This is a genomic window from Nocardia pneumoniae NBRC 100136, assembly GCF_000308755.1.
Classification (GTDB): domain Bacteria; phylum Actinomycetota; class Actinomycetes; order Mycobacteriales; family Mycobacteriaceae; genus Nocardia; species Nocardia pneumoniae.
The window spans coordinates 114686-171447 of the sequence record NZ_BAGF01000056.1 but is presented as its reverse complement, the minus strand read 5'-3'; the positions used below and the strand labels follow the sequence as shown (position 1 = coordinate 171447).

The 56762-nt window shown below is 68.9% G+C and carries 50 protein-coding genes and 2 tRNA genes (2 of these 52 running past the window's edge); 30 read left to right on the top strand and 22 right to left on the bottom strand.

Annotated elements, in window-relative coordinates; translation table 11 throughout:
* A protein-coding gene (locus ON34_RS18380; RefSeq protein ID WP_040780768.1) for a hypothetical protein crosses the window boundary here: on the top strand, positions 1-365 show its 3' portion. It extends 43 nt beyond the left edge of the window; the window shows 365 of its 408 coding nt (coding positions 44-408); the start codon falls outside the window, past its left edge; its stop codon occupies positions 363-365.
* Positions 366-396: 31 nt separating this feature from the next.
* On the opposite strand, the gene ON34_RS18375 is transcribed toward ON34_RS18380, so the two are convergent.
* Positions 397-1416 (bottom strand): Gfo/Idh/MocA family protein, encoded by a 1020-nt coding sequence (locus ON34_RS18375; protein ID WP_085997093.1) that lies wholly within the window; start codon positions 1414-1416, stop codon positions 397-399.
* Between the two features lie 53 nt (positions 1417-1469).
* Positions 1470-2474, bottom strand: coding sequence for a LacI family DNA-binding transcriptional regulator (locus ON34_RS18370; protein ID WP_040780766.1), 1005 nt, complete (start codon positions 2472-2474; stop codon positions 1470-1472).
* 271 nt (positions 2475-2745) lie between these two features.
* On the opposite strand from ON34_RS18370, the gene ON34_RS18365 reads away from it, so the two are divergent.
* The 7 genes from ON34_RS18365 (at position 2746) to ON34_RS18335 (ending at position 9978) form a co-directional block, all read left to right on the top strand.
* Positions 2746-3642 (top strand): TIM barrel protein, encoded by an 897-nt coding sequence (locus ON34_RS18365; protein ID WP_040780764.1) that lies wholly within the window; start codon positions 2746-2748, stop codon positions 3640-3642.
* A gap of 8 nt (positions 3643-3650) precedes the next feature.
* Positions 3651-4652, top strand: coding sequence for a sugar ABC transporter substrate-binding protein (locus ON34_RS18360; RefSeq protein WP_245548087.1), 1002 nt, complete (start codon positions 3651-3653; stop codon positions 4650-4652).
* 17 nt (positions 4653-4669) lie between these two features.
* Positions 4670-5719 carry an ABC transporter permease gene (locus tag ON34_RS18355; protein WP_040780762.1) on the top strand — a complete coding sequence of 350 codons (1050 nt, stop codon included), beginning with the start codon at positions 4670-4672 and terminating at the stop codon, positions 5717-5719.
* Positions 5716-6498 (top strand): ATP-binding cassette domain-containing protein, encoded by a 783-nt coding sequence (locus ON34_RS18350; protein ID WP_040780760.1) that lies wholly within the window; start codon positions 5716-5718, stop codon positions 6496-6498. Before ON34_RS18355 ends, ON34_RS18350 begins: the two co-directional genes overlap by 4 nt.
* Entirely contained in the window at positions 6495-7433 is a 939-nt protein-coding gene (iolC, locus tag ON34_RS18345; RefSeq protein ID WP_040780758.1) for a 5-dehydro-2-deoxygluconokinase, read from the top strand. The genes ON34_RS18350 and iolC overlap by 4 nt, the downstream gene beginning before the upstream one ends.
* Before the next feature lie 44 nt (positions 7434-7477).
* Positions 7478-9319, top strand: a complete 1842-nt coding sequence (gene iolD / locus ON34_RS18340) for a 3D-(3,5/4)-trihydroxycyclohexane-1,2-dione acylhydrolase (decyclizing) (protein WP_040780757.1) — start codon at positions 7478-7480, stop codon at positions 9317-9319.
* A gap of 455 nt (positions 9320-9774) precedes the next feature.
* Positions 9775-9978, top strand: coding sequence for a cold-shock protein (locus tag ON34_RS18335; protein ID WP_014987157.1), 204 nt, complete (start codon positions 9775-9777; stop codon positions 9976-9978).
* 1132 nt (positions 9979-11110) lie between these two features.
* On the opposite strand, the gene ON34_RS18330 is transcribed toward ON34_RS18335, so the two are convergent.
* Together ON34_RS18330 and ON34_RS18325 are read right to left on the bottom strand one after the other, a co-directional pair.
* On the bottom strand, positions 11111-12820 hold the full coding sequence (locus tag ON34_RS18330) for an alpha/beta fold hydrolase (protein ID WP_040780755.1): 1710 nt from the start codon (positions 12818-12820) through the stop codon (positions 11111-11113).
* 69 nt (positions 12821-12889) lie between these two features.
* On the bottom strand, positions 12890-13444 hold the full coding sequence (locus tag ON34_RS18325) for a TetR/AcrR family transcriptional regulator (protein WP_040780754.1): 555 nt from the start codon (positions 13442-13444) through the stop codon (positions 12890-12892).
* A 145-nt stretch (positions 13445-13589) separates the two neighbouring features.
* Here ON34_RS18325 and serA point away from each other — a divergent pair, with 145 nt between their 5' ends.
* Together serA and ON34_RS18315 are read left to right on the top strand one after the other, a co-directional pair.
* Positions 13590-15188: a phosphoglycerate dehydrogenase gene (gene serA / locus ON34_RS18320; RefSeq protein ID WP_040780753.1), complete on the top strand. Its 1599-nt coding sequence runs from the start codon at positions 13590-13592 to the stop codon at positions 15186-15188.
* Positions 15189-15479: 291 nt separating this feature from the next.
* Positions 15480-16487, top strand: a complete 1008-nt coding sequence (locus tag ON34_RS18315) for a 3-isopropylmalate dehydrogenase (protein ID WP_040780751.1) — start codon at positions 15480-15482, stop codon at positions 16485-16487.
* Positions 16488-16650: 163 nt separating this feature from the next.
* Here ON34_RS18315 and ON34_RS18310 read toward each other — a convergent pair whose 3' ends face one another.
* Entirely contained in the window at positions 16651-17832 is a 1182-nt protein-coding gene (locus tag ON34_RS18310; RefSeq protein ID WP_040780749.1) for an MFS transporter, read from the bottom strand.
* Between the two features lie 206 nt (positions 17833-18038).
* On the opposite strand from ON34_RS18310, the gene ON34_RS18305 reads away from it, so the two are divergent.
* From ON34_RS18305 to ON34_RS18290, 4 genes are all read left to right on the top strand, one after another.
* Positions 18039-18839 carry a fumarylacetoacetate hydrolase family protein gene (locus ON34_RS18305; RefSeq protein WP_040780748.1) on the top strand — a complete coding sequence of 267 codons (801 nt, stop codon included), beginning with the start codon at positions 18039-18041 and terminating at the stop codon, positions 18837-18839.
* Positions 18840-18852: 13 nt separating this feature from the next.
* On the top strand, positions 18853-20337 hold the full coding sequence (gene gltX, locus ON34_RS18300; RefSeq protein ID WP_040780746.1) for a glutamate--tRNA ligase: 1485 nt from the start codon (positions 18853-18855) through the stop codon (positions 20335-20337).
* 169 nt (positions 20338-20506) lie between these two features.
* A tRNA-Gln gene (locus ON34_RS18295) sits at positions 20507-20578 on the top strand.
* Positions 20579-20725: 147 nt separating this feature from the next.
* Positions 20726-20798: transfer RNA gene (locus ON34_RS18290), tRNA-Glu, on the top strand.
* 1129 nt (positions 20799-21927) lie between these two features.
* Here the strand turns inward: ON34_RS18290 and ON34_RS18285 are convergent.
* From ON34_RS18285 to ON34_RS18275, 3 genes are all read right to left on the bottom strand, one after another.
* The gene (locus tag ON34_RS18285; RefSeq protein ID WP_040780829.1) at positions 21928-22107 is read right to left on the bottom strand and encodes a DUF5302 domain-containing protein; all 180 of its coding nucleotides are present in this window, start codon (positions 22105-22107) and stop codon (positions 21928-21930) included.
* Positions 22108-22395: 288 nt separating this feature from the next.
* Positions 22396-22896: a PPOX class F420-dependent oxidoreductase gene (locus tag ON34_RS18280; protein ID WP_040780745.1), complete on the bottom strand. Its 501-nt coding sequence runs from the start codon at positions 22894-22896 to the stop codon at positions 22396-22398.
* A gap of 33 nt (positions 22897-22929) precedes the next feature.
* Entirely contained in the window at positions 22930-23631 is a 702-nt protein-coding gene (locus ON34_RS18275) for an IclR family transcriptional regulator (protein WP_040780743.1), read from the bottom strand.
* Between the two features lie 155 nt (positions 23632-23786).
* Between ON34_RS18275 and leuC the strand changes: the two genes are divergently transcribed.
* The 3 genes from leuC (at position 23787) to ON34_RS18260 (ending at position 26654) form a co-directional block, all read left to right on the top strand.
* Positions 23787-25208, top strand: coding sequence for a 3-isopropylmalate dehydratase large subunit (leuC, locus tag ON34_RS18270; RefSeq protein ID WP_040780741.1), 1422 nt, complete (start codon positions 23787-23789; stop codon positions 25206-25208).
* A 39-nt stretch (positions 25209-25247) separates the two neighbouring features.
* On the top strand, positions 25248-25856 hold the full coding sequence (leuD, locus tag ON34_RS18265) for a 3-isopropylmalate dehydratase small subunit (RefSeq protein WP_040780740.1): 609 nt from the start codon (positions 25248-25250) through the stop codon (positions 25854-25856).
* A gap of 156 nt (positions 25857-26012) precedes the next feature.
* On the top strand, positions 26013-26654 hold the full coding sequence (locus tag ON34_RS18260) for an HU family DNA-binding protein (RefSeq protein ID WP_040780739.1): 642 nt from the start codon (positions 26013-26015) through the stop codon (positions 26652-26654).
* 166 nt (positions 26655-26820) lie between these two features.
* On the opposite strand, the gene ON34_RS18255 is transcribed toward ON34_RS18260, so the two are convergent.
* The 3 genes from ON34_RS18255 to cofC form a co-directional block, all read right to left on the bottom strand.
* Complete coding sequence (locus ON34_RS18255; protein ID WP_083889529.1) at positions 26821-27783, bottom strand: NUDIX hydrolase; 963 nt, start codon at positions 27781-27783, stop codon at positions 26821-26823.
* Positions 27780-29951, bottom strand: a complete 2172-nt coding sequence (locus tag ON34_RS18250; protein WP_040780738.1) for an RNA degradosome polyphosphate kinase — start codon at positions 29949-29951, stop codon at positions 27780-27782. The genes ON34_RS18255 and ON34_RS18250 overlap by 4 nt, the downstream gene beginning before the upstream one ends.
* Before the next feature lie 71 nt (positions 29952-30022).
* Complete coding sequence (gene cofC / locus ON34_RS18245; RefSeq protein ID WP_040780737.1) at positions 30023-30706, bottom strand: 2-phospho-L-lactate guanylyltransferase; 684 nt, start codon at positions 30704-30706, stop codon at positions 30023-30025.
* Between the two features lie 31 nt (positions 30707-30737).
* Here cofC and ON34_RS18240 point away from each other — a divergent pair, with 31 nt between their 5' ends.
* The gene (locus ON34_RS18240) at positions 30738-31733 is read left to right on the top strand and encodes an NAD(P)H-dependent glycerol-3-phosphate dehydrogenase (RefSeq protein ID WP_040780734.1); all 996 of its coding nucleotides are present in this window, start codon (positions 30738-30740) and stop codon (positions 31731-31733) included.
* Between the two features lie 88 nt (positions 31734-31821).
* The gene (locus ON34_RS18235; RefSeq protein WP_040780733.1) at positions 31822-32925 is read left to right on the top strand and encodes a D-alanine--D-alanine ligase family protein; all 1104 of its coding nucleotides are present in this window, start codon (positions 31822-31824) and stop codon (positions 32923-32925) included.
* 143 nt (positions 32926-33068) lie between these two features.
* Here the strand turns inward: ON34_RS18235 and ON34_RS18230 are convergent, their stop codons facing one another.
* A complete protein-coding gene (locus ON34_RS18230; protein ID WP_040780730.1) occupies positions 33069-33824 on the bottom strand; it encodes a DUF3515 domain-containing protein in 756 nt (251 codons plus the stop codon).
* 181 nt (positions 33825-34005) lie between these two features.
* Between ON34_RS18230 and ON34_RS18225 the strand changes: the two genes are divergently transcribed.
* From ON34_RS18225 to ON34_RS18210, 4 genes are read left to right on the top strand one after another with little or no spacing between them, the layout of a single operon-like run.
* Positions 34006-35004 carry a thiamine-phosphate kinase gene (locus ON34_RS18225; RefSeq protein ID WP_085997092.1) on the top strand — a complete coding sequence of 333 codons (999 nt, stop codon included), beginning with the start codon at positions 34006-34008 and terminating at the stop codon, positions 35002-35004.
* An 11-nt stretch (positions 35005-35015) separates the two neighbouring features.
* Complete coding sequence (locus ON34_RS18220; protein ID WP_040780729.1) at positions 35016-35699, top strand: uracil-DNA glycosylase; 684 nt, start codon at positions 35016-35018, stop codon at positions 35697-35699.
* Positions 35700-35751: 52 nt separating this feature from the next.
* Positions 35752-35991, top strand: coding sequence for a hypothetical protein (locus tag ON34_RS18215; RefSeq protein WP_040780728.1), 240 nt, complete (start codon positions 35752-35754; stop codon positions 35989-35991).
* A gap of 58 nt (positions 35992-36049) precedes the next feature.
* Entirely contained in the window at positions 36050-36913 is an 864-nt protein-coding gene (locus tag ON34_RS18210; RefSeq protein ID WP_051022812.1) for an alpha/beta fold hydrolase, read from the top strand.
* 7 nt (positions 36914-36920) lie between these two features.
* Here the strand turns inward: ON34_RS18210 and ON34_RS18205 are convergent, their stop codons facing one another.
* The 3 genes from ON34_RS18205 to rpmB form a co-directional block, all read right to left on the bottom strand.
* Positions 36921-37709 carry an enoyl-CoA hydratase-related protein gene (locus tag ON34_RS18205; protein ID WP_040780821.1) on the bottom strand — a complete coding sequence of 263 codons (789 nt, stop codon included), beginning with the start codon at positions 37707-37709 and terminating at the stop codon, positions 36921-36923.
* A gap of 124 nt (positions 37710-37833) precedes the next feature.
* Complete coding sequence (locus ON34_RS18200) at positions 37834-38337, bottom strand: GNAT family N-acetyltransferase (protein ID WP_040780820.1); 504 nt, start codon at positions 38335-38337, stop codon at positions 37834-37836.
* A 102-nt stretch (positions 38338-38439) separates the two neighbouring features.
* Positions 38440-38631 carry a 50S ribosomal protein L28 gene (gene rpmB, locus ON34_RS18195; RefSeq protein ID WP_011210730.1) on the bottom strand — a complete coding sequence of 64 codons (192 nt, stop codon included), beginning with the start codon at positions 38629-38631 and terminating at the stop codon, positions 38440-38442.
* 326 nt (positions 38632-38957) lie between these two features.
* Between rpmB and ON34_RS18190 the strand changes: the two genes are divergently transcribed.
* Both ON34_RS18190 and recG read left to right on the top strand, forming a co-directional pair.
* Positions 38958-40751, top strand: coding sequence for a DAK2 domain-containing protein (locus tag ON34_RS18190; RefSeq protein ID WP_040780727.1), 1794 nt, complete (start codon positions 38958-38960; stop codon positions 40749-40751).
* 3 nt (positions 40752-40754) lie between these two features.
* Positions 40755-43034: an ATP-dependent DNA helicase RecG gene (gene recG / locus ON34_RS18185; RefSeq protein WP_040780726.1), complete on the top strand. Its 2280-nt coding sequence runs from the start codon at positions 40755-40757 to the stop codon at positions 43032-43034.
* 245 nt (positions 43035-43279) lie between these two features.
* Here recG and ON34_RS34730 read toward each other — a convergent pair whose 3' ends face one another.
* The 3 genes from ON34_RS34730 to ON34_RS18175 form a co-directional block, all read right to left on the bottom strand.
* The gene (locus ON34_RS34730) at positions 43280-43840 is read right to left on the bottom strand and encodes a hypothetical protein (RefSeq protein ID WP_157172329.1); all 561 of its coding nucleotides are present in this window, start codon (positions 43838-43840) and stop codon (positions 43280-43282) included.
* 43 nt (positions 43841-43883) lie between these two features.
* Entirely contained in the window at positions 43884-44438 is a 555-nt protein-coding gene (locus tag ON34_RS34725; protein ID WP_051022810.1) for a helix-turn-helix domain-containing protein, read from the bottom strand.
* A 270-nt stretch (positions 44439-44708) separates the two neighbouring features.
* Entirely contained in the window at positions 44709-46172 is a 1464-nt protein-coding gene (locus ON34_RS18175) for a DHA2 family efflux MFS transporter permease subunit (protein ID WP_040780725.1), read from the bottom strand.
* Between the two features lie 197 nt (positions 46173-46369).
* Here ON34_RS18175 and sigJ point away from each other — a divergent pair, with 197 nt between their 5' ends.
* Positions 46370-47299 carry an RNA polymerase sigma factor SigJ gene (gene sigJ, locus ON34_RS18170; RefSeq protein WP_040780724.1) on the top strand — a complete coding sequence of 310 codons (930 nt, stop codon included), beginning with the start codon at positions 46370-46372 and terminating at the stop codon, positions 47297-47299.
* Here sigJ and ON34_RS18165 read toward each other — a convergent pair.
* Entirely contained in the window at positions 47278-48699 is a 1422-nt protein-coding gene (locus ON34_RS18165; RefSeq protein ID WP_040780723.1) for a short-chain fatty acyl-CoA regulator family protein, read from the bottom strand. The genes sigJ and ON34_RS18165 overlap by 22 nt on opposite strands.
* 147 nt (positions 48700-48846) lie before the next feature.
* Here ON34_RS18165 and ON34_RS18160 point away from each other — a divergent pair, with 147 nt between their 5' ends.
* Positions 48847-50370: an MmgE/PrpD family protein gene (locus tag ON34_RS18160; RefSeq protein ID WP_040780722.1), complete on the top strand. Its 1524-nt coding sequence runs from the start codon at positions 48847-48849 to the stop codon at positions 50368-50370.
* A gap of 8 nt (positions 50371-50378) precedes the next feature.
* Here the strand turns inward: ON34_RS18160 and ON34_RS34720 are convergent, their stop codons facing one another.
* On the bottom strand, positions 50379-50552 hold the full coding sequence (locus tag ON34_RS34720; protein ID WP_083889528.1) for a DUF1737 domain-containing protein: 174 nt from the start codon (positions 50550-50552) through the stop codon (positions 50379-50381).
* 26 nt (positions 50553-50578) lie between these two features.
* Here ON34_RS34720 and prpB point away from each other — a divergent pair, with 26 nt between their 5' ends.
* The 3 genes from prpB to ON34_RS18145 all read left to right on the top strand — a co-directional run bounded on the left by prpB (position 50579) and on the right by ON34_RS18145 (position 53107).
* Positions 50579-51496 (top strand): methylisocitrate lyase, encoded by a 918-nt coding sequence (gene prpB, locus ON34_RS18155; RefSeq protein ID WP_040780817.1) that lies wholly within the window; start codon positions 50579-50581, stop codon positions 51494-51496.
* The gene (locus tag ON34_RS18150; protein WP_040780721.1) at positions 51493-52617 is read left to right on the top strand and encodes a bifunctional 2-methylcitrate synthase/citrate synthase; all 1125 of its coding nucleotides are present in this window, start codon (positions 51493-51495) and stop codon (positions 52615-52617) included. The genes prpB and ON34_RS18150 overlap by 4 nt, the downstream gene beginning before the upstream one ends.
* 118 nt (positions 52618-52735) lie before the next feature.
* Entirely contained in the window at positions 52736-53107 is a 372-nt protein-coding gene (locus ON34_RS18145) for a nuclear transport factor 2 family protein (protein WP_040780719.1), read from the top strand.
* Between the two features lie 163 nt (positions 53108-53270).
* Here the strand turns inward: ON34_RS18145 and ON34_RS18140 are convergent, their stop codons facing one another.
* Complete coding sequence (locus ON34_RS18140) at positions 53271-54194, bottom strand: hypothetical protein (RefSeq protein WP_051022809.1); 924 nt, start codon at positions 54192-54194, stop codon at positions 53271-53273.
* Positions 54195-54659: 465 nt separating this feature from the next.
* Positions 54660-56762 carry the 3' portion of a 5-methyltetrahydropteroyltriglutamate--homocysteine S-methyltransferase gene (gene metE / locus ON34_RS18135; protein WP_063821700.1) on the bottom strand. The gene runs 165 nt beyond the window's last position, so 2103 of the gene's 2268 nt are visible here — the last part of the coding sequence; its start codon lies beyond the right edge, outside the window; its stop codon occupies positions 54660-54662.

Here is a 56762-nt window from a genome sequence, read left to right as displayed (position 1 = left end):
TGCAGCGAGTAGTGCGCGGTGAGAACGGACTTCCGCCTGCGATGGAGAGTTCGTTCCAGGCCACGGGCCATCTGCTCGACGTCACCATCAACGACACCGGAACGTACACGGGTCGGCTTCGCGCCGACGGCACGCTCTACGGCGAGGGCCAGGGCGTCATCATGAGCCCGACCGGCGCCCACGCCAGTTGGCAAGGTTCCGGCGTCGGCATTCTCAGCGAGAACGGCTCGGTCAGCTGGCGCGGCTCGATCGTCTACGACACCGACTCGCCGGAATTCGCCGCGCTGCGCGGCACCGCGGGTGTCTTCGAATGGGAGACGGATGCGAGCGGCAAGGCGATCGGCAAGATGTGGTCCTGGAAGTAGGCTAGATGCCTGTTCACGTGCGGTGCTGAGCTCAGTGCCGCACTTCGGCCATCTCGACAGCGCGGCCCGCCCGCCGGGACAGTTCGCAGGCCTCGGCGACGTAGAACGCTTCGAGAGCGTCCAGAGGACCGCAGGGATTGTCGAGTTCGCCGTTGACGACCGCGACGAACGCGGACAGTTCCTCGGTATACGCGGGACGAAACCGCTCCATGAAGCTCGTGTAGGCAGGGCGGGAGGGGGGTGCGTAATCGGGTTCGACCGATGTGAGCGGTGCGCGGTCGTCCAAGCCGACGATGGCGTTCCCTTTGGAGCCCAATACTTCCAGGCGGACGTCGTATCCGGCTCCGTTGTAGCGGGTCAGCGACACGGTCGCCAGTGCTCCGTCGTCCATGCGTAGCAGCACGGCGGCGGTGTCGACGTCGTCGGCGTCGGCGAAGAACGCCGCGCCCCGGTTGGCCCCGAGGGCATGGACCTCGACGATCTCGCGTCCGGTCACCCAGCGGATGATGTCGAAATCGTGGACTCCGCAGTCGCGGAAGATGCCGCCCGACCGCGGAATGTATTCGGCGGGAGGGGGAGCCGGGTCGAGGGTGGTGGCGCGCACTGTGTGCAGCCAGCCGAGTTCGCCGGAGCGGACGGCTTCGCGTGCCGCGCGGTAGCCCGCGTCGAAGCGGCGTTGGAAGCCGATTTGGACGGGGACGGAGGAGTCGCGGATGTGGTCGATGACGGCGAGGGTGCCGTCGATGTCGGCGGCCACCGGTTTTTCGCAGAAGACGGGGATGCCCGCGTCGACGGCTCGGGTGATCAGCTCGGGGTGGGAGTCGGTGGCCGTGGCGATGATCAGGCCGTCGAGGTCGGCGGCGAAGAGGGTGTCGAGGTCGGGGGCGAATTCGACGCCGAGGTGGGTGGCGGTCGCGCGGGCCCGGTCGGCGTCGGCGTCGGCGACGAGGACGGTGGCGACGTTCGGGAGCTCGGTCAGGGTTTCGGCGTGTGCGGACCCGATGCGGCCGGTACCGGCCAGGCCCAAGGTGACGGCTCGGTGGGATGACATCGGCTCTCCTTCGAAGGGGAATCGCGGCCTGCGTCGACGGACGCGGCGGTGGTTCAGCGGCCGGGGGCGGCAGTGGTGGAGCGGATGACGAGCGAAGGCTGGAGGCGGCGGCGCACCGGGGCGGTGCGGCCGTCGCGCAGCCGTTCGGCGAGCGCCTCGATCGCGAGGCGGCCCATCTCGGTGCGGGGCTGGTCGATGGTGGTCAGGGCGACGTGACGCAGCGCGGCCAGCGAAGTGTTGTCGTAACCGACGATCGAAACGTCTTCGGGCACACGCAAACCCGCTTCCCCCAGTGCGGACATCGCACCCACGGCGTTGAAGTCGTTGCCGCAGACCAGCGCGGTGGGAAAGTTGTCGCGGGAGAACAGGTTCAGCAGTTTGCGCACCGCGGCCATGCCTGCGGAGTCGGTGTGTTCGCTGGGCACGACCATCGGCTCCAAGCCGTGGCGCTGCATGGCGGCGCGGTAGCCCTTGCGGCGTGGCGCCGAGGTGAAAGCGCTGCCGCCGTCGAGATGCACGATGCGCCGATGACCGAGGGCCACCAGGTGGTCGACGGCGAGACCGGCGCCGACCTCGCCGTCGTCGTTGACGGTGTCGATGTCGGCGACGGTGGAGGCGCGGGAGACCAGCACCAGCGGAGCCTGCCGCGCCGCTTCGCGAAGAGCGGCGGCGGGCAGGACGGGCGACAGCAGGATGACGCCGCCGGGCCGGAAGGACAGCAGGCTTTCCAATGCGGCCCGCTCGCGCGCGGCACTGCGGCGGCCGGTGTTGAGGATCAGTTCGAGACCGGATTCCTGGGCGGCGGCGTCCATGCTTTCGACCACGTCGGCGAAGAAGGCGTTGCGTAGGTCGGAGACCAGGACGCCGACGATGTTGGACGTCCGGCTGGCCAGCGAGCGCGCCATGATGTGCGGCTGGTAGCCCAGGTCTTTCGCCGCGTCCAGGACGGCGCGGCGGCGGTGCTCGCTGACCTTGGGGGAATTGCGCATGACGAGCGAGACGAGGGCACGGGACACGCCTGCGCGCGCGGCGACGTCCTCCATGGTGGGTCGCGCCATCTCGCCTCCGTTCCGAGTTCGTCCGATCCTTCGCCCGACCCCGCCGGACCGGACGATACAAGACCCCCGCGCCAGAATCAATAGAGCGCTCTAATCGGACTTTCCGGACGCTGGATGACATCTGTTTTCGGGTCAACTGAGGGATATCAGCAGGTAGCGACGCATTTGACCGGCGAAGCGAAAGCCCTTGACACACTATGACCTACGTTACATAGTTGGAGCGCTCCAATACAGCGGAGTCAACTCGACATCAAAGGTCGGAGAAGTGCCGATGATCGAATCCCTCTATCCGCTGCGTATCGCGGCCGCGCCGATCTCCTGGGGTGTCTGCGAGGTCCCCGGCTGGGGCCACGTGCTCGACGCGCGGACCGTGCTGTCGGAGATGGCCGCGCTCGGTCTGTCCGCCACCGAACTCGGCCCACCCGGTTATCTGCCGCGCGATCCAGCTGACCGGCGACGGGTGCTCGACGCCTTCGGCCTCACAGCGGTCGGCGGATTCCTCGCCCTCGTCCTGCATCGCGACAGGGAAGACGCCATCGCCCGGGCCGAGGACGCCGCATCGCTACTGGCCGCAACCGGCGCGGAAGTCCTCGTGCTCGCGGCCGCGACCGGACTGAAGGGATACGACGCGCGCCCGCGACTGGACGACGCCGAATGGCGCACCTTGGTCGATACGGCTTCCGCGATCCGCGATATCGCCGCAGCACACGGCCTGCGCACGGTCCTGCACCCGCACGTGGGCACCCACGTGGAGCGCCAGCCGGAGGTCGAGCGCTTTCTGGCCGACTCCGATCTCGAGCTCTGCCTGGACACCGGGCACCTGCTCATCGGCGGCACCGACCCCGTGCGCCTCGCACGGCGGCATGCCGAGCGAGTCGGGCACATACACCTCAAGGACGTCCGCGGCGCACTGGCCGACCGGGTGCGCGCCGGGGACCTGGAGTACAGCGAGGCGGTGCGCCAAGGGCTGTATGTCCCGCTCGGCGAGGGTGATGTCGACATCGCGGGGCTCGTGCGATGCGTGCGGGCCGCGGGCTATCGGGGCTGGTACGTGCTGGAACAGGACACAGCGCTGCGGCCGACCGACTCGCCGCGGCAGTCGAGCCGCGATGTCGAACGCAGCCTGCGCAACCTGGCCGACATCGCGCTCGCCGCGGCAGGAATCTAGTGGGAGCGATGACACCGATGTCTCTGAGACCACAGCGCGGCGCGACCACATCGCGCATACTGCCGTGGGTCGCCGCGGCCGCCCTCTTGGCCGCGTGTAGCGGCCCCGGCGCCGACGCGCCCGCTCCCTCGCGAACTCCGATCGCCGCTGGGACGGTCAATTCGGTCGCGGTCGTCACCCACGGCAGCCCCGGCGACGCGTTCTGGAACGTCGTCAAGAACGGCGCGGAGGCCGCGGGCAAAGATCTCGGCATCCGCGTCGAGTACAACGCCTCGGGTGATCCAGGCCAGCAGTCGAAGCTGATCGACAACGCGGTGGCGCAGGGTGTCGACGGCCTCGTCGTCTCGATGGCCAATCCCGAGGCGTTGCGACCTTCCGTGGAAAAGGCTGTGGCCGCGGGCATTCCGGTGGTGACGATCAATTCGGGTGAGGCCGAGAGCACGAAGTTCGGGGCCTTCGTCCACGTGGGTCAAAGCGAATCGCTGGCGAGTCGGGCAGCGGGCCGACGACTCGCCGACGCCGGGCGCACGAAGATGCTGTGCGTCATCCACGAGGCGGGCAACATCGGCGCGAACCAGCGTTGCGATGGCGCGACGAAGGCGTTCGGCAACGCGACGACGCTTCAAGTCGACATCAACAACCCGACCGACGCGCAGTCGAGGATCAAAGGCGCGCTGGAGGCCGACCGGTCCATCGACGCGGTCCTGACGCTGAACTCCCAAGTCGCCGCACGAGCCGTCGACGCGGTACGGGAAGCGGGATCGGCCGCCACCGTCGCCACCTTCGATCTGAATTCCGATGTGGTGGAGGCACTCCGGTCCGGGAGGCTGCTGTTCGCCGTCGATCAGCAGCAGTACCAGCAGGGCTATCTGCCGATCGTGCTGCTACGGCTCTACCGGACGAATCTGAACACCGTGGGAGGCGGCGCGCCGGTGCAGACCGGCCCCGGCTTCGTCGACAAGAGCAACGTAGAAGCCGTCGCCGCGCTCGTCGCCCAGGGCACGCGCTGAGGTCGGGAGTGCATGAAATGACCATTGCCACAAAAACAACCGACACCACGCGGGAACGATCGCCGGGTCTCACGCCACTCCAGCGCTTGGCCGTGCGGCCGGAGATCGGCGCGGCGCTGGGCGCGCTGCTGGTGTTCGTGTTCTTCTCGATCATCACCGACCGATTCCTGAGCCCGCTCGGCGTGGCGACCTGGCTGGACGACGCCTCCACGCTCGGCATCATGGCGGTGTCCGTGGCGCTGCTGATGATCGGCGGCGAGTTCGACCTGTCGGCGGGCGTGATGACCGCATCCACCGCGCTGGTCACCGCGTTGCTGGCGGTGCACGCCGGGTGGAACGTGTGGTTCGCGCTGCTGGCCTCGCTGGTGTTGGCGCTGGTGGTCGGCGCGTTCAACGGCTGGGTGGTGATGCGCACCGGACTGCCCAGCTTCATCGTCACGCTGGGCACGTTCCTCGCGTTGCAGGGCTTGAATCTCGGCGTGACGCGGCTGGTCACCGGCACGGTGCAGGTGTCGGGTGTGCGGAGTGCGGACGGTTATCAGTCGGCGGGCTGGGTGTTCGCCTCGACGCTCGACATCGGTGATGCGCGTATCCAGGCGTCGGTGGTGTGGTGGGTCGTGTTGACCGCCCTCGCCGCGATCATCCTGGTGCGCACGAGGTTCGGTAACTGGGTCTTCGCGGTGGGCGGCGCGCTGCCGAGCGCCCGCGCGGTCGGCGTGCCCGCCGACCGCACCAAGATCCTGCTGTTCATGGGCACCGCGTTCGCGGCCTGGGTGGTCGGTTCCTGCAACATCCTCCGGTTCGCGAGCGTGCAGGCCAATCAGGGCGTCGGTCTGGAACTGCACTACATCATCGCCGCGGTGGTGGGCGGGTGCCTGCTGACCGGCGGCTTCGGTTCGGCGGTCGGCGCCGCGATCGGCGCGCTGATCTTCGGTATGGCGCGCCAAGGCATCGTGTTCGCGCGCTGGGACAGCGACTGGTTCATGCTGTTCCTCGGTGCGCTGCTGCTGGCGGCGGTGCTGGTCAACAACAGATTCCAGAAACGAGCCGAAAGGGTGCGCCGATGACTCCCCTCATCGAGGCCAGCGACCTCGGCAAGAGTTACGGCGGCGTGGTCGCGTTGCGCGAGGTGTCCACCATGGTGAACGCGGGCGAGGTGACCTGCGTGCTCGGCGACAACGGCGCGGGCAAGTCGACGCTGATCAAGATCCTGGCCGGGGTGCACCAGCACGACCGCGGCGAACTGCGCGTCGAGGGTGACACGGTCCGGTTCTCCTCGCCTCGGGAGGCACTGGATCGCGGCGTCGCCACGGTGTATCAGGATCTCGCGGTGGTGCCGCTGATGAGCGTGTGGCGCAACTTCGTACTCGGCTCCGAACCCACCGTCGGATACGGGCCCTTCCGGCTGCTGGACCGCAAGAAGGGGCACGAGATCGCACGAACCGCACTGGCGGACATGGGAATCGACATCCGCGACCTGGAGCAGCCGGTGGGCACGCTGTCCGGCGGTCAGCGGCAATGCATCGCCATCGCGCGCGCCGTGCACTACGGGGCGAAGGTGCTGATCCTCGACGAGCCGACCGCCGCGCTGGGGGTGAAACAGGCCGGTGTGGTGCTGAAGTACGTTGTGCAGGCGCGCGAACGCGGACTCGGCGTAGTGCTCATCACGCACAACCCGCACCACGCCTATCCGGTCGGCGACCGGTTCCTGTTGCTGAAGCGGGGCGCGATGCTCGGTTCGTACGAGAAATCCGAGATCGACCTGCCCGAATTGACCCGCCAGATGGCGGGCGGGGCGGAACTGGACGCCTTGCAGCACGAACTGCGGCGGGTGGTGGACTCGTGACCGAACTGGAGGCGCTGACCATCGGCCGGGTCGGGGTGGACCTCTATCCGGAACAGAGCGGCGTCGCCTTGGCGCAGGTGCGCAGCTTCGCGAAGTTCCTCGGCGGCACCGCGACCAACGTCGCGGTGGCCGCCGCCCGGCTGGGCCGACGGTCGGCGGTGCTCACCAAGGTGGGACCCGACGGCTTCGGCGATTTCGTGCGGACCGCGCTGGAGGATTTCGGCGTCTCCTCGCGTTACGTGGCGACCGCGCCGCACCTGCTGACCCCCGTGGTGTTCTGCGAGCTCACGCCACCCGCCGATCCGCCGCTGCTGTTCTACCGAGCGCCGATCGCGCCGGATCTCACCATCACGCCCGACGAAGTGCCCTGGGACCTGGTCGATTCCGTGCCACTGCTGTGGGTCACGGGCACCGGCGTGAGCGCCGAGCCGGGCCGCGGCACCCAGCGCGAGATCCTGTTGCGGCGCGCGCGACGCGGGCACACCGTGCTCGACCTGGATTATCGGCCGATGTTCTGGCCCGACGCCGACACCGCGCGGGCGGAGATCGGCTGGATGCTCGACCACGTGAACGTGGTGGTCGGCAATCGCACCGAGGTCGAGGTGGCGGTCGGCACCGCGGACCCGGACGCGGCGGCCGACCGTTTGCTCGCCCGTGGCGTGCGCCTCGCGGTGATCAAACAGGGCGCCGACGGCGTGCTGGTCGCCACCGACGCCGAGCGCTGGACCGTGCCGCCCTGCCGGGTGGAGGTGGTGTGCGGGCTCGGCGCGGGCGACGGATTCGGCGGCGCGCTGATCCACGGTCTGCTCGCGGACTGGGATCCGCGGCGCATCGCCACCTACGCCAACGCGGCGGGCGCACTGGTGGCCGCACGTCTCGCCTGCGCCGACGCGATGCCCACCGCCGCGGAAATCGAGGAATTGCTGTGCGGTTGAGCCCGGCCCGGCTGCCAGTTCACCACTCACGAAGGACGGATCGGATGAAACTGACCGCGGCGCAGGCGCTGGTGGCCTGGTTGGTCGCCCAGCGCTCCGAAACGCTCGACGGCCGCGAGGTGCCGCTGTTCCCCGCCGTGTTCGGGATCTTCGGGCACGGCAATGTGCTCGGACTCGGTACCGCGCTGCACGAACGGCGCGACGAACTCCCGGTCTGGCGCGGGCACACCGAAGAGGGGATGGCGCTCGCGTCCGTCGGCTATGCCAAGGCCACGAACCGGCGTCAGGTGGGTGTCGCCACCTCGTCGATCGGTCCCGGCGCGCTGAACATGGTGACGGCGGCAGGTGTCGCACACGCGAATCGCCTTCCGCTGCTGCTGCTTCCGGGTGACACGTTCACCGGTCGCGCCCCGGACCCGGTCCTGCAGCAGGTCGAGCACTTCGGTGACGCCACCGTCACGGTGAACGACGCGTTCCGCGCGGTGAGCCGGTATTTCGACCGCATCACCCGCCCGGAACAGCTGATCGCCACCCTGCCGCAAGTCGTGCGGGTGCTCACCGACCCGGCCGACGCCGGTCCGGTCGTCCTCGCGCTCCCGCAGGACGTCCAAGCCGAGGACTACGACTTCCCCGACGTGCTCTTCGCGCCGGTCGTGCACCGCGTGGCGCGGCCTCGACCCGATCAGCGTGCCCTCGTCGACGCTGCTGCCGCGCTGCACGCCGCGCGTCGCCCGCTGCTGGTGCTCGGCGGCGGCGTCCGCTATTCGGGCGCAGGGCGCACCGTGCTGGATTTCGCCGAGCGCCATGGCATTCCGGTCGTGGAGACCACCGCGGGCCGTACGCTGGTTCCGCACGACCATCCGCTGTACGCGGGGCCGTTGGGCATCACCGGCTCGGCGTCGGCGAACGCGATGGCGGCCGAAGCCGACCTGGTCCTTGCGGTCGGGACCCGATTGCAGGACTTCACCACCGCGTCCTGGACCGTCTTCGCGCCGGACGTTCGCCTGGTGACGATCAACGTGGCGCGGTTCGACGCCGTCAAGCACGGCGCCCTCGCGGTGGTCGGTGACGCCGACGCCACCGTGCGGGAACTGGCCGACCAGCCGGGGGAGTGGCGGATCGATGCGGAGTGGACGGCGCGAGCGGCGGCGTTGCGCGGCACGTGGGACGCGCACATCGACAAGCTGCGCGCGCCGACTGCGGGCATGCCGAGCTACGCCCAGGTCGTCGGCGCGGTGAACGACCTGAGCGGGCCGAGCGACTACGTGATGACGGCCTCGGGTGGCTTACCCGGCGAACTCGTGGGCGGCTGGCGCGCGACGGGCGGCGCACCCACCATGGACGTGGAGTACGGCTTCTCCTGCATGGGCTACGAGCTCGCCGGGGCGTGGGGCGCGGCCATGGCGCATACCGATGGCGTGGTCACGACGCTGCTCGGGGACGGCTCCTATCTGATGCTGAATTCGGAGTTGTTCTCGGCCGCCTTCGCCGGGCACCCGTTCGTCGCGGTGGTCTGCGACAACGACGGCTACGCCGTGATCGCCCGCCTGCAAGAAGGCCAAGGCGGCGCCCCGTTCAACAACTTCTACGCGAATTGCCTTACCACCCAGGAGGATCCACCCCGCGTCGACTTCGCCGGTCATGCGGCGGCCCTTGGCTGTCACGTCTGCACGGCTGACGACCTCGACGAGTTCCGCCACGCCTACGCGCGGGCGCGTGCCGCCGCCGTTGCCGAATCCCGTCCGGCCGTGGTGGTGGTGCGGACACAGCCGTCGGCGTGGACCGATGCGGGCGCCTGGTGGGAGGTCGGCGTGCCGGAGCACCTGCCGGGGCGGACCGACTACGACGAGACCAAACCGCGTCAGCTGCGCTATCTGCGACCGTGAACAGAACTTAACGAACGGTGCGCCCGGCAGTAGGCCGACGTACGCTGAACTGTCGGAGTCTGCGTGCTGTAGGCTGTAAATCGTTGGGGCACAACGAAACTGGTAACCAGATCACCGGTGCCGAGCCGCGTAGGCCAAGGAAATGTTCATGGTGCCGGGCGCGGTGACCCATGCGATCGGGGTGTGCTCGTCGAGGAACGACGGCGAGCCCATCCGACTGGAAGTGCGGGCACCCGTATGGCTGTCGCGGCGAGGCCGTGCGGATCGGGGCCCAACCGAGCGTGGGAGGTGAAGACGCGGTCCGCGCCCGGCCGAGCGCAAGCGAAGCCGGTGGTGAGCGTTAGCTCACAGTTGGTGGGACCGAGCGTGAGTAATTCGTCGGATCATGGCATCGTTGATCTACGAGACCGGGACATATCGATGAACACACCTGGCTCGTCTACAGAAAGTATGAAATGGCTCAAGGCATTGTGAAGTGGTTCAACAGCGAGAAGGGCTTCGGCTTCATCGCGCAGGACGGCGGAGGACCCGACGTCTTTGTGCACTACTCGGCTGTGAGCGGCTCGGGTTTCCGGTCCCTCGATGAGGGTCAGCGCGTGGAATTCGAGATCGGCCAGGGACAGAAGGGCCCGCAGGCTCAGGACGTCCGCGTTCTCTGATCGCGACCAAGCTTCCGAAAGGCTCCGCACCGAAAGGGTGCGGGGCCTTTCGGCTTTTCAGAGGGCTTTTGCGTGCGGATCGCTCCAGTCCCGCAGCGCAGCGAGCAGGTCGAGGACGGTCCGACGGTGTGCGTCGCGATCCAGTCGGATCCGGGCGCGGTCAGTTCGAGCTGTTCGAGGTCGCGGAGGCGACGGTGATGCGCTGGTGCGCGACACGGTGTTCCCGGTCGCGCCACAGGCGGTGTATGGGCGGGCAAGCTCGCCTGTGGCCCCCGTCGATGGGAATGCGCGCTACTCGTCGTCCGCAGCATCGCGGTCGCCAAGATCTTGTACCTGGCGACACGCTCCTCAACAGCACCCCTAGGGCGCGGGCGCCCCGATGATGATGTGGCGCGGGTCACCATCGACTTCGTCCTGTCACCCGAAGCGCGAATCCGGCTCCGGCCTCGGATATCGGCGCTGATATGGCTCCGTTATTTCTGGACTCGGGGCAACGGCGCGGATCGGCAGTTATTCGGAGGCTCTATTGTCGCTCGTCTGTCGCGGCTGGCCCGAGTTTCCGTAGATCTATTTCTCAGAGCTTTCTCATGAAGTCCTTAGTTTGGAAAATTAGATGCGCCGAAACAGCATCGTGACCTGGTCAAATGACTAAAAGTGCACGTGAGAGCTATGGTTGTGAGTGGTGTGAGTCACGATCGGTGCATATCGTGCTCTGCATCACTAATTATTCGAATTCCGTAACCGCCGCCGTCCGGCCTTCGATGTGCCATGTGTCAGCCAGTTCGACTGGATAATGTTTCGAGGAAGAGGTATTTCCATGATCCCCGTTATCATCGACACCGGTAGTGCTGCCGTGAACGGTCTTTTCAACACGCTCGGCGCCGCGCTGCACGGTCTCGTCGACACTCTGTGGACGGGTTCCTTCGGCGGCCGCTGACCGACGTGACGGTCGAGGAGATCGACCGGTTCTCGCGCCCACTGACGGCGTGATCGAGCGGGCCCCCGCACCGGGCTGGTGCGGGGGCTTGCCGCTATCCGAGGCCCACCCTGCGGCGGCGCGCAGAGATAGATCCTGAAGTGCCTGCGAACTCGGCCCCGGACCGAACTCGGCCCCGGACGGCGACAGGCGAGATCAGTGGCGAGCGCCGACGGTGGACATCCGGACGAGCTCGGCCGCAAGCCGCTCGGGATGGGTCAGCTGCGGGTAGTGCCCGGTGCCCTCGATCGAGATCGCCTCCCGCGATGTCGGGATGGTGATCGGATCCGCTGAACCGGTGACGATTCGCACCGGCACCTCGACCCGGTCGAGCAATGCCCGCAACTCCTCGCGTCGCGCGGAGGAGCTCGCCCGGCGCAGCGCGCCGACGGTTCGCGCGGCGACGCCGGGTCTGCGCAGATTCGCCGCGGCGCTCGGGATCGCCGCGCTTTCGGGCACACCGAGCCGTTTCGCCAAGGCGGCGGCCGAGATTCGTTTCAGCGCTACCGTCATCAGCGGCGAGCGCAGCAGCATCCCGGCCCGCGGTTGCAAGAACGCGGGCGCCACGAGGACCACACCGGAGATCCGCTCCGGATGCTCGGCCGCGTAGCGCAGCACCGGTCCGCAGCCGAGCGAATGGCCGACCAGCACCGGCCGGGTGTGTACCGAGGAGAGCAATCGAGGCAGAGCCGCATCGATGTCGCCGGGCGCTGAACGTCCGAGTCCGGGGAGGTCGATGGCGAGACTCGATCCATCCAACTCGGCGCGCACCGTGTTCCAGGACTCGCCGTCCAGCGGAAGGCCGTGCACCAACACGTAAGCCGGACGTTCGCGTTCCCCGCTCACCCAGACGCCGTGGTCGAATCCGGCGGTCGGATCGTCCGCCACCGCGCCGAACCGGCTGGCCACCAGATGGTCCGCCCACGCCAGAATGGTCGCCTCGGTGGAAGGCATGGTGAGCCCGGCGCGTCGCGCGACCTCGTCCGCCGCGGAGGTGTCGTAGCGGTCGTCGGCGATGAAGGTCATCGTCTCCGGATCGGCGCCGGTCAACCCGCGGGGAAGCTTCGAGATCACGCCAGCCGGAATCGAGAACCGTGGTGCCCGGACCCCCAGGTGGCGGGCCAGCAGCCGAATCAGCTTCGGCAGCACCGGGGTTCGATCGTCGAGCACGGTGTAGGACCGGCCCGCGGTATCGGGGAGAGCGGGCAGGCTGATCAGGAAATCGGTGAAGTAGTCCAGGTCGACGATCGGCACGAAGGTCTGCGCGCCGCCGGGAATCGCCGCGAGCTTGCCATTCCACAGATCCTGCACCACGTTCGCCAATCCAATGTATTGGCCGGGGCCGATCACGCTGCTCGGGTTCGCGATGGTCAGCGCGACGCCGAGGTCGGCCGCGCGCCGCCGCAGCAGCGGATCCGACTCGAACTTGGACGCCCCGTACGCGCCGTTCTCGTAATGCTGTTCCTGGGATTCCTCGACGGTGATCCGGTATCCGGTGATGTGCACGACGCGCCGCAGGTCCGGGAGGGCTGCCGCCCAGTCGAGCACGCGCAGCGCCCCGGTGACATTGACCGCGTACGCGTCCTCGGGCGCGAGTCCGAACGCGAAACGGGCCGCGCAGTTGTACACGTCGCGGATGCCGGACGGGTCGAAGTCTTCGGGCAGGCCGAGGTCCGGCGCGGTGACATCGCACGCGATGATCTCCAGCCTGCTCGCCTGGACCCCGCGTCTGCGCAACCAGGCGGTGAGCCGCTCCTCGCTACCGGGACGCAAGGCGGCGGCGACGGAATGTCCCTGCGCGAGCAAGCGGGCGACCGCGTTGCGGCCGAGGAACCCGGCGGCGCCGAACACGATGCTGTCGGACATGAGATGCTCCTTACTAGACCGGTCTACATATTTTGTGGACCTGCGAAAGGGTCGGTGGGGCTGGTCGGTTCAGATCAGGTGGTGCAGGGTGCGCTCCACCCGGTCCAGAGGTTCGCGGCTGCGTTGCGCGCGGGCCAGCAGCAACGCACCCTCGACCATCGCGAGCACCGCGGCGGCCAGGTCGTCGGCGTCGTCGCGGCCGTCGGCCCGCAGGCGGATGCGCAGCGCCTCCTGCCACGCCGCGTAGGCGGCGGCGCACTCGGCTTGGATCGGGTCGTTCGCGGCCGCCACGTCCAGGGCGACCGTGGCGACCGGGCAGCCCTGCTGCCAGCCGGACGCCTCCAGGCGGTCGCCGAACGCTTTCAGCAGTCTGGTCGCCGCCGCGGCGGTGTCGCCGGGCTCGATGGTGTCGATGAGCGTCGCGATGTCCTTGCCCGCCTGGGCGATCGCCTCCGCGACCAATTCGTCCTTGCCGCCGGGGAAGTGGAAGTACAGCGAGCCGCGCGGCGCTCCGCTGGCCGCCAGGATCTGGTTGAGGCCCGCGCCGTAGTAGCCGTGCCGCTCGACCAGCGCCCGCGTCGCGTCGACCAGTTTGCCGCGTGTCTCGGTGCCTTTCGCGCCCATGCTCTGTGACTGTAGACCGGTCTGCATATTTTTGCCAGCCGCGCGACTGAGGACGGCCGCCTACCAGGTGGTAGGAGCGACCGAAACCGCGCGCACTAAGCTGGTCGACGGTAATTGCCGACCCCATTCCCCAGGAGTAACCCACGTGAGCCAAGCAGGCCGTCCTGTAGTTCTGATCGCCGACAAGCTCGCCCAGTCGACCGTCGATGCGCTCGGTGACGGTGTCGAGGTTCGGTGGGTCGACGGTCCCGACCGCCCGGCCCTGCTGGCCGCGGTGCCCGAAGCCGACGCGCTGCTGGTGCGCTCGGCGACCACGGTCGACGCCGAGGTCCTGGAAGCCGGGAAGAACCTGAAGATCGTCGCCCGCGCCGGCGTCGGCCTGGACAACGTCGACGTGCCCGCCGCCACCGAGCGCGGCGTCATGGTCGTGAACGCGCCCACCTCGAACATCCACACCGCCGCCGAGCACGCGGTCACCCTGCTGCTGGCCGCCGCGCGCCAGATCCCCGCCGCCGACGCCACCCTGCGCGAGCACACCTGGCAGCGCAGCAAGTTCAACGGTGTGGAGATCTTCGGCAAGACCGTCGGCGTGGTCGGCCTCGGCCGCATCGGTCAGCTCTTCGCCGCGCGCCTGGCCGCCTTCGAGACCAAGGTCGTCGCCTACGACCCGTACGTGTCGCCCGCGCGCGCCGCGCAGCTGGGCATCGAGCTGCTGAGCCTCGACGAACTGCTCGAGCGCGCCGACCTGATCTCCATCCACCTGCCGAAGACCCCCGAGACCAAGGGCATCATCGGTAAGGAGGCCATCGCCAAGACCAAGCCGGGCGTGATCATCGTCAACGCCGCCCGCGGCGGCCTGGTCGACGAGGCCGCGCTGGCCGAGGCGATCAAGTCCGGTCACGTGCGCGCCGCAGGCCTGGACGTCTTCGAGACCGAGCCCTGCACCGACAGCCCGCTGTTCGATCTGCCGCAGGTCGTCGTGACCCCGCACCTCGGCGCCTCCACCGCCGAAGCCCAGGACCGCGCGGGCACCGACGTCGCCAAGTCGGTGCTGCTGGCCCTGGCCGGGGAATTCGTGCCCGGCGCGGTGAACGTCACCGGCGGCACCGTCAGCGAAGAGGTCGCGCCGTGGCTGGACATCGTGCGCAAGCAGGGCGCCCTGCTCGGCGCGCTGTCCAACGAGCTGCCCGTCAGCGTCGAGGTCCAGGTGCGGGGCGAGCTGGCCGCGCAGGAGGTCGGCGTGCTGGAGCTGTCCGCGCTGCGCGGCATCTTCTCCGCGCACGTCGAGGACCAGGTCACCTTCGTCAACGCACCGGCGCTGGCCAAGGACCGCGGGATCAGCACCCAGGTCGCCACGGCGTCGGAGAGCCCGAGCCACCGCAGCGTGGTCGACCTGCGCGCCGTCTTCGGCGACGGCTCCACCCTGAACGTGGCGGGCACGCTGACCGAGCCGCAGCTGGTGGAGAAGATCGTCAACATCAACGGCCGCAACTACGACATGCGCGCCGAGGGCCTGAACCTGGCCATCCTCAACTACGAGGACAAGCCGGGCGCGCTGGGCAAGATCGGCACCAAGCTCGGCGAGGCCGGAATCGACATCCTGGCCGCGCAGCTGACCCAGGACGTGGACAAGGAAGGCGCCACCGTCGTGCTGCGGGTCGCCCGCGAGGTGCCCGGCGACGTGCAGGCCGCGATCGCCGAGTCGGTCGGCGCGGGCAAGATCGTCTTGGTCGACCTGTTCTGATCGGATCGCGGGTCATGCCCGCGTAGTGCAGGACCGACGCCGCGTGCGAAGTATTCGTGCGCGGCGTCGCTCGTCGGTCTTCCCGAGGTCCGGGTCCGGCCCGGCCGGTCCGCTCACGTGTCCGCGCGGGTCGCCCCGTGTCCGCCGCCCAGTTCTCGACTGTCCGGCCGCGCCGAGTACCGTGACGGTGCTGCGGTCACCGGTCGGCATGTCGTGCTCACCCCGACGGTCGAACCACGGGCCGCGCATCGTGGCGGCCTCGACCGGCAAACATCGAACGGAGCATTTGTCATGAAGCTTGCTGTCATCCCGGGTGACGGGATCGGGCCCGAGGTCATCGCCGAGGCGCTCAAGGTGCTCGACGTGGTCGCCCCCGGTGTCGAGAAGACCGAATACGATCTGGGCGCGCGGCGCTACCACGCGACCGGCGAGATCCTGCCGGACTCGGTGCTGCCCGAGCTGAAGCAGCACGACGCGATCCTGCTCGGCGCGATCGGCGATCCGTCGGTGCCCAGCGGCGTGCTCGAACGCGGACTGCTGCTGCGCACCCGGTTCGCGCTGGACCACCACGTGAACCTGCGGCCGTCCAAACTGTTCCCCGGCGTGACCAGCCCGCTGGCGGGCAACCCCGACATCGACTTCGTGGTGGTCCGCGAAGGCACCGAGGGCCCCTACACCGGCACCGGCGGCGCGATCCGCGTCGACACCCCGCACGAGGTCGCGACCGAGGTCAGCACCAACACCCGGTTCGGCATCGAGCGCGTGGTGCGGTACGCCTTCGCCAAGGCGCAGGCCCGGCGCAAGCACCTCACGCTGGTGCACAAGACCAACGTGCTCACCTTCGCCGGCTCGCTCTGGCAGCGCACCGTGGACGAGGTCGCCGCCGAGTTCCCCGATGTCACAACGGCTTACCAGCACATCGACGCCGCGACCATCCACCTGGTGAACGATCCGGGCCGGTTCGACGTGATCGTCACCGACAACCTCTTCGGCGACATCATCACCGACCTGGCCGCCGCCGTGAGCGGCGGCATCGGCCTGGCCGCCAGCGGCAATATCGACGCCTCCGGGACGAACCCGAGCATGTTCGAGCCGGTGCACGGCAGCGCCCCCGACATCGCGGGCCAGTCCAAGGCCGACCCCACCGCCGCGATCCTCTCGGTCGCGCTGCTGCTCGAGCACCTCGGCGATGCCGAGGCCGCCGCCCGCATCGAGTCGGCGGTCGCCAAGGACCTCGCGTCTCGCTCCGGCGGCGCGTCGACCGTGGAGATCGGCAACCGTATCGCCGCCGCCGTCTGACACCGACGTACCCGAAGGTCCCGCCCCCGGATCAGGGGCGGGGCCTTCGCTTGTACGGGCTCTGTGAGATGGCCCCGCGCTGCCCATCTCCTCGGCGCCGCAGATGGCGTGGCAGCACCGACCCTGGTATTCGCTCGGCGGCGGGAGAGGTTGCCGGAGAGGCTTATTCGGGGTCGGTGGGTACCAGGGGGACGGCGGCTACCGCCGCGACGGCGGCGAGCAGGAAGGCGGCGGAGAAGCCGCTTGCGGTGATGAGGGCCCCGGACACGGGCGGGATCGCGGCCATGGCCAGGTTCTGGCCGGTGTTCTGGATGCCGAGGCCGCGGCCGCTCCAGTACGGGCCCGCGATTTCGGCTACCGCCGTGAAGGCCAGTCCGTTGTCGGAGACGGTGATCACGGACGCGGCGATCAGCAGCGGGATGGCGGCCCACCACCAGTGGGTCCAGGAGGTCAGAGCCAAGCCCGCCATCGAAAGCACGGCGGCGATGGCGACCGCGCGCAGCGGCCCCATCCGGCTGCCGACGCGATCCGACCACGCGCCCGCGCCGATGCGGCCCAGTGCGCCGAGCAACTGCGTGAACGTGACCAGTGCGCCCGCGGCGGCCAGCGACCAGCCGACATCGCGGTGCAGCCACAGCAGCGCGAACGTCCACACGGTGCCCTGCGGGACGACGAGCAGCACCGAGACCAAGTGGATGCGCCAGAGGGTGGCGTCATCGCGATAAGGGTTGGCGCGCAAGGCCGGATCGGCGGTGGAGCGCGCTGGGCGCGGCGGGTCGACGATGCCCGTCAGGCAGCCGAGGGCCGCCAGGCCCGCCATCAGCGCGGGAACCAGAATGGCCGTGGGCACGCCGTAGGCAGCGGCCGCCGCGGGAATCGCCAACGCGCCGACGCCGACGCCGAGCGGCTGCGCGGTCTGCCGGATCCCCATCGCCAGTCCCCGCCGGTGCGGCGGGAACCAGCCGACGATCACTCGCCCGCTGGCGCCGTTGGTACTGGCCGCCCCGACGCCGCCGAGAAACAGCAGCGCGCCCAGGGCGAGGTGGTCGGTGGCCGCCGCCGCGGCGCATCCCGCCACCAGCATCAGCAGCGGTCCGCCGACCAGCACCTTGCGCTCGCCGATCCGGTCCACCACGTAACCCCACGCGATGAGGGTGCACACCAGTCCGACGGTCGGCATCGCCACCAGCAGGCCAGCGGTGGCCAGCGGCATGCCGCGGTCGGTCAGCGCGGGCAGCAGGAACGGGACACCGTGGATGAAGACCGCGCTGGATGCTTGGGCGAAGACGCCGAGACCGAGCATGGACCAGCGCCGAACCTCGTCGATCTGGATCTCGGTCGCCATCGGCCTCACCTCAATATCTCAATATTTGGGATTGTATTCCCACTCTGTGAACTTCGCTGCTCACCGTACACCCGCCGGGCGGCGCGCATCGACGGCTGCGGCTGTCGTACTGCTCACAGCGCGATCGCCGACGCGGGCCGGAAAATTCCGTACCACTCGGTCGGGCGCGTTCGGGCAGGTGGCGGCGGGTCGATAGACTGCCCGGCATGCGTCTAGGTCGAGTTGCCAGTCCCGATGGAGTCGCCTTCGTCAGCATCGAAGGCGACGTGAGCGACAGTGCGGGCCAGAGTGCGGCGGGATCGGCGATCGCCAAGGAGATCGCGGAACACCCGTTCGGCACACCGACGTTCACCGGCCGCAGCTGGCCGCTGGCCGACGTGCGGTTGCTCGCCCCGATCCTGGCCAGCAAGGTGGTCTGCGTCGGCAAGAACTACGCCGCCCACGCCGCCGAAATGGGCGGCCCCGCACCGGAAGACCCGGTGATCTTCCTCAAGCCGAACACCGCCATCGTCGGGCCGAACGCCCCGATCATCCTGCCGCCCAGCGCTTCTCAGGTCGACTATGAAGGCGAACTCGCCATCGTCATCGGCCGCCCGTGCAAGGACGTGCCCGCCGCCCGCGCGCTGGACGTCGTCCTCGGCTACACCGTCGCCAACGACGTGACCGCCCGTGACCAGCAGCGCCACGACGGCCAGTGGACCAGGGCGAAGGGTTACGACACGTTCTGCCCGCTCGGTCCGTGGATCGAAACCGCCATCGACCCTTCGGATCTGGAGATCGTCACCGAGCTCGACGGCGAGGTGCGCCAACGCAGCCGCACTTCGCTTCTGCTGCACGACATTCCGAAGCTCATCGAGTGGGTCACCACCGTGATGACACTGCTGCCCGGTGACGTGATCCTCACCGGAACCCCCGAGGGCGTCGGCCCGATGAAGGAGGGTCAGCAGGTGTCGGTGACCGTCGATGGGATCGGAACGCTCACCAATCCCGTTGCCGCCAAACGCTGATCGAAAGAGAGCCATGACTGAAGTACGGGTCCGATTCTGCCCGTCGCCGACCGGAACACCGCACGTCGGCCTGATCCGGACAGCGCTGTTCAACTGGGCCTACGCCCGCCATCACGGTGGCACATTCGTCTTTCGTATCGAAGACACCGATGCCGCTCGCGATTCCGAGGAGTCCTACCGGGCGATTATCGACGCGCTGCGCTGGCTCGGCCTCACCTGGGACGAGGGCCCGGAGGTCGGCGGGCCGTATGAACCGTATCGCCAGTCGCAGCGAAAAGATCTGCATCTGGACGTGGTCCGGCGTTTGCTGGAGGCCGGGGAGGCATATGAATCGTTCTCCACGCCAGAGGAAGTCGAGGCTCGTCACCGGGCTGCTGGACGCGACCCGAAGCTCGGTTACGACAACTACGACCGCGACCTGACGCCCGAGCAAATCGAGGCCTACCGAGCCGAAGGCCGCGCCGCCGTGGTCCGGCTGCGAATGCCCGACGAGGACCTGTCCTGGCACGATCTCGTGCGCGGCGAAACCACGTTCAAGGCGGGCTCCGTCCCGGACTTCGCGCTCACCCGCGGCACCGGCGACCCGCTGTACACCCTGGTCAACCCGGTCGACGACGCGCTGATGCGGATCACCCACGTGCTGCGCGGCGAGGACCTGCTCTCCTCCACCCCGCGGCAGCTCGCGCTGTATGCCGCACTGCGCCGGATCGGGGTCACCGATTTCACGCCGGAGTTCGGTCATCTGCCCTTCGTCATGGGGCAGGGAAACAAGAAGTTGTCCAAGCGTGATCCGGAGTCGAATCTGTTCGCCCACCGCGACCGCGGGTTCATTCCCGAGGGTTTGCTGAATTATCTCGCGCTACTCGGCTGGGGCCTGTCCGAGGACCGCGACGTGTTCACGATGACGGAGATGGTCGAAGCCTTCGATATTTCGAAAGTAAATTCGAATCCGGCCCGTTTCGACCAGAAGAAGGCGGACGCGCTCAATGCCGAGCACATCCGATTGCTGGAGCCGGGCGATTTCGCCCATCGGCTCCGGGAGTATCTGACCGAACACGGCCATATCGGCGCGGAAATCGACGAGAAGGTGTTCTCCGCCGCGGCCGCGCTCGTGCAGACCAGGATCGTCGTGTTGGCCGACGCCTGGGAACTGTTGCGTTTCTTGTTCGCACCCGCGGACGAGTTCGCGATCGACCCCGCGGCGGGCGCCAAGAATCTCGGGCCCGACGCCACCGAGGTATTGCAAGCCGCTATTGCCGCGGTGACGCCGTTGCCGGAGTGGACGACCGAGGCGCTCGAAGAGGCGCTGAAAAAGGCGCTCATCGAAGATCTGGGGCTGAAACCGCGCAAAGCCTTCGCGCCGGTGCGGGTCGCGGTGACCGGATCGCATATCAGCCCGCCGCTGTACGAGTCGTTGGAACTGCTCGGCCGGGAGGTCGCCCTGGACCGGCTGCGCTCGGCGCTGACCTGGACCGCGCCGGGCGACGCTGCGTCCTGAAAAGCGCGGCCGGACGGAGTCGTCCTCCGGCCGCGCCGGGCCGCGTAGCGCCTAGAATGTGGCTTTGACCAGGCGATTTGTAGTAAACCGGTAGCCGTTTGGTACTCTTCTTCTCGGCCCGGAACACGGTCTCGAGTCACCCAGACGCGAGGCTGAACGACCTGGTCATTGGGGTATGGTGTAATTGGCAACACAGCTGATTCTGGTTCAGCCATTCTAGGTTCGAGTCCTGGTACCCCAGCGGAGAGTGTTGTTCGATCTTCGGTTCGCGGCCGAAATCAAGACAGCATCCGGCGATTTGGTCGCCGGGCTTCGGCCGGTTAAGCTAGCCGAGCCTCCTGATCGAAAGATCACCACGGCGCTCCTCACGACAGTGAGAAGCAGTCCTGGCCCCGTCGTCTAGCGGCCTAGGACGCCGCCCTCTCAAGGCGGTAGCGCGGGTTCGAATCCCGTCGGGGCTACACGAGTGGAAGGCCCATGCCCACAAGGGTGTGGGCCTTTCTTGTTTCGCTATGTTTTGTGGGGGTGCAACCCCCACACCCCGCCCGGAGGGCTTCGCCCCCGGACCCCCACCCCGGGGGGGCTTCGCCCCGGGGACCCGGCTGGGGGCTTCGCCCCCAGACCCCCTTGTTGGAGGGCTTCGCCTCCGTCCCGGGGAGCTTCGCCCCCTGGGTACTCACTGGAGGGGTTTGTCTCCGGACATCTCTGTTGGAAGGCTTCGCCTCTGGACCCAGTGCCCGGGGAGCTTGGCCCCCTGGGTCCTGACTGGAGGGGTTTGTCTCCGGACATCTCTGTTGGAAGGCTTCGTTCTCTGGGCCTCTACGCGTGGAGGCTCCCCCTTGGTCCTGGCTGGAGGGGTTGGCCTCTGGGCATCCCTGTTGGAAGGCTTCGCCTCTGGAGCCACCCACGGAGCCTCCCCAGCTGCCCGGAGGGCTTTGTCTACGGACATCCTTGTTCGAGAGCTTCGGCTCCGTACCTCTGCCCGGGGAGCTTCAGCCCGGAGGTCCTGGCTGGAAAACTCCGCCTCCGGAGCCCCGTTGGACGGCTCCGATCGGGTGTCGCTTGTGCGAGTTCGTTCCCGGATCTCGGGCCTCGCTCTCACGGTCGGGGCGCGGGGTTTTGCCGGGCTCTGTGCGCGACTTCTGCTCCCGAAACGCTGGCTCAGGCGTCGCTCTCAGGTTCCGGTGCCGGGGGTTGTGGCAGGGGTTATGGGGCGGCTTCTGTTGCCCGACGCTGGCTCGAGCTTCGGTTCCAGAGGCATGGTGTCGGCTCGGCTCCCGGCATCCGGGGCGGGTTTGCGCTGGCCGGTGGGCATATCGGGGTGGCGTGCGGAGTGGATCGTGTGCCGCTTGGGGGTTCGGCTCGGTTGGGCGTGGGAGAGCGGGCGGGCGTGGGAGAGCGGGTGGGGTCTTGTTCGTGGGGGCGGTCGTGCCGCCTGGGCGATGATTCGGCCGTCTGGGAGTTCGGCTCGGCCGGGGCAAGGGGAGGTTCGGCTGGTCGGTAGGGGTTGTTCGCTTCGGTTGGGGTGCCCGGAGCGAAACGAAAGGCCCTCCAGCGATCTTGCTGGAGGGCCTTCGCGGTGGTCGCGGACTAGCCGCTCTTGCGCCGGAATTCCCGCTTGTGGGCGGCCGCGGCGTGGGCCGCGGAAGCCTTGGACCGTCCGTCGAGGTGGTCGGCCGCGCGGGCGTTCTGCTGGTTCTTGCGCTCGAGTGCCTCCCGGAACTTGCGCTTCACCTCGTCGGCGCCATTGGACTTACCCGAATCCGCCATCGGCTGCTCCTCGTCGTCGCGGCCGGGCGGCGTGCCCTCGCGGGCGGCGATGCCCGGCCGATTCATGTCGAACACCTCGAAAATACACGGACGCTGTCGGACGTAGTCCGTCCTAAGTCTGCGCATGGCCGGAGCGAAGGCGGAGTACGCAAAACGCGCATGGCCGGAGCGAAGGCGGAGTACGCAAAACGCGCATGGCCGGAGCGAAGGCGGAGGTACGCCTATCCCGTGCGAGGTGGTTGTGTCAGTTGGATTTCGGGCGCGTCGCGCTGCCCGGGCGTGTTTTGTTCAGTCCAGCGCGTGCGCGGTGGTCCCGCCGAGCGGCATGCGCGGAAGGCCGAGCTTGCGGTGATCCCAGCTGCGGGTGCGCTCGGGCACGACGCGAACGGCGACCCGTTTGTTCAGCATGGACTCCACCATCGGGCGCACGTCCTCGCTGTAGGGGCCGGTGTAGCGCTCCCAGACGCTCATCCCGACGGCGAAGAGTTTCTCGGCGTCCTCGACTATCTCGGCCCGGCCTTCGATCGACAGACCACGCAGTTGGTCGTAGGTGTCACCTGCCTCGACCAGGCAGGAGACCCGCGGATCGCGCCGCAGGTTCACCGCCTTCTGCGACTTGGCCTTCGTCTCGAACCAGATCTCGCCATCGATGAGCGCGTACCACATCGCGGTCAGGTGCGGCGTGCCCGTCGGACCGATGGTCGCCAGCGTCGCGATCCGGCTGCGCTGGAGGAACTCGGTGATCTCGGTGTCGGACATCACGATCTGTGCCCGTTGGTTGACTCCCATGGGACAACTCTAGAGAGTCCGGACTGAAACGCGTTACAGGCGCTTGTGCAAAGCCTCGGCGGCCGCGACCAGATCCGCCGCCCAGCGCGCGCCCGGCCTGCGGCCCATCCGATCGATCGGGCCCGACACCGACACCGCCGCGACCACGGTGCCGCCTGCGTCGCGCACCGGCGCGGAAACGCTTGCCACACCGGCCGCGCGCTCGGCGGCGCTTTGCGCCCAGCCGCGCTTGCGCACCTCGGCCAAGGCGCGCTCGCCGAATACCGCGTCGGCCAGGATGGTGCGCTGGAGCTCCGGGTCGGCCCACGCCAGCAAGACTTTGGCCGCCGAGCCCGCGGTGAGCGGAAGCCGCGCTCCGACCGGAACGGTGTCGCGCAGGCCGACGGGGGGTTCCAGCGCCGCCACGCACACGCGCGCGTTGCCGTCGCGGCAGTACAGCTGGACGCTTTCGCCGGTGATCTCGCGCAGGCGGGGCAGAATGGCCGACGCGGCCTCGAGCAGCGGGTCATTGGCGCTGGTCGCGAGCTCGGCGAGGGCGGGTCCCGGGCGCCAGGTCCCGTTGCTGTCGCGGGCGAGCAGGCGATGCACCTCCAATCCTACGGCGAGGCGGTGCGCGGTGGCGCGGGGCAGGCCGGTGCGGGCGCACAGCTCGTTGAGACCGGAGGGATGCTCGGCTACGGCGTACAGGACCGCCACTGCTTTGTCGAGGACGCCGATGCCGCTATGCTGTCTCATAGAACGATACTAGCGTCTCGGATGCTGAGAAATCCACCAACGCGGATTCCGGTCATCAGCGTTCCGACCAGGCGTAGCTATCCCAACTTGTGCAACCGTCGCCGCGTCGAAGTCCAGATCGCGGAACGGCTGCTTCGTCCGAAAGGTGATCGACCATGGCCGAACCGCGCACGCTGGCCGAGAAGGTATGGGACCAGCATGTCGTCGCACGGGGGGCGGGCGAGGGTGCCTCGCGCGAGCCAGACCTGATCTACATCGACCTGCATCTGGTCCACGAGGTGACCAGCCCGCAGGCCTTCGACGGACTGCGCGCCGCGGGCCGGCGAGTGCGGCGGCCGGATCTCACGATCGCGACCGAGGACCACAACGTGCCGACGATCGATATCGACAAGCCGATCGCCGACCCGATTTCGCGCACCCAGGTGGAGACACTGCGGCGCAACTGCGCGGAATTCGGTGTGCGGCTGCATCCCATGGGCGACCTGGACCAGGGCATCGTGCACGTGGTCGGCCCGCAGCTGGGCCTGACCCAGCCGGGGATGACGGTGGTCTGCGGCGACAGCCACACCTCGACGCACGGCGCGTTCGGCGCGCTGGCGATGGGCATCGGCACCTCGGAGGTCGAGCATGTGCTTGCCACCCAGACCCTCTCGCTGCGCCCGTTCAAGACGATGGCGATCACCGTGGACGGCGCCATGCCCCCCGGCGTGACGAGCAAGGACCTGATCCTGGCCGTCATCGCGAAGATCGGCACCGGCGGCGGCCAGGGGTACGTCCTGGAGTACCGGGGCGAGGCCATCCGGGCCATGTCCATGGAGGCCCGAATGACGATCTGCAACATGTCCATCGAGGCGGGCGCTCGAGCGGGCATGATCGCCCCGGACGAGACGACCTACGAATTCCTCAAAGGACGCCCGCACGCCCCGCAGGGCGCCGATTGGGACGCCGCGGTGGCCGCCTGGGAGGCGCTGAAGACGGACGAGGACGCGGTTTTCGACGCCGAGGTGCACATCGACGCCGCCACGCTGACCCCGTTCGTCACCTGGGGCACCAATCCTGGCCAGGGCGCCCCGCTGGGCGAGGCGGTGCCCGACCCGGCCGCGATCGCCGACGAGGTGGCCCGCGAGGCCGCGGAGAAAGCACTGCGTTACATGGACTTGGAGCCGGGTACTCCACTTCGGGAAGTGCCGATCGACACCGTATTCGTCGGTTCATGCACCAACGGACGCATTGAGGATTTGCGTGCGGTGGCCGGGATTTTGAAGGGACGTCATGTCGCCGACGGCGTGCGAATGCTGGTTGTACCGGGGTCGATGCGGGTTCGCGCGCAGGCGGAAAAAGAAGGACTCGGCGAGATTTTCACCGCGGCGGGCGCCGAATGGCGGCAAGCGGGCTGCTCAATGTGCCTGGGAATGAATCCGGACCAGCTGGCGCCGGGCCAGCGTTGTGCCTCCACCTCGAACCGCAACTTCGAAGGAAGGCAGGGCAAAGGCGGCCGTACGCACCTGGTTTCTCCGCTCGTAGCGGCCGCGACGGCGGTCCGCGGAACCCTGTCCTCGCCTGCGGATCTGGACTGACCGGCCCCGATTCCCTCAATCAAACCCAGGAGATTCGTTATGGAAGCCTTCACCGTGCACAAGGGCGTCGGGGTGCCGCTGCGCCGCTCCAATGTCGATACCGATCAGATCATCCCCGCCGTCTACCTGAAGCGGGTGACTCGTACGGGATTCGAGGACGGGTTGTTCGCCGCATGGCGCACCGATCCGGACTTCATTCTCAACATCGAGCCATACAACAGGGGTAGTGTGCTGGTGGCGGGTCCGGATTTCGGTACCGGGTCCTCGCGTGAGCACGCCGTTTGGGCGCTGTCTGACTACGGCTTTCGGGTGGTCATCTCGTCCCGGTTCGCCGACATCTTCCGCGGCAATGCGGGTAAGGGCGGGCTGGTGGCCGCTCAGATGTCACAGAACGATGTCGAAATGCTCTGGAAGTTGCTCGAGGAACAGCCCGGCTTGGAATTGGTTGTGGACCTCGGGGCGCGCACTGTGGCGGCTGGAACCGTCGTGTTGCCGTTCGATATTGATGACTACACCAGGTGGCGTCTGCTGGAGGGTTTGGACGACATCGGGCTCACTCTGCGGCAGGAAGACGCCATCTCCCGCTTCGAAAAGGCAAGGCCAACATGGAAACCCACCACCCTCCCGGCACATATTTCGCAGACGTAATCACCCTCGGCGGTTAGCTGGGTGGCCGGAGTTGCGGTAGCTGGACGTGTGCTAAACCACATGAATTTTGGCGTGGCACATAGACTCTTGCCCAAAGTGGGTTTACCGTGGTACCTAGTCGGTCCGACGACGGGCCATTAGTCTGCGGAGGATTCAATGAACAAGGCGGAACTGATCGACGTTCTGACCGAAAAGTTGGGTACGGACAGGCGCACGGCCACCGCGGCAGTCGAGCATGTGGTCGACACCATCGTGCGCGCGGTGCACAAGGGTCAGAGCGTCACAATCACCGGATTCGGTGTGTTCGAACAGCGCAAGCGTGCGGCTCGAGTCGCCAGGAACCCGCGCACCGGCGAAACCGTGAAGGTGAAGCCCACATCGGTGCCCGCGTTTCGTCCTGGCGCTCAGTTCAAGGCGGTGATCGCGGGTAAGCAGAAGCTGGCGGCGACCGGCCCTGCCGTCAAACGCGGTGTCGGTGCGCCGGTGGCCGCGAAGAAGGCGGCGAAGAAGACGGCGGCCAAGAAGACCACCGCGAAGAAGGCGACCCCCACCAAGGCGCCCGCCAAGACCACGGCGCGCAAGGCCGCGGCCAAGGCTCCGGCGAAGACCACCGCTCGCAAGACCGCGGCCAAGAAGGCGCCCGCGAAGAAGACCGCGGTCGCGAAAAAGGCTCCGGCCAAGAAGACGGCCACCAAGGCCACGGCGGCCAAGAAGACCACCGCCGCCAAGAAGACCGTCGCCAAAAAGGCACCTGCGAAGAAGACCGCGGCCAAGAAGGCCCCGGCTCGCGCCCGCTGATCCCGAGCCACCGCCGGATCGGCGCCGAATGCGCGGCCCCGAAGACTGGGCCCATTCGCCTCAACGTCGAGACGGCCCCGGGAAACACCCGGGGCCGTTTTCGGATGTTCGTAGCACTAGCCGTCGGCGATAGACGGGTGCTCGCCGGCCGGGGGCCGTCGAGTCGTCAGTCCTTCACGACGTAGGCCGACAGCGATCGATCCAGATGGTCGGCGGCCACCAAGCGCTGCCCGACGAACGACAGCACCCACACGCTGCCCTTGCGGTTGCGCGCCGACGGCAGGGCGACGCCGTCTCGTTCGGCCAGCCACCCCAGCAGGTCCGGGATCACCTTTCCCTGACTGCACACGACGCGAACCGCTGTGTCGGACACCAGGTTTCGAAAACGCTCGCGGGCCTTGTCCGGGTCGGCGGCATAGCCCTCCTCGGAAAACAATGGCTCGACGGCGATTTCGGCGTCGAGCCGCTCAGCCAGCGGCGCCACCGTCTGCACGCACCGCACCGGATCGGCCGAATAGATCTCGGATGCCTTGAACGCCAAGAGATTCGGCACCAGTGCCTGGGCCTGCTCCTTGCCTTCGCGCTCGAGCGGGCGCTGCTCGTCGGGCCCGGTGAAGCGATCCCTGCGGCCCGCTTTCGCGTGCCGCACCAGCAGCAGGGTGCTGGTGCGCGCGGGCAGGCGGGTGAAGGCGCGCACCACCTGGCGGTCCATCGGGTACGACAGCTGGTCCATCACGCGGTCGAGCGGGTACCAGCTGAGCACGTCCACCTCGGAATTGGCCGCGAACTCGCCGCCCACCAGTTCGGCGGCCCAGTAGTCCACTCGTTTCAGCTTGCGATGGCCGGGGATCGGGTAGGTCACGTGGCCGAGATAGCGGCCGAGTCTGCTCTCCAGCCCGGTTTCCTCGCGGACCTCACGGACGGCGGCCAGCACCGGGGTCTCGCCGGGGTCCAGCTTTCCCTTGGGCAGGGACCAGTCCCCGTACTTGGGGCGGTGGACCACCGCGATCTCCACCGCTCCCTGCCCTGATAGTCGCCACAGCACCGCTCCCGCGGCGTGGATGTTGGCGGTGACGCGGGGATCCCAGAACGGGCCCCCCTCCTGTTCGAATCCGATTTCCGCGCTCACTGCTGTTCGGGTCTCCGCAGCCGCATCAAGAACTCCTGATGATCTCTGATCTTGTCGCCATTCCCGGATACCCCAGGCGAGGCACGCCAGGTGCCATCGGGTTGCAGCACCCAGCAGCGCGTCGTCGGTGACAGCGCCGAGTCGAACACCTCACCGAGTTGCTCGGTCAGTCGCGGGTCCTTCACCTGCGCCATCACCTCGACCCTGCGGTCGAGGTTGCGGTGCATCATGTCGGCGCTGCCGATCCAGTACTCGTCCTGCGCCTGGAAGTGCATGATGCGGGAGTGCTCCAGGAACCGGCCCAGGATCGAGCGGACCTCGATGTTCTCGCTCATCTCCGGCACGCCGGGGCGCAGGCCGCAGATCCCGCGCACCACGATCCGCACCGGCACCCCCGCCTGCGAGGCTCGATACAGCGCGTCGATGACCTCTTCGTCGACGATCGCGTTGGCCTTCATCCGGATTCGGGAGTCATGGCCCTGGGATGCCAGCTCGGTTTCGCGCTGGATGCGCTCGATGATGCCGGAGCGGACGCTGTGCGGGGCGACAAGCAGGTTGCGGTAGTTCTCTTTTCGCGAGTAACCGGTCAGCGAATTGAACAGGTCGGTCAGATCGGCGCCGATTTCCGGTGCGGCGGTGAGTAATCCGACGTCCTCGTAGAGGCGCGCGGTCTTCGGGTTGTAGTTGCCGGTCCCGATATGGCAGTAGCGGCGGATGGTCGCGCCCTCCCGGCGCACCACCAGACAGGTCTTGCAGTGCGTCTTGAGACCGATCAGGCCGTACACGACGTGCACGCCCGCCTGCTCCAGCGCGCGCGCCCACTTGATGTTGGCCTGCTCGTCGAACCGCGCCTTGATCTCCACCAGGGCGACGACCTGCTTGCCCGCCTCGGCGGCGTCGATGAGCGCGTTGACGATCGGGGAGTCGCCGGAGGTGCGGTAGAGCGTCTGCTTGATCGCGAGCACCTGAGGGTCGGCGGCGGCCTGTTCGATGAACCGCTGCACGCTGGTGGAGAACGAGTCGAACGGGTGATGCACCAGCACGTCGCCCTCGCGCAGCGCCGCGAACACGTTGCGCGGTGTCTCGCGCTCGCCGAACGCGGGCGGCGTCGCGGGGACGTACGGGGTGTCCTTCAGATTCGGCCGGTCCACGCCGTACACCTGCCAGAGGCAGGACAGATCGAGCAGGCCCGGCACCTGGACGACGTCATCGGGATGGACGTCCAGCTCCCGCAGGAGCAGATCGAGCATGTGCTCGGTCATGTCGTCGGAGACCTCCAACCGCACCGGCGAACCGAACCGGCGCCGGGCCAGTTCGCGTTCCAGCGCTTGGAGCAGGTCCTCGTCGCGGTCCTCGTCGACTTCGAAATCGGCGTTGCGGGTGATCCGGAACGAGTGGTGCTCGACCACGTCCATGCCGGGGAACAGCAGGTCCAGGTGCGCGGCGATGAGCGCCTCCATCGGCAGGAATGCCGCGATCGGCGACCCGGATTCGGTGCGGCGAACGCGGACGAACCGGTCGACGTTGTCGGGCACCTTGACGCGCGCGAAATGCTCGCCGCCGGTGGTGGAATCCTTCACCGTCACGGCCAGATTGAGACTCAGCCCGCTGATGTAGGGGAACGGATGCGCCGGGTCCACCGCGAGCGGCGTGAGGACCGGGAAGACCTGATCCTGGAAGTACCCCGACAGGCGCTGGCGTTCGTCGTCGTCCAGGTCGCTCCAGTCGATGATCGCGATGCCCTCGGCGGTGAGCGCGGGCAGCACGCTGTCGAGGAAGACGCGGGCATGCCGCACCGCGATCTCCTGGGTGCGCGCGGCGATCAACTCCAGTTGCTCGCCGGGGGAGCGGCCGTCGGCCGAGCGCACCAGCAGACCGGTCTCGGCGCGCCGTTTCAGGCCCGCCACCCGCACCATGTAGAACTCGTCGAGGTTGGAGGCGAAGATCGCGAGGAACTTCGCGCGTTCCAGCAACGGAAGCGAGGCGTCCTCGGCGAGGGCGAGCACCCGGGCGTTGAAGTCCAGCCAGCTCAATTCGCGATTCAGATAGCGATCACGTGGCAACCGTGGCGCCGCCGAGTCGGCGGACAGGGGTGTCGCCGCCGGGGGTGGGGTGGGAAGCAACGGCTGCTGCTTGACGGTTTCCGTATCGCTCACGTCAACGATCATCCCCTACCGAAGAGCGGGTGTGCAGCCCCGAGCCGGGATTGACGTACGTCTCACGCTACCGCGGCGACCGCCTAGCACACGTGTGGAACGTGCTGGTGAACGACGCCCGGCCAGCCGATGTCACGCAGGACAGCGCGGGTGGCGTCGCCGGCGCCGAGCGCTACGGCCCGGTCCAGATCGTCGGCGGTGTCCACGTCCAGGCGCAGCCCCGGCCAGTCCCCGGCGAGGTCGACCGCGCCCGCGGCGATATGACTGCGAGCCGAGCCGGGCCCGAAGCGCGGGTCGAGCGCGGCGACCGGGTCGCGGACCACCAGCGCGGCGGTTCCGCTCCCCGCGTGGTCGACCACGATCGACCGCGATCCGGGCGGGGCGGTGGCGAGCATGTCCGCGAGCTCTTCCGGACGCAGCGCGGGCAGATCGGCCTGCAAGGCGAGCAGATCGATGGGGCCGTGCGCGGCCCGCAAGACAGCCGCGGTGGCGGCCAGGGCGGTGTTCAGTCCGTCGGAGTTCCGCTCGCGCGGCTCCGGATGGACGTCCGCGCCCAGGGTGCGAGCCAGATCGGCGACCGCGGGGTCGGGGGTGACCACGGTGACCGATACCACCGCGGCGACCGCCGCGGTCGCGGTCACGGTGTCGGCGAGCATGGCCAGCACCAGCCGCGCCCGGTGCTCCGGGCGCAGCCGATCGGCCAGGCGGCTCTTGGCCCGATCGAGGCTCTTGACCGCGATCACGGCATGCACGGAGTGCGGGCGCATGCGTGCAATCCTTCCATGGCATATTGGGCTGATGACGAGGGCAGCGGTGCTGGGCGCGGGATCGTGGGGCACCGCGTTCGCGAAGGTATTGGCGGACGCGGGAACCGAGGTCACGATCTGGGCCAGGCGGCCCGAGGTGGCCGCGACGCTGGCCTCCGAACATCGCAATCCCGATTACCTGTCCGATATTCCGCTGCCGCCGATCGCGGCCACCCATGACCCCGCGGTGGCGCTGGACGGGGCGCAGATCGTGGTGCTGGCGGTGCCGTCGCAGTCCCTGCGGGTCAACCTCGCGGAGTGGAAGGGTTTGATCGCTCCGGACGCCACGCTGTTGAGCCTGGCCAAGGGCATCGAGACCGGATCGCTGCTGCGGATGAGCCAGGTGATCAGGGAGGTCACCGGCGCGGACCAGGACCGGATCGCGGTGCTGTCCGGGCCGAACCTGGCGCGCGAGATCGCGGTGGGTCAGCCCGCCGCGACCGTGATCGCCTGCTCGGACACCGACCGCGCGGTCGCGGTGCAGCACGCCAGCGCGACCGGATATTTCCGGCCGTACACCAACACCGACGTGATCGGCTGTGAGATCGGCGGAGCCTGCAAGAACGTCATCGCGCTCGCCTGCGGCATCGCCTCGGGAATGGGTCTGGGCGACAACTCGATCGCCAGCCTGATCACCCGCGGTCTGGCCGAGATCATCCGGCTCGGGGTGGCCCTGGGCGCGGAACCCGCCACGCTGGCGGGCTTGGCCGGGGTCGGCGACCTGGTCGCCACCTGCACCTCGCCGCTGTCGCGCAACCGGTCCTTCGGTCATGTGCTCGGCGCGGGCGGGTCGATGGATGCCGCCCAGTCGGCCACTCATGGCCAGGTCGCCGAGGGTGTGAAGTCCTGCACATCGATTCGCGCGCTGGCCGAGCGGCACGGGGTGGAGATGCCGCTGACGACCTCGGTGCACCAGGTCTGCCATGAGGGGCTCTCGGTCCGCGAAGCCGTCGACAACCTGCTCGGACGGCGGATCAAACCGGAGTGATCCGGATCCGCCCGGCTCGGGGCGGATATCCGCCATTGCCGGACGGGCAACCGTGGGTACGCTCGCCGAAACGGGTACGGTTCCGGGCATGAGGAACCGGATCAGGGTTGCGGTGGTGTTCGGCGGACGCAGTAACGAGCACGCCGTGTCCTGTGTATCGGCCGGCAGCGTGCTGCGCAATCTGGATCCGGAGCGGTACGAAGTCGTGCCCATCGGCATCACCACGGCGGGCCGCTGGGTGCTCGGCGGTTCGGACGTGGCCGCGCTCGGCATTCACGACCGCGCCCTGCCGTCGGTCGACGCCACCGGCACGGCGCTGACCCTTGCCGCCGATCCGAGCCGCGCGGGGGCGCTGATCGCGCTCGACGATCCGGCCGCCGCCCTCGGTTCGGTCGACGTGGTGTTCCCGATCCTGCACGGACCGTTCGGCGAGGACGGGACCCTGCAGGGCATGCTGGAGCTCGCCGGAATCCCCTACGTGGGGCCGGGGGTACTGGCCAGCGCGGCGGGCATGGACAAGGAGTTCACCAAGAAGCTGCTCGCGGCCGAGGGACTGCCGGTCGGCATCCAAGTGGTGCTGCGGCCCGGCACCGCGACGGTCGCCGAGGAGGAACGGCGGCGCTTGGGGCTGCCCGTGTTCGTGAAACCCGCGCGCGGCGGATCGTCGATCGGCATCACCAAAGTCACCGACTGGACCCAGCTGGACGCGGCGATCGCCGCGGCGCGCGAACACGATCCGAAGGTGATCGTGGAAGCGGGCATCGTCGGACGCGAAGTGGAATGCGGTGTCCTGGAATTCCCGGACGGGCGGGTCTCGGCGAGCGTCGTCGCGGAGATCAGGATGCCGGAGGAAGACCACGCCACCGCCGCGCCCGAGTTCTACGACTTCGACACCAAATACCTCGACGACGTCTGCGAATTCGACGTCCCCGCCAAGCTCGACGACGAGGTCTCCGACCGGATCAGGGAACTGGCGGTGCGCGCCTTCCAGGCCCTCGACTGCCAGGGCCTGGCGCGGGTCGACTTCTTCGTCACCGAGCAGGGACCGGTGATCAACGAGATCAACACCATGCCCGGCTTCACCGCGATCTCCATGTATCCGCGCATGTGGGAGGCCACCGGCATCGACTACGCCACACTGGTCTCCACGCTCATCGAAACGGCCCTCGCCCGGGGCACCGGCCTGCGCTGAGTCGTACTCCTGGCTCGGCGAAAGCCGCGCGGCCAGGTCGAGGCAATCGTTGGTGCATCCGAAACCTGACCTGCTGCGGCAACGAACCGCAGGCACGATGGCCACTCCCAGCGCGGGTGCACCGCGAGCTTTGCCAGCGCGCGTCAGTTGGGCAGCGGTCCCGGATCGATCGGCTGGGCGGGGAGGGTCGCGGTGATGGTGTCGGAGACCTCTTGCAGCGGAGTCGGCCCCGAACCGTCCGGGACGGTCAGGGCGATGTAGGTGCCGCGGTCGACGGCGAACCAGGTGCTCGCCTTCGCCGTCTGGTCCCGGACCTCGAACCACTGCACGCCGTTCACGATCTGCAAGGGCGAGGCGCGGTTGAATTCCAGCGGGCGGTCCAACCCGCAGCGCAGCACGATGGGGTCGCCGCCGTCGGTGCGCTGCCATGCCCGGGTCGCGGGCGGAGCGGGCTCCACGAGGGTCGATTTGCTGAAGTCGCCGAGGTCAGCGGGCAGAGCGGGCAGCAGGGCGGCGCAGGCGGGGCCGTCCGCGGCCGGGGCGGGAACGGGACCGAGGACCAGCGGTTCCCGCTCGACGGGTGCGCGGCGCGCGAGTACCGCGGCCACCAGTACCGCGACGACCAGGACAACCGGCAGCGCCACGGCGGTGGCGATGAGGGCCGGGGAGTACTGCGGCGTCGCGGCCGGGCGGTCGGGCTCCGTCGCCGCGCCGTCCGCATCGTCGGCGTCCGATTGCGCTGGCTCGGTGTCGGGGGAAGGGGTCGGCGCGTCCGCGGTGCCAGCGGCGTCGGCCGCGTCTTTCCGCACGGCGTCCCGGGCGTCGGATGCCGATGTCGCGGCATACGCGTGCTCGTCGTCGTGCTCCGTCGAATCGCGGTTCGACGAATCCGCCGCCATGCTCACCGATCCTTCCTGTTCGCGCGCATCGGGCCTCGGCCGGTGACCGCGGGTGCGCGGCGGCCCGGTGGAGCGGCCCGGTGGTGCTCGAGTACCTGGCGAAAGGGTACCGTCGGCCTCGTTCCAGCAAGCGGCGCGCCGGAAAGGATCGATCATCAGCGCGAGCACAGGCCCGAGGACAGTGCGTGAACTGGGGGAGTTCGCGCTGATCGAGCGTATCAACGCGGGCCGGGAGCAGGCTCCGGGCGTGCTGCTCGGCCCCGGCGACGACGCGGCGCTGGTCGCGGCTCCGGACGGCCGATTCGTGGTCACCACCGACATGCTGGTGCAGGATCGGCATTTCCGGCTGGACTGGTCCGGTCCCGAGGATATCGGCCGCAAGGCGATCGCGCAGAACGCCGCCGACGTGGTCGCCATGGGCGCGGAGCCGACCGCGTTCGTCGTCGCGCTCGGTTGCCCCGCCGACACCCCGCTCGAGCTGGTCGACGGGCTCGCGGACGGCATGTGGGCCGAGGCCGCCAGGGCGGGTGCGTCCATCGCGGGCGGCGACCTGGTTCGCAGCCGCGACCTGGTCATCTCGGTCACCGCCTTCGGCGACCTGGGCGGCCGCGCGCCGATCACGAGATCCGGTGCGCGCGTGGGCGATATCGTCGCGGTCGCGGGCCGTCTCGGCTGGTCGGCCGCTGGACTCGATGCGTTCACCGCCGGTGTGACCGGTGCCGAGGTCGCCGAAGCGCTTGCCGCGCATCGCGTTCCGCAGCCGCCCTACGCGGCCGTGCTGGACGCGCTGCGGCGCGGGTCGCCCACGGCCGGTTCGGCGGACGCCGGGCCGCACGCCATGACCGACGTGTCCGACGGACTGCTCGCGGATCTGGGACATGTCGCGGCGGCCTCCGGCGTCGCGATCGATCTGAACTCGGCGGCGTTGCGTGATCCGGCGCTGGAACGCGTGGCCGCCGTGCTGGACGCCGATGCGGCGCAATGGATCCTGACCGGAGGCGAGGACCACGCCTTCGCGGGCGCCTGGGCGCCGGGCCGCCCGCTACCCGCCGGATGGGTCGCGATCGGGCAGGTTGTGGCCGGTCACGGGCTCACCGTCGACGGCGTGGCCCACGCGGGCGACGGCGGGTGGGAATCGTTCCGTGGGGCGGCCTGGGCAGCCGGAGACCAACCACGCTAAGTTGTGCGGTCATGAGCGCGAAACCACTGTCGGAGATCATGGATCCGGGCTGGGCGAAGGCACTCGAGCCGGTGGCGGACCGGATTGCCGCCATGGGTGAGTTCCTGCGCGCGGAGAACGCGGCCGGGCGTGGCTATCTACCGTCCGGTGAGAACGTCCTGCGCGCATTCCAGCGCCCGTTCGACGACGTGCACGTGCTGGTCGTCGGCCAGGATCCCTATCCGACACCTGGCCACCCGATGGGCCTGAGTTTCTCGGTGGCCCCGGATGTTTCGCCGATTCCGCGCAGCCTGGCCAATATCTTCGCCGAGTACAGCAAGGATCTGGGCCACCCCACACCGTCCTGCGGCGATCTGAGCCCGTGGTCGGATCAGGGGGTGCTGATGCTGAACCGAGTGCTCACCGTGTCGCCCGGCAAGCCGGCCTCACATCGGGGCAAGGGCTGGGAGGCGGTCACCGACCAGGCCATTCGCGCCCTGGTCGCCAGGGACGAGCCGCTGGTGGCGATCCTGTGGGGCAGGGACGCGGCGACGTTGAAACCGCTGCTGATCGAGTCCGAGATCCCCTACATCGAGTCCGCGCATCCGTCGCCGTTGTCCGCGTCGCGCGGGTTCTTCGGTTCGCGCCCCTTCTCGCGAGTGAACGAACTACTCGACGAACTGGGTGCCGAACCGGTTGACTGGCGCCTGCCCTGAATCGGGCGCCAGTGTGTGATCGACCGAAAGAAAACGAGTGAGGAGCTCTTCCATGCACAACACCACCGTCCGCGGCGCGCTGCGCGGCACCACCGCGACCCTGGCCGTCTGCGCCGCGCTCACCAGCGGCGCGGCCGTCGCCGGTGCGGCTCCGCTGCGGCTCGAGCCCGCCACGGAGACCACCACGGCTCCGGTCGCCGAGGAGTACACCTCCAGCGGCTCCTCCACCATCTCCGCGTCGGTGCACGCCAAGATCGCCTGCCTGTTCTTCGCGGGCAATCTCGGCTGCTGAGTCATCGATTCGCCGGGTTGGCCCCGGCGAGGGCCGGTGTTGTGCGATCCTACAGATCGTGAGTAATGCGAACGATCTTCTCGAACCGTCTCGGCTGCGGCTGCGCGGTTCGGGTGGAATCGAGCTGGCCGCCGACCAGTTCGGCCCGGTCGACGGCCCGCTCGTCGTCTTTCTGCACGGCGGCGGGCAGAACCGTCATTCGTGGAAGCAGACCGGCGCGCGGCTCGGCGCGTCGGGAATGCGGGTGGTCACCCTGGACGCGCGCGGCCACGGTGACAGCCAGTGGGCGCCCGACCGCGACTACCGGCGCTACACCATGGTCCAGGACTTGCTGCTCGTGCTTGACCAACTCGGCGGGCCCGCGGTGGTGGTGGGCGCCAGCATGGGCGGCATCACCGGACTGCTCGCCACCGCGCAGCCCGGCGGCGAGGCGATCAGCGCGCTGGTGCTGGTCGATATCGTCACCAGGCCGGAGCCGGAAGGCGTCGCGAGAGTGATCGACTTCCTGAGCAAGCATCGCGACGGGTTCGACAGCATCGAGCAGGCGGCCGACGCGGTCGCCGCCTATCTGCCGCACCGTCCTCGGCCGAAGAACACCGACGGTCTGCTGCGCAATCTGCGCGAACGCGACGGCCGCTGGTACTGGCATTGGGACCCGGACATGCTCGCCGGACGGCTGGAGGACCCGTCCGCGATGATCGAGCAGATGGAGGACGCGGCGCGCGGCCTGCGCATTCCGGTGCTGCTGGTGCGCGGCATGCGCTCGGATGTGGTGAGCCCGGAGGGAGCCGAGGCGTTCCAGCGGCTGGTGCCGCACGCCCAGCTCGTGGAGATCGGCGGCGCCGCGCACACCGCGGCCGGTGACGACAACGACTCGTTCACCGACGCGGTGGCGAAGTTCGTGCTCTCGACCCGGGACTGAACCGGGCTCAGGCGAGCCCGGTGTACTCGGGCTGGCGCTTCGCGACGAACGCGTCGACGCCCTCCCGACCGGCGGGGGAGTTCGCCGCCGCGGCGATACCGTCTCGCTCGCGGTCGAGCTGATCGCTCAGCGTGGACGAATCCGATTGCCGCAGCAGAGATTTGATGCTGGCGTAGGTGGAACGCGGTCCGGTGGCGATGGTGCGCGCGACGCGCTGCGCCTCGTCGGCGATCTCCGCATCGGGGACCAGCCTGCTCAGGATGCCCAGGCGCACCGCCTCCTCGGCCTCCAGCACGGCGTCGGTGAGCAGGATTTCGCGAGCCCGTCCCGCACCGACCAGACGCGGCAGCGTCCAGGACATGCCGCCGTCGGGACTCAGTCCGATGCCGGGATAGGCCGGGCGCAGCTTGGTGCCCGGCCCGCCGAGCGCGATGTCGGCAAGGCAGACCAGGCTCATTCCCGCGCCCGCGGCCCAGCCCTGCGCCGCGGCCACCACGGGGACGGGCGTGGCGTCCAGCGCGCGGACGAATTCGTGCAGGTCGGTGGCGAGACCGCGGATGTGCGCGGACCGGTCCGCCGCCGCGGCGAAGCCGCGCACGTTGCCGCCCGCGCAGAAGTTGGCGCCGGTGCCGCGCAGCAGCACCGCGCCCACGTCGGTCCCGAGCGAGCCCAGTGCCGCGGTCCCCGCGGCGATGCCCGCGAAGTCCATCGACGTGCCGTTCGCGGCGGTGGCGATGGTGATCTGGAGAACGCCGTCGACGGTCGTCACGTACTCGGCTCGCTCGGTGGAGGTCATGGTCTGCACCCTAACGGGGCGTTGCCCGGCGCAGTCCGGCGCAGTCCGTCGATAGCGCGCGCGTGGCCGGAGCGAACGCGGAGGTACGCCCAGCGCGTGCCCGCCGGGGCTTCGACCGGCGCTTTCAGTCCCCGCGCGATGTGCGCACCATGCGTACTTCGATCGCGGAAGTGAATGATTCGGCCGCCCGGGTGCCGTCGAGCACGAATCCGTGCCTGCGGTAGAACGCCTGCGCGCGCGGATTCTGCTCGAAGACCCACAGTGAGCACGCGGCCGCCGGATCGAGCGCGGCGCGGATCAGGTCGTCGGCGACGCCGCTGCCATGCCACGGTGTGCGGACGTAAAGGGCGTGCAATTCCAGCGCGGTCACCGGGTGCCGGTCGCGTGATGGGCCTGCGCTGGCGAATCCGATCACCGTGTCGTCGACGATCGCGACATGCGTGCGGCCGGGATGCCGCACGCGGTCGCGCTCCCACTGCTCGGCTCGGCGCTCGACGTCGAACGCGTCGAGCACGTGCGCGGGTACCAGCCCTCGATAGGCCTCACGCCAGCAGGCGATGTGGCATTCGGCGAGGCTGCGCGTGTGTTCGGCGGCCAGCGGCAGGATTCGCCACGGATGCTCGGTCACAGCGACCATCCTCGCCGAACCGCCGCAGTCACGACGACGCCCCGGACCACCCGAGACGGGTGCCGGGGCGTGTGCCGATGGTGTTGGTAGGCCGGGGCCGGATCAGCCGCGGACGACCTTGCCCGCCTTCAGGCACGAGGTGCACACGTTCATGCGGCGGGTGTTGCCCGGCGCGACCTGTGCGCGAACGGTCTGGATGTTCGGGTTCCAGCGACGGTTGGTGCGCCGGTGCGAGTGCGAGACCGACTTCCCGAAGCCGGGGCCCTTGGCGCAGACGTCGCAGACGGCAGCCATGTCGCGAACTCCTTCATGTCATGTGGGGACGGCCGCCTTCGCGATGCGGCTTTGTCCCGGTGCAATGTCAAGTGTGCCCTGTCGGCGGAAGCCGACCAGCGCAGACCGGCGACGGCCGCGCGAGGCAACCCTGCAAGGGTAGCTGTGCGGCCACCGATCCACCAAACCGGTCCCAGGGGACGAGTGCCGGAACGGATGCCGGGCACAACCGATTGTAGTGGGACGGTGTTGCCGGGTCCCTGTCGGCACCGCCCGCTAACCTGACGGTCGGTGGTGGTGCGCAGGTGGCGGAAGGGAGAGGCGACGTGCCAGGAGCGCGGGATGTGATGGACGGCACGGCGTTGCTGTGCTGGGGTCGCACCTGCCTGGCGGGCCTGGAACTGCGGCGCGAGGAGATCAACGCGCTCAATGTCTTTCCCGTCCCGGACGCCGACACCGGAACCAACCTGCTGGCCACCATGCGCGCCGCGGTCGAGGCGGCGGAGGCGGTCGCGGCGAACGGCGACGATGGCGCGGCCCATACCGTCGCCGCCGCGATGGCGCACGGTGCGACGGTCGGCGCGCGCGGCAATTCCGGGATCATCCTGTCCCAGGTGCTGCGCGGCGTCGCCGAGGCGGTGCGCGGCGGTCCGCTGACGGCCGACCGCCTGCGCGACGCGCTCGCCAAGGCGTCGGAGCTGGTCCGCGAGGCGCTCAGCGTGCCCATCGAGGGAACCATCCTCACCGTCCTGGACTGTGCGGCCGCGGCCGCGGCCACCTGCCCCGATCAGACGCTGGGCGACGTGGCGCTCGCGGCCGCCGATGGCGCCGCCAAGGCTCTCGGCGACACGCCTTTTCAGCTCGGTGTGCTGCGCGCGGCCGGTGTGGTCGACGCGGGCGCGCGAGGGCTGGTCGTGCTGTTGGACAGTCTGGTCTCGGTGACCCGCGGCGAGGCGCCCACGCGGCCGGAATATCCACGGGCTCCCGTGGCCGCGAAGCGATCCGCTCCCGTCGACGCCGAGCCGCGATACGAGGTGATGTACCTGCTGGCCGACACCGACGAGGCGAAAGTGGCGGCACTGCGGTCCCGCCTCGCCGAACTCGGCGATTCGGTCGTGGTCGTGGGCGACGGCGACCGGTCCTGGTCGGCCCATGTGCACTGTGCCGACGCGGGCGCGGCGGTGGAGGCGGGGATCGCGGCGGGCACGCTCAGCCGGATCCGCATCGAGAACGTCGTGTTCGGCTCGCATCACGACGAGTGGGAGGGACACGGAGAAGGCGCCGTACCGCGAGGCGGGGGCGCGGGAACCCGCAGCGTCGCGAGCGTTGACGAGTCCGATGCGGCCGAAGGCAGCGGCCATGGTGCGGACGCGCGGGTGGGACCTGCGCCATCAGGCGGCGCGGCCGTGGGATCTACCGCGGCGGGCACGGGTTCGACCCAGGTGGCGGGCGTCTTCGGTGCCGCGGGGTTACCGCGGACTCCGGCCGACCGGGGGATTCTGGCCGTGGTCGCCGGGGACGGCGCCGCGACCCTGTTCGAGGACGCGGGCGCGGTGGTGCTGGCGGCCGATCCGGCGGTCACCGCGTCGACGCTGCTGGCCGCCATCCGGCGGATGCCTCACCGCGAAGTGCTGGTGCTGCCCAACGGCGCACTGCCCGCGCACGAGCTGGTCGCCGTCGGTGTCGCGGCCCGTGACGCGCATCGTGACGTGCTCCTGCTGCCGAGCGCGTCCATGGTGCAGGGCCTTGCCGCGCTGGCCGTGCACGACCGCGGACGGATCGCCGTCGACGACGCCTTCGCCATGTCCGAGGCCGCCGCCACGACGCGCTGGGGATCGCTGCGTGCCGCGACCGAGCGCGCGCTCACCCTGGTCGGCACCTGTGACTCGGGCGACGGGCTCGGGCTGGTCGGCCACGAGGTCGTCGTGATCGACCGCGACGTGCGCGCCGCCGGACGGACACTGCTGGATCGGCTGCTCGCCTTCGGCGGTGAGCTGGTCACCCTGCTGATGGGCGCGGAGGCGCCGGAGCAGCTCGGCGCCGAACTCGCCGCGCATATCGCGCAGGGCTTCCCCGGTGTCGAGGTGATCGTGTATTCCGGTGGGCAGCAAGGCGATTTGGTGCAGATCGGAGTGGAGTAGGGCATGGCGACACTGAGCGATCGGCTCGACCACATCCTGGGCGCGAAGGCGGCCGCCTCGCTGGCGGACGCGTTCGACATGCACACCGTCGAAGACCTGTTGCGGCACTATCCGCTGCGTTACGCGACCCAGGGCCAGCCGCTCACGGAGGAGGCGCCCGAAGACGGTACGCATATCACCGTCATCGGGCGGATCACCAAGGCCGAGCTGCGGCCGATGCGCAACCGCCGCGGTTCGCTGCTGAAGGTGGTCCTCGACACCGGCTCCGGCCGCGGCGTCGACGTCACCTTCTTCCACGGCGACAAGGTGAAATACGTTGTGCGCGAGGGCCTGCGGGCGATGATGTCGGGCACGGTGAACTACTGGCGCCCCGGTCAGTGGAATCTGAGCCATCCCGGCTACCTGATCCTGCCGGAAGCGGACGACGCGGACTCGGTCGGCGGGCTGACCAAGGTGCGCGGCGGCGGGGATCTGCGCGGTCTCGCGGAGAGCGCGAGAGGCGCTGGGGGAGTGGACACCTCCTTCATGGAGCGGGAATTCATCCCGGTCTACCCGGCGACGGCGAAGGTGCAGAGCTGGGATGTGCTCGCGTGCGTGCGTCAGGTGCTCGACCAGCTCGACCCCATCGAGGACCCGCTGCCGGAGGACATGCGCGCCGAACGCGCACTGCTGAACCTGTCCGACGCGCTGCGCCTGATCCATCTGCCCGACCGCAAGTCCGACATCGATCGAGCCAAGGACCGGCTGCGTTTCGACGAGGCGCTCGCCTTGCAACTGGTGCTGGCCGAGCGGCGGCACGAGGTGTCCGGCCGCCGCGCACGGGCCTGCCCGCCGCGTGCCGACGGCATCGCCGCGGCCTTCGACCGTCAGCTGCCGTTCGAGCTCACCGCGGGGCAGCGGCACGTCGTCGGGGAGATCTCCGCGGATCTGTCCCGGGAGCAGCCGATGCACCGGCTGCTGCAAGGCGAGGTCGGCTCCGGCAAGACGATCGTCGCCTTGCACGCCATGCTGCAAGTCGTCGACGCCGGACTCCAGTGCGCGCTGCTGGCGCCGACGGAAGTGCTTGCCGCGCAACATTATCGGTCGCTACGCGGCATGCTCGGCGAGCTGGGTGCCGCGGGCGAACTCGGCGCGGCCGAGCAGGCGACCCGCGTGGTGCTGGTGACCGGGTCGATGTCGGCGTCCGCGAAGAAGGCCGCGCTGCTGGAGGCGGTGACCGGCCAGGCGGGCATCGTGATCGGCACGCACGCGCTGATCCAGGACAACGTCGAGTTCTTCGATCTCGGCATGGTGGTGGTCGACGAGCAGCATCGCTTCGGCGTCGAGCAGCGCGACGCCTTGCGCGCCAAGGCGAAAGCGGGCGCAAGCCCGCATCTGCTGGTGATGACCGCGACGCCGATCCCGCGCACCATCGCGATGACCACGCTGGGCGATCTGGAGACCTCCACGCTCACCGAACTGCCGAAAGGCCGCTCGCCGATCGTCTCCAAGGTGGTGCCGCGCAGACAGCATCCGAACTGGGTGGACCGGGCCTGGGAGCGGATCGTGGAGGAGGTCGCCGCCGGGCGGCAGGCCTACGTGGTGTGCTCGCGCATCGGCGACGACGAGGAGGGCACGGGCAAGTCCCGCAACGGGCGCTCGAAGTCCGGCGACGGCGAGAAGGAAGGACCGACCACGCAGGCGGTGCTCGATGTGTTCGAGATGCTGCGCGGCGGGCCGCTGTCGGGCGTGCGGGTCGGCTTGCTGCACGGCAGATTGCCCGCCGACGAGAAAGACCAGGTGATGCGGGCGTTCAACGACGGATCGGTGGACGTGCTGGTGTGCACCACGGTGGTCGAGGTCGGCGTCGACGTGCCCAACGCGACGGTGATGGTGATCGTCGACGCGGACCGCTTCGGCGTCAGCCAGCTGCACCAACTGCGCGGCCGGATCGGACGCGGCACCCACCCGGGGCTGTGCCTGCTGATCACCGACGCCGCCCCGGGCGGTTCGGCGATGGCGCGGCTGGACGCCGTGGCCGCCACCACCGACGGCTTCGAACTAGCGGTGCTCGACCTGCGCACCCGCCGCGAAGGCGACGTGCTCGGCGCCGCCCAGTCCGGCACGGCCCGCTCCCTGCGCCTGCTGTCCCTGCTGGACGATCTCGAGGTCATCACCGCCGCCCAGGAATTCGCCCGTTCGGTTGTAGCCTCCGATCCCGGCCTGACCAGGCACCCCGGTCTGGCGAGCATGATGCATGCGGCCGTGGATTCCGAACGCCTGGAGTATTTGGCCAAGTCGTGAAGCGCAGGTTCCGCTGTCTACGGGGGCTTTCGCCCCGAACGAATGGGCCGCGCAAGTCGGCCGGTCGGCGGTGGACTTGGGGCGTCTGGTTCCCGTCCGCGGTCTTCCGCGAATTGCCGCTGGTTGCGCTGTGTCCGCTTCGGACTTCGCGTCTCCGCGCGCGTTGACCGGGTCCAGGGCCAAGCTGTCGCGCTGAGTGCGCCGATGACGCCCGCAGACGGGTCGCGGGAGTTGATTTTCGCCGATCAGAGCGTGATGCCGACCCATGATGCGAACCCGGCCAAGCTGTCGGTGCGTCGGCGTTCGGCCGTTGCAATCCCATAGACCGTTTCGCGTACCGAGGGATGCAAGCGCGTCTGCTGCGGCGCCGCTGCCCGAGCCTTGTTGAGCGCCGCGAGCGCCTGATCCGGCTTGCCGGACATAAGCCACGCCCGGGCGTTGTCATGCCAGTGATGGGCGACCCGGGTGGGCGGCGCATCGGTTGAGTAGGTGAGCATCGAGCCCTCGACAGCGGCCTTATTCGGGTCGCCTGCCTCGAGTTCGATCGCATGAGCGTGGATTTCGACGTTCAACGGTCCGAACGCGGTCATGTACAGATCTGTCTCGCCGGTCCGATCGGCAATCTCTCTCGCGGCATCGACATGAGCCACCGCATTGGTGAAGTTCAGTTTCCGCGCCTCATTGATCGCTCCAGCGAGGTGCGAGTATCCGGCGAGCACCATCCCGGAGCGGGAAGAGTCGGCGGCATCGATAGCCGAGTCGATGAGCTGCCCGGCAACCTCTGATTCGCCGTAGTGGGTGAGCACGCGGGCGCGTGCCAGCGCCGAGAATGCACCGTAATGGGGATCGTCAGCGAGGGGGGGCGTACATGTCCGCGAGATCCAGCGCGGGAAGCGCCAGCATCATGTGCCCAGTGCGCCGCGCCGACCACTCCGCCAACACATAGGCCGAAGTCAACAGGGTATAGGCGTATGCCTTTGTGTCACCGGATGTTTCGCGGATCGCGCCGTGTATCCGACGGATCAACGCGGGCAGTACCTCGATGGTTTGGCGGGTTCGGTCGTTGCGGTAGAGCTGCTGTGCCGCCTCCAGGTCGGCGGTCAGTGCCTCGACGGACCCCGGTTCGGTGGCGCGGGCGTAACGACCCTCGGTGAGCAGCACCGACAGTTCGTTGATCGCATCCGACATCGGCTTGCCGTCGTCAAAGGGCGCACCGGTCAATCGTTCAGGTGTGATCCGCAGCGCCTTGGCGACGGCGGAGATGAACCCGGGGCTTGCCACTTCCCGGCCTTGTTCGACCGCCTTCACCATCGACAGTGAGTAGCTGGCGCGTTGAGCCAGCTGACGTTGCCCGAGACCGGCAATCGTGCGCTCCGCTGCGATTCGCTGGCCCACGTGTCCCATGCGGGCCAGCGTAGATCGATCGGCACTGTCCCTCTACTGGCCTTTCCGTTGTCCCCCAGCGGCGAACCTTGGTGACACTATGCGGTACATCATGTCTCGGCTCGGAGCCGCTCTTGCCGTCATCAGTACTGCTCTGCTTGCCGCTAGCGGGCCGGTCCGCGGCCACGTCACCGACAGCGGTGACCGGGATACGACGCGGCCTCGCCTCCCCGAGAACCAGGAGCTGAGGCCGCTTGGTGGAGTCGTTCGATCCCCGGCCGCCTGCCGATCTCAGACCGCCGCGGGTTCTGTAGCCGACGCCGTGGACTCGGCATCCCCGCGCGCGTTGACGGTCCACAATCCGAGGATCGCGGCGACCACGCCGATGACGCCGCCGACGAGCAGCGCCCGGCCGAACCCGGCAGTCATCGCCTCGATCGGCGCGTGACCGGCTGCGAGTTGCGCATTGGTGTGTGAGGTCGCGACGGCGGTGAGCACCGCGAGGCCCAGCGCGCCGCCCAGTTGCTGCCCGGTATTGAGCAGCGCGGCGGCCAGACCGGCTTGTTCGGGTGGCACGCCCGCGTTCGCCGCGGTGGTGTTCGCGACGAAGACCCCGCCTGCACCAAGCGACATCACCAGCATTCCCGGCAGCAGATCGGTGAGGTAGGACCCGTCGGTCGATATGCGCGACACCAGCAGAACGCCCAGCCCGCACAGCAGCGACCCGAGCACCGTGAAGACCCGGGTTCCGGTCTTGGCGAAGAACTTCGTCGCCAGGCCCGCGGCCACACCGATGGTCAAGCTCACCGGAAGATAGGCGACGCCCGCGTCGAACTCGCCGTAGCCGAGCACCGTCTGCATGTACAGCGTGACGAAGAAGAACATCGACAGCATTCCCGCGGCGATCACCAGGTGGCACAGGTTCGCCGCGGCCAGTCCGCGGATGCCGAAGATGGACAGCGGGACCAGCGGGTCGGCGGTGACGCGCTCGTTGACGACGAACGCGACGAGCAGAACCGCGGCGACACCGAGCACGCCGATCGTGCGCGCGTCGCCCCATCCGTATTCCGGGGCCTTCACCAAGCCGAACACCAGTGTCATCAGGCCCGCGGTCGCCAAGACCGTGCCCAGCACGTCGAAGCCGCGCCGGATGTCATTGCGCTGATCGTTCGGAATCAGCAGCGGGATAGCCGCCAGCACCAGCACACAGACCGGCGTGTTGACGTAGAAGACCCAGCGCCAGCCCGGCCCCTCGGTGATCACCCCGCCGAGGAACACGCCCGCGGCCGACGCCAAACCCGCGGCGCCGCCCCAGATCCCGACCGCGGTGTGCCGATCGGAACCCTCCCGGAAACTCGTGGTGAGGATCGACAGGGCGGCGGGCAGCATCAGCGCGGCGCCGACGCCCTGCGCGAAGCGAGCCGCGATCAGCAGCCCGCTGCTGTCGGCGAGCCCGCCGAGCGCGGACGACACGCCGATGACGACGGTCCCGGCGATCAGGATCCTGCGACGTCCGAGCAGATCGGCCAGCCTGCCGCCGAGCAGCAGCAACCCGCCGTAGGTGAGCAGATAACCGCTGGTGACCCATTGCAGCGTCGGCACCGGCATGCCGAGTTCGCGTTGGATGGTCGGCAGCGCGACGTTCACGATGGAGCCGTCGACGAAGTCGAGGAAGGCGACCGTGCAGAGCAGGGCCAGCGTGAGTTTGCCGCGGCGGGTTGCCAAGAACGATGGTGTTTCGGTGGGTGCGAGCACTCCGATGTCCTCTCTCGATGCGGACGTTGTCGTCCTTGCGAACCGAGAGCCTCGGCGCGCGGAGGATGTGACATCGCGGCGCGGCGTCGAGAGACGGATCACAATTCGGGGCCGGACGTCACATATCGCGGCGCTGTCTCGCTCCTATGCGTGAGACCAGGCACGTGCGGTCGTCCCGCACAGACACAGGAGGTCCCATGGCCGAGACCGCCGACGAAGCCGCCACGCGGGTGTTCGCCGATCACCGAGAACTGCTGTTCTCGGTGGTCTACGCCATGCTCGCCAGCGTCGCCGACACCGAGGACGTGCTACAGGAGACGTGGCTTTCCTGGGCTGCCCGCGTGGGTGAGGGCAGCGAGGAGATCCGGCATCCCCGGGCGTATCTGGTGCGCATCGCGGTGAACCAGGCGCTCGCGCGGCGCGCGGCGATCAGTCGCAGGCGCGAGACCTATGTCGGCCCGTGGCTGCCCGAGCCGCTGCTCACCGACGCCCCACAGCGAACCGAGGACGCGGCGGAGGGCGCGCTGCGTGCCGAATCGGTGTCCATGGCGGTGCTCGTGGTGCTGGAGACGCTCACCCCGCTCGAGCGCGCGGTCTTCGTGCTGCACGAGGTCTTCGGCTATCCGCACACCGACATCGCCGACGTCCTCGGCCGCACCCCCGCCTCGATCCGGCAGCTCGCTCACCGGGCCAGGGAGCACGTGCACGCTCGGCGGCCACGCTACCGAGCCGACCCGCACACGCAGCGACGAGTGACCGAGAAACTCGTCGCCACCCAGGCCGACGGCGACCTGGCCGGTCTGCTCGAACTGCTCGCGCCGGACGTCGCGTTCTGGTCCGACGGCGGCGGCAAGCGGCGGGCCGCGCTGCGCCCGATCCACGGCCGCGACAAGGTCGCTCGCCTGCTCACCGGCTCGAATCTGCTCAGCGACGTGCCCGATTTCGGCGTCGGATATCGGTTCGTGAACGGCGACCCCGCCGCGCTGTTCTTCTCCGCGGGCGCGCCGTTCGCGGTCGTCGTCCTCGACATCGATCCGGCGACCGACCGGATCCGCGAAATCTACGCCGTGTCCAACCCGGACAAACTCGCCAGGATCGAAGCCGGTCAGCGGCCCACGCGCGGGTAGGGCAGATCCGTGCTGGTGTGCTCGGTGATCGCCAGCGGGCTGCCGATGTGCGGGAACGCGCGTTGCGGGCAGGACGGACGCTCGCAGACTTTGCAGCCCGCCCCGATCGGCACCGCGGTGCCCGGGTCGTCCAGCTGCAAGCCCGCCGAATACACCAGGCGCTCGGCGTATTCGATGTCGCAGCCGAGCCCGATGGCGAAACTCTTCGCCGCCGTGCCGAATCCGTGCGGGGCGATCGCGGCAGTGCGGGCGATCCACAGATAGCGCCGTCCGTCGGGCATCTCGGCGACCTGGGTGAGGATGCGGCCGGGATGGGCGAAGGCCTCGTGCACCACCCACAGCGGGCAGCTGCCGCCGACCCGGGAGAAGTGGAAGGCGGTGGCGGACTGGCGTTTGGAGATATTGCCCGCGCGGTCGGTGCGGACGAAGAAGAACGGGACGCCGCGCTGTCCCTGCCGCTGCAAGGTGCTGAGCCGATGGCAGATGGTTTCGAAGCCGACTTCGAAACGCAAGCTGAGCAGGTCGATGTCGTAGCGCAATTCCTCCGCCGACCGCAGGAATCGCCCGTACGGCAGCACCAGCGCGCCCGCGAAGTAATTGGCCAGCCCGATCCGGGCAAGGGTGCGGGATTCGCCGGTCAGCGACGGGGTTTCGGCCAGCACCGCGTCCAGCTCGGCGCCGTACAGCAGGAACGCGAGGGTGGTCGCGATCTGGAAAGCGCGCTGGCCGGGGCGCAATCGCCGGGCCAGCGTCAGCGTGCGGCTCTCCGGGTCGTAGTGCCGCTTGGGGATGGCCGGGTCCGCGCCGTCGCCGCGCACCAGAACCGTCATCCCGGCGCGTTCCTCGGCGATCCGCGCGAGCTGGCGATCGAGCGAGCCGATGGACAGGCCCGAGTTCTCGAACAGCTGCTCGGCGGCGATGTCCAGCTGCGGGATGTGGTTGTGGTGGTCGTAGAAGAAGTCGCGCACGTCCTCGTAGGGCATGGGCACGCCGGGCGCGCCCGCGGGCGCGGACACCCGCGCCGAGAGCAGGTCGAGCTGATCGGTGGCCGCGCGTAGTCGGCGGTGCATCGCCACGACGATCCTGGCGATCTCCGGCTGGCGGGTCGCCAGCTCCTCCACCTCGGTGAGCGGGGCGGTGTGCCCGCCCGCGGCGTCCACCAGCACTTCGTGCAGGTCGGACACGAGGCGCGCGTCCGAATCGGCGGCGAAGAACTGGACGTCGAGGTCGAAGGTGGAATTGAGTTTCAGCAGTACGGGAATGGTGAGGGGCCGCTGGTCGCGTTCGAGCTGATTGAGGTAGCTGGGCGACAGGTCCAGCGATTTCGCCAGGGCCGCCTGGGTCATCCTCCGCTCTTCGCGCAACCGCCGAAGCCGGGCGCCCGCATACATCTTGCGCACGTGCACGATGGTAACTGCGACTATTCGCAATCATCGCAAAATCGGGGATTGTTTCCCACGAAAATATGCTTTTGCGAGGTATACAGCAATATGTCCGTCCTGCGTAGCGTGCGAAGAGGGGGATTTGCACACGCTCGTGGAGGACGCATGAAGAGACACATCGTACGCGCACGCGCCGCCGCCGAGGAGTTTCCGCGCTCGGAACACCTCGCCACCAAGATCGCCGAGGTCGCCGCGGACCCGGTCGAGGTGACCGCCGAGGTAGGCGCGATGATCGTGAACCGGATCATCGACAACGCCGCCGTCGCGGCGGCCGCGCTGACCCGCCGACCGGTGACCGCCGCGCGTGCCCAGGCCACCGCGCAGCCCTACCGCCCGCGCGCGGGTCGTTCAGGGGCCACCGTGTTCGGACTGCCTGCGCGGCAGCGGGTTTCCCCGGAGTGGGCCGCCTGGGCCAACGGCGTCGCGGTGCGTGAACTCGACTTCCACGACACGTTCCTGGCCGCGGAATACTCGCATCCGGGCGACAACATTCCGCCGATCCTCGCCGTCGCCCAGCATCTCGGCCGCAGCGGCGCCGACCTGATCCGCGGGCTGGCCACCGGCTACGAGATCCAGATCGACCTCGCACGCGGCATCTGCCTGCACGAGCACAAGATCGATCATGTCGCCCACCTCGGCCCGTCCGCCGCCGCGGGCATCGGCACGCTGCTGCGGCTCGACACCGAAATCATCTACCAGGCCATCGGCCAGGCGTTGCACACTACGACCGCGACGCGGCAGTCCCGCAAAGGGGAGATCTCCAGCTGGAAGGCCTACGCTCCCGCCTTCGCGGGCAAGATGGCGGTCGAGGCGGTGGATCGGGCGCTGCGCGGTGAGACCGCGCCCGCGCCGATCTGGGAGGGCGCCGACGGCGTGCTCGCCCGCCTGCTCGGCGGGCCCGGCGCCGAATACCATGTGCCACTGCCCGCTCAGGGCGAAGCCAAGCGCGCGATCCTGGACAGCTACACCAAGGAGCATTCGGCCGAATACCAGAGTCAAGCGCCGATCGACTTGGCGCGCCGGATGCGCTCGCGCATCGGGGATCTGGATCGGATCGCCTCGATCGTGCTGCATACCAGCCACCACACGCACGTGGTGATCGGCACCGGATCCGGCGACCCGCAGAAGTTCGATCCGCACGCCAGCCGCGAAACACTCGATCATTCCCTTCCTTATATCTTCGCGGTGGCGCTGCAAGACGGAAGCTGGCATCACGAGCGGTCGTACGCGCCCGAGCGGGCGCGGCGGCCGGACACCGTCGCGCTGTGGCGCAAGATCAGCACCACCGAGGACCCGGAGTGGACCAGGCGCTACCACGCCACCGATCCCGGCGAGCAGGCGTTCGGCGCGCGGGCGGTGGTGACGCTGACCAGCGGTGAGACGATCGTCGACGAACTGGCCGTCGCCGACGCGCATCCGCTCGGCGCACGCCCCTTCGGCCGCGCGGAGTACCTCGAGAAATTCCGCACCCTCGCCGACGGGGTGCTCGATGCGGCCGAGCAGGACCGCTTCCTCGACGCGGCCCAGCGGACGCCGGACCTGGCCGCGGGGCAACTCGACCAGCTGAACTTCACCGTGTCCGACGCGGTGCTCGACCGGGCGCCGCGCACTCCGGAGGGGATCTTCTGATGACGGCGCTAGGCGTCGTCCAGGAGCACCGCCTGCGCGGCGATCACGTTCTTGCCATCGAAAGTGATCGCGGGCGAGCCGTGCAGGCGATACCCCTGCGCCAGCAGGTCGCTGACCCGCGCGCAGAATCGCGCGTCGTCCACGCCGGTGATCAGTCGGTAACGCAGGGGCTCGTCGGTCATGTCCTCAGCGTAGGACGGTGGGCACGGTGACCGGCCCGCTGGCGGCCGCGACGAGCGCGGCCCAGAAGCGTGTGGCGTTCCGGACGGGTCTGGAGTCGGGACGCATCCAGCGACTACCGGGCGCATTCGATCCGCTGGTGGCGCGGCTGATCCAGGAGATCGGGTTCGAGGGCGTCTATCTCTCCGGCGCCGTGATGTCGGCCGAGCTGGCGTTGCCCGACATCGGCCTGACCACGGCAAGCGAGGTGGCCGCGCGGGCGCGGCAGGTCGCCAGGGTCACCGATCTCCCGACGCTCGTCGACGCCGACACCGGTTTCGGGGAGCCGATGAACGCCGCGCGCACGGTGGCGCTTCTGGAGGACGCGGGTTCGGCGGGCTGCCATATCGAGGACCAGGTGAATCCCAAGCGCTGCGGCCACCTCGACGGCAAGACCGTCGTCCCGGTCGAGGACATGGTGCGACGCCTGCGAGCCGCCGTGTCCGCCCGGCGCGACCCGAACTTCGTCATCTGTGCCCGGACCGACGCGCGCGCCGCCGAAGGATTGGCCGCCGCGATCGACCGGGCCAACGCCTACGCCGACGCGGGCGCGGACCTGATCTTCACCGAAGCCCTGGCCGACGCCGCCGAGTTCTCCGAATTCCGTGCTGCCGTGGCAGTTCCGCTGCTGGCCAACATGACGGAGTTCGGCAAGTCCGAACTGCTGTCGGCATCAACGCTCGAGGAGATCGGCTACAACGCGGTCATCTATCCGGTGACCACGCTGCGGCTGGCCATGCATGCCGTCGAGCACGGGCTGCGCGAGATCGCCCGCACGGGAACGCAAAGCGCGCTGCTCACGACCATGCAGCACCGGTCGCGGCTCTACGAACTGCTGCGCTACCGCGAGTACACCGAATTCGACGCCGGAATATTCACCTGGACCGGAAGCGAGTCACCGATATGACCGAGATCAAGAAGGGTTTGGCCGGAGTGGTGGTCGACACCACCGCCATCTCCAAGGTGGTGCCGGAGACCAACTCCCTGACCTATCGCGGCTACGCCGTGCCGGACCTGGCGCGGCACTGCGGTTTCGAGGAGGTCGCGTACCTGCTCTGGTACGGCGAGTTGCCCGATGCCGCGCAGCTGGAGTTGCTGTGTCAGCGTGAGCGCGCGCAGCGGCGCGTCGACCGGTCGGTCCTCTCGCTGGTCGAGAAGATGCCGGAGTCCTGTCATCCGATGGACGTGGTGCGCACGGTGGCGAGCTACCTGGGTGCCGAGGACGCGGAGGACGACCTCGGCCATACGCCCACACAGCGGGCATTGCTGACGAAAGCGTTGCGCCTGACCGCGATCTTGCCGACCGTGATCGCCGCGGACATGCGGCGGCGGCGCGGACAGGACCCCATCCCGCCGCACTCACATCTGGGCTTCGCGGCGAACTTCCTGAACATGTGCTTCGGCGCGGTGCCCGACCCGCGGATCGTGCGGGCGTTCGAGACCTCGCTGATCCTCTACGCCGAGCACGGTTTCAACGCCTCCACCTTCGCCGCGCGGGTGGTCACCTCCACCCGGTCGGACATCTACAGCGCGGTCACGGCCGCCATCGGCGCGCTGAAGGGCCCGCTGCACGGCGGCGCCAACGAGGCCGTCATGCACGCCATGCTGGAGATCGGCGAACCGGAGCTGGCCGGGGCATGGCTGCGAGCGAAGCTCGCGGACAAGCAGAAGGTGATGGGCTTCGGTCACCGGGTCTATAAGAACGGCGATTCGCGCGTGCCGACCATGCGGGCGGAGCTGGAGCGGGTGGCGGCGGTGACCGGAGGTCAGCGCTGGTTGCGCATGTACGTCGAGTTGGAACGCGCGATGGCCGAGGCGACCGGGCTCGCGCCGAATCTCGATTTCCCCAGCGGGCCCGCCTATTACTTGATGGGCTTCGACATCGCGATGTTCACGCCGATCTTCGTGGTGAGCCGGATCACCGGATGGACGGCCCACATCGTCGAGCAGGCGGCATCGAACGCGTTGATCCGCCCGCTGTCGGAGTACACCGGCGTGCCGCAGCGGGAGCTTGCCCCCGGACGCTGACCGGGGCGACCTGCACCGGCGGGTGGCGGACCCCGATTTCTTCCGTACCGAGCAATTGCTTGGTTGAATCGAGGGTGAACTCCCCGCCCACCGGTCAGCAGGAAAGTGAGCCACGCGAATGCCGACTCCCGATGAACTCGTCCGTGCGATGTGCGAAAGCTGGTCCGATCCCGATCCCGACCGGATCAGCGCGTACTTCGCCGAAGACGCCGTCTACCACAACATTCCGATGGAACCCATCGTCGGCCGCGCCGCCATCCGCGACTTCATCGCGGGTTTCCTGACCACCTTCGACGCCATCGACTTCGACATCCACCACCAGATCGCGTCCGGCAACGTGGTCATGAACGAACGCACCGACACCCTGCTCTCCGCGGGTCGCGCGACCCCGCTCCCGGTCATGGGCTTCTTCGAGGTCACCGAGGGCGTCATCAGCATCTGGCGCGATTACTTCGACATGGCGGTCATCAACCGCGCCTTCGGCCTGTAGGGCTGGGTCAGCCGAAGGCTTCGTCCCCGGATTCGGCGGTGGGGGCTTTGCGAATACCGCGCCGCCTCGTCGACCCGTCCTTGGGCCAGCCCTTCGGTCCGGCCTTCCGCTACGTACATGCGGGCGATTTCGCTCTCATATTCGTACTTGAAGCTAAACGCCATCAGTGCTGCTCACCGTCGACAACCGAGCCTTCGGACTGAATTTCGGGCTGAGAGAAGACCTCGTTCTCGGATTCCGCCGTGATGGCCTTGCGGGCCCAGGACTCGAGTTGGTCGAGATCGGTGCACCGGTCGATTTCGGCCCTAGTGGTGTCGGCGATGGTGATCCCGCGGGCGTCGAGGGCCATGAGGAGGAGTCGCGCGGCTTCCTCGGCTCGTCCCTCGTCGCGCCCCTGTGCGACGTACTTGCGGGCGAAGTCGCTCTGATATTCGTACTTGAAGGCGGATGTCATGAGTTCCTCCAATCGATGCCGGGCCGTCTTCGACAGAGCCGCGACACCAAGGTCATAGTACATTTTGACGTGCTCGTCATCGGTGCTCTCCAATCCCGCGAGAAACGCCTCGAACACACGGTCCGCGTCGGGGCCGTCGGCGTGTGCGAGGGTCGAGAGGACGGCTCGTTCGGGGAGTGCCCGGGCTTCTTCTGGATCGGTTACGGCGGGCACGACGTCCGGTCCGAGCACCAGAGGGCGGAGGATGAGGCCGGGATGACCGATTTCGATCGGCTTGCGGCACCAGGTCGCCACCCGCGCATTCGGGCTGACGACCATCAAGAAGACCGGGCACTCCAGCCGGGCGCGGAGGGTGCTGACGTAGAGCGGCCACGCCCACTGCCGGGATCGGTCGCGGCCGAGTTGTACCTCCAGGACGATGCCGGTGACTGCGGCGCCGTTCCCGTCGGTGAGTACGAGTGCGGTGTCGCCCCGGAACTCGTTCGGCGCGACATCCGTGAAATCGGATGACGCCGTCCGAGCCCCCGCGTACGCGGGTAGCGGTATGCCGAAGGCGTCGGTGAGTAGCCCGGCCGCAAGGGTTGGCTGCGTCCGGAACATCTCTACGAGCACTTCGTGCTGCTGCGTCGGCATGGCAACGGAAGTTACACGGGCACAGCGGCATTCGGTATCGCGGAAATTAGTCGCGATTGTCGGGAACCGAATCGCGGGTGCGCGCGTCGAAGTATGGCAAGAGGGGAAAGACCGAGTCGGAGATGACGGGCGAGGAGGGGTTTGCCGATGGAGCGTTGTTCCGGGTGTCATACGGCATGGAGGAGGGGGATGCGATCGCGGGCGCGGGTTGTGCCGGTGCCGCGGCGGGAGGAGCCGTGTGAGCGGTATACGTCGCGGCGGCGGCAGCGTCCACGGCCGGAACCGGAATCCGGCTGAGCGCGTGACCTGCGGAGGGGATTCCGGCTGCACGGGCGCGGGAACTGATCCGGGGGGTCGGGGGAGGGCGACCAGGGGCGGCAGGCATTGCGGCCGACGGGCGTGACGCGAGTCGGCGCCCCCTTCGCCGGGGGAAGGGGGCGCCGATCATCGCTCAGGCGGACGTGTTCACCGCACCGCCGCCGTGGCGGCGACCATATTGCGCAGCGAGGCTTCCACTTCGGCGCGTCCCCTGGTCTTCAATCCGCAGTCCGGATTGACCCAGAGCCGTTCGGCAGGAACGGCTTTCAGCGCGGCGCGCAGGGACGTGACGATCTCCTCCACGCTGGGCACCCGCGGCGAGTGGATGTCGTACACGCCGGGGCCCACGCCCAGATCGAAGCCCGCCGCGTTGAGGTCGTCGAGCACCTCCATGTGTGAGCGGGCGGCCTCGATCGACGTGACGTCGGCATCCAGCCCGGCGATCGCGTCGATCACCTCGCCGAACTCCGAATAGCACAGATGGGTGTGGATCTGCGTCGCATCCGAGACACCGGAGGTGGCCAGCCGGAACGACAGCACGGACCAGTCCAGGTACGCGGGCTGATCCGCCGCGCGCAGCGGAAGCAGTTCGCGCAGAGCCGGTTCGTCGACCTGGATGATCCGGATGCCCGCGGATTCCAGGTCGACGGTTTCGTCCCGGATCGCCAGCGCCACCTGGCGTGCGGACTCCTCCAGCGGCTGGTCGTCGCGGACGAACGACCACGCGAGAATGGTCACCGGACCGGTCAGCATCCCTTTGACCGGCTTGTCGGTGAGCGACTGCGCGTAGCCGATCCATTCGACCGTCATCGGCTCCCGGCGCGCCACGTCCCCGAACAGGATCGGCGGCCGCACGCAGCGGGTCCCGTACGACTGCACCCAGCCCTGCTCGGTAGCCGCGAAACCGTCGAGCTGCTCGGCGAAGTACTGCACCATGTCATTGCGCTCCGGCTCGCCGTGCACCAGCACGTCCAGCCCCAGCTCCTCCTGGAGCGCGATCACGTCCGCGATCTCGGCGCGCATCCGGCGCACGTACTCCGCCTGATCGATCTCGCCCTTGCGCAGCGCTGCCCGCGCCAGCCGGATCGCGGAGGTCTGCGGATAGGAGCCGATCGTCGTGGTCGGCAGCGCGGGCAGCCGCAAACGGTCCCGTTGCAGCTCGCGGCGCTGCTCGGCGGGAGCACGGCGGACGGCGTCCGGCCCGAGCGCGGCCAGCCTGGCCCGCACTTGCGGATCGTTCAGCCGCGGATCCGACCGCCGCGACGCCAGTGCCGCCCGCGCCGCGGCCAAGTCGGCGCCGATCGCCTCCGGTCCCTCACGCAGGGCGGTCGCCAGCAGGCGCACCTCCGTCACCTTCTCCGCCCCGAAAGCCAGCCACGACCGCAGCCGCTCATCCAACCGGGTCTCCGCGGCCAGGGTGTACGGCACGTGCAGCAACGAGCACGAGCTCGAAACCGCCACCTGCCCAGCGGATTCCAGCACACTGCCGAGCGTGGCCAGGGCGCGGTCCAGATCCGTGCGCCACACGTTGCGTCCGTCCACCACTCCGGCGACGACCAGCTTGTTCGCGAGAGCGGGCACCGCCGCCACCGCGGAAACATCGGTACCGGAGGTGAAGTCCACGGCCACGGCCTCGATCCCGGTCCCGGCCAGCGGGGCGAGCGCGGCACCCGGATCGCCGAAGTAGGTCGCGACGAGGATCGCGGGACGCTCGCTCGCCGCGGCCAGTTCGGCGTAGGTGACCTGCACCAGGTCGATTTCCTCCGCCGTGAGATCGGTGACCAGCACCGGTTCGTCGATCTGCACCCACTCGGCGCCCGCCACGGCCAGCCTGCGCAGCAACTCCCGATACAGCGGAAGCAGCTCCAGCAGCCGGGCCAGCGCCGGGACGCCGGTCGCCTTCGCCAGCTTCAGGAAGGTGATCGGCCCGATCACCACCGGCCGCGCGGGCACGCCCAGCTCCAGCGCCTCCCGCAGTTCTTCCAGCAGCTTCTCCGGGTGCAGCGAGAACGCGGTGTCCGGGCCGATCTCCGGCACCAAGTAGTGGTAATTGGTGTCGAACCATTTGGTCATCTCCAACGGTTCGACCGTGTCGGTGCCGCGAGCGGCGGCGAAATACCGATCCAGCGGATCGGCGATCCCGGCGACCCGAGGCGGCAGCGCGCCGAGCAGCACGGCGGTATCGAGCATCTGGTCGTAATAGGAAAAGGTCCCGACAGGGATCGAGTCCATTCCCGCGGCGAGCAGTCC

Excerpts from the sequence above, each read along its gene's own strand:
- ON34_RS18360 (WP_245548087.1), top strand. The coding sequence starts at position 3,651 with ATGACACCGATGTCTCTGAGACCACAGCGCGGCGCGACCACATCGCGC.
- ON34_RS18215 (WP_040780728.1), top strand. The coding sequence starts at position 35,752 with ATGCACAACACCACCGTCCGCGGCGCGCTGCGCGGCACCACCGCGACC.
- ON34_RS18370 (WP_040780766.1), bottom strand. The coding sequence starts at position 2,474 with ATGGCGCGACCCACCATGGAGGACGTCGCCGCGCGCGCAGGCGTGTCC.
- ON34_RS18190 (WP_040780727.1), top strand. The coding sequence starts at position 38,958 with ATGGACGGCACGGCGTTGCTGTGCTGGGGTCGCACCTGCCTGGCGGGC.
- ON34_RS34725 (WP_051022810.1), bottom strand. The coding sequence starts at position 44,438 with ATGGGACACGTGGGCCAGCGAATCGCAGCGGAGCGCACGATTGCCGGT.
- ON34_RS34720 (WP_083889528.1), bottom strand. The coding sequence starts at position 50,552 with ATGACCGACGAGCCCCTGCGTTACCGACTGATCACCGGCGTGGACGAC.
- ON34_RS18365 (WP_040780764.1), top strand. The coding sequence starts at position 2,746 with ATGATCGAATCCCTCTATCCGCTGCGTATCGCGGCCGCGCCGATCTCC.
- ON34_RS18375 (WP_085997093.1), bottom strand. The coding sequence starts at position 1,416 with ATGTCATCCCACCGAGCCGTCACCTTGGGCCTGGCCGGTACCGGCCGC.
- ON34_RS18145 (WP_040780719.1), top strand. The coding sequence starts at position 52,736 with ATGCCGACTCCCGATGAACTCGTCCGTGCGATGTGCGAAAGCTGGTCC.
- ON34_RS18275 (WP_040780743.1), bottom strand. The coding sequence starts at position 23,631 with ATGAGACAGCATAGCGGCATCGGCGTCCTCGACAAAGCAGTGGCGGTC.
- ON34_RS18330 (WP_040780755.1), bottom strand. The coding sequence starts at position 12,820 with ATGTCCGACAGCATCGTGTTCGGCGCCGCCGGGTTCCTCGGCCGCAAC.
- ON34_RS18310 (WP_040780749.1), bottom strand. The coding sequence starts at position 17,832 with ATGGCGACCGAGATCCAGATCGACGAGGTTCGGCGCTGGTCCATGCTC.
- ON34_RS18140 (WP_051022809.1), bottom strand. The coding sequence starts at position 54,194 with ATGCCGACGCAGCAGCACGAAGTGCTCGTAGAGATGTTCCGGACGCAG.
- ON34_RS18250 (WP_040780738.1), bottom strand. The coding sequence starts at position 29,951 with ATGATCGTTGACGTGAGCGATACGGAAACCGTCAAGCAGCAGCCGTTG.
- leuC (WP_040780741.1), top strand. The coding sequence starts at position 23,787 with ATGGCCGAACCGCGCACGCTGGCCGAGAAGGTATGGGACCAGCATGTC.
- ON34_RS18280 (WP_040780745.1), bottom strand. The coding sequence starts at position 22,896 with ATGGGAGTCAACCAACGGGCACAGATCGTGATGTCCGACACCGAGATC.
- cofC (WP_040780737.1), bottom strand. The coding sequence starts at position 30,706 with ATGCGCCCGCACTCCGTGCATGCCGTGATCGCGGTCAAGAGCCTCGAT.
- ON34_RS18160 (WP_040780722.1), top strand. The coding sequence starts at position 48,847 with ATGAAGAGACACATCGTACGCGCACGCGCCGCCGCCGAGGAGTTTCCG.
- gltX (WP_040780746.1), top strand. The coding sequence starts at position 18,853 with ATGACTGAAGTACGGGTCCGATTCTGCCCGTCGCCGACCGGAACACCG.
- ON34_RS18235 (WP_040780733.1), top strand. The coding sequence starts at position 31,822 with ATGAGGAACCGGATCAGGGTTGCGGTGGTGTTCGGCGGACGCAGTAAC.
- ON34_RS18285 (WP_040780829.1), bottom strand. The coding sequence starts at position 22,107 with ATGGCGGATTCGGGTAAGTCCAATGGCGCCGACGAGGTGAAGCGCAAG.
- leuD (WP_040780740.1), top strand. The coding sequence starts at position 25,248 with ATGGAAGCCTTCACCGTGCACAAGGGCGTCGGGGTGCCGCTGCGCCGC.
- iolD (WP_040780757.1), top strand. The coding sequence starts at position 7,478 with ATGAAACTGACCGCGGCGCAGGCGCTGGTGGCCTGGTTGGTCGCCCAG.
- ON34_RS18150 (WP_040780721.1), top strand. The coding sequence starts at position 51,493 with ATGACCGAGATCAAGAAGGGTTTGGCCGGAGTGGTGGTCGACACCACC.
- ON34_RS18220 (WP_040780729.1), top strand. The coding sequence starts at position 35,016 with ATGAGCGCGAAACCACTGTCGGAGATCATGGATCCGGGCTGGGCGAAG.
- ON34_RS18350 (WP_040780760.1), top strand. The coding sequence starts at position 5,716 with ATGACTCCCCTCATCGAGGCCAGCGACCTCGGCAAGAGTTACGGCGGC.
- ON34_RS18315 (WP_040780751.1), top strand. The coding sequence starts at position 15,480 with ATGAAGCTTGCTGTCATCCCGGGTGACGGGATCGGGCCCGAGGTCATC.
- ON34_RS18325 (WP_040780754.1), bottom strand. The coding sequence starts at position 13,444 with ATGGGCGCGAAAGGCACCGAGACACGCGGCAAACTGGTCGACGCGACG.
- ON34_RS18230 (WP_040780730.1), bottom strand. The coding sequence starts at position 33,824 with ATGGCGGCGGATTCGTCGAACCGCGATTCGACGGAGCACGACGACGAG.
- ON34_RS18335 (WP_014987157.1), top strand. The coding sequence starts at position 9,775 with ATGGCTCAAGGCATTGTGAAGTGGTTCAACAGCGAGAAGGGCTTCGGC.
- recG (WP_040780726.1), top strand. The coding sequence starts at position 40,755 with ATGGCGACACTGAGCGATCGGCTCGACCACATCCTGGGCGCGAAGGCG.
- ON34_RS18240 (WP_040780734.1), top strand. The coding sequence starts at position 30,738 with ATGACGAGGGCAGCGGTGCTGGGCGCGGGATCGTGGGGCACCGCGTTC.
- ON34_RS18205 (WP_040780821.1), bottom strand. The coding sequence starts at position 37,709 with ATGACCTCCACCGAGCGAGCCGAGTACGTGACGACCGTCGACGGCGTT.
- ON34_RS18305 (WP_040780748.1), top strand. The coding sequence starts at position 18,039 with ATGCGTCTAGGTCGAGTTGCCAGTCCCGATGGAGTCGCCTTCGTCAGC.
- sigJ (WP_040780724.1), top strand. The coding sequence starts at position 46,370 with ATGGCCGAGACCGCCGACGAAGCCGCCACGCGGGTGTTCGCCGATCAC.
- rpmB (WP_011210730.1), bottom strand. The coding sequence starts at position 38,631 with ATGGCTGCCGTCTGCGACGTCTGCGCCAAGGGCCCCGGCTTCGGGAAG.
- ON34_RS18260 (WP_040780739.1), top strand. The coding sequence starts at position 26,013 with ATGAACAAGGCGGAACTGATCGACGTTCTGACCGAAAAGTTGGGTACG.
- ON34_RS18355 (WP_040780762.1), top strand. The coding sequence starts at position 4,670 with ATGACCATTGCCACAAAAACAACCGACACCACGCGGGAACGATCGCCG.